The following is a 57,671-nucleotide window of genomic DNA, read 5'->3' as shown; positions in this document are numbered from 1 at the left end:
TCGCCGGGATCGGTGCGGACAGCATCCGGATCGGGTCCTCGCCGCGCACCGACAGATGGTGGATGCGGGCCCGCGGGGTCAGACCGTGCGCGGCCACCGCCCGCCCGGAGGCGAGGAGCAGGGCGGCCGCGCCGTCGGAGACCTGGGAGGAGACCGCCGCGGTCAGCAGGCCGCCCGGGACGACCGGCGGCAGGGCGGCCATCTTCTCCAGGGAGGTGGTGCGGCGCGGTCCCTCGTCGGCGGTGACCTCCCCGTAGGCGACGGTCTCCCGGTCGAAACGGCCCTCGTCGAGGGCGCGGACGGCCCGCTGGTGCGAACGGAGCGCGAACTCCTCCATGTCGGCGCGGGAGAGGTGCCACTTCTCGGCGATGAGTTCGGCGCCGTGGAACTGGTCGACGGGCGCGTCCCCGTAGCGGGCCCGCCAGCCCACGGACCCGGCGAACGGGCCGTCGGTCAGCCCGAGCGGTTCGGCGGCCCGGCGGCTGGCGAAGGCGATCGGGATCTGCGACATGTTCTGCACCCCGCCCGCGACGACCAGGTCCTGGGTGCCGGAGAGCACGGCCTGGGCCGCGAAGTGCACGGCCTGCTGGGAGGAGCCGCACTGGCGGTCGACGGTGACGCCGGGCACGTGCTCGGGCAGCCCGGCGGCCAGCCAGCAGGTACGGGCGATGTCGCCGGCCTGCGGTCCCACCGCGTCCAGACAGCCGAAGACGACGTCCTCGACGGCGGCCGGATCGGCGCCGCTGCGCGCCATCAGCGCGGTCAGCACATGAGCGCCCAGATCGGCGGGGTGCACGGCCGACAGCCCGCCACCCCGCTTCCCGACCGGGGTGCGGACCGCTTCGACGACATAGGCCTCGGACATGGTGGTCTCCTGGGTCAGATTCTGCGGAGGCGCCGGCCGGTTGCGCAAGGCCTGCCGGCGGGCGCGCTCCCTCAGGCGCGCTGGGAGCTGACGGACACCGTTTCCCCGGTCAGGTACGAGGAGTAGTCGCAGGCCAGGAAGACGATGACATTGGCGACCTCCCAGGGCTCGGCGTAGCGGCCGAACGCCTCCCGCTCGGTGAGCTCCGCCAGCAGCTCGGGGGTGGTCACCTTCACCAGATGCGGGTGCATGGCGAGGCTGGGCGCGACCGCGTTGACGCGGACGCCGTACCCGGCGGCTTCCACGGCGGCGCAGCGGGTCAGCGCCATCACGCCGGCCTTGGCCGCGGCGTAGTGGGCCTGACCGCGCTGGGCGCGCCAGCCGACGACGGAGGCGTTGTTGACGATCACCCCGCCGCGGCCGGCCGCCTTCATCCGGCGCAGGGCGCCCCGGGTGCAGCGGAAGGTGCCGTTCAGGGTGACATCGAGGACCGCGCCCCACTGCGCGTCGGTCATCTCGACGAGGTCGGCGGTGCCCCCGAGTCCGGCGTTGTTGACCACGATGTCGAGGCGGCCGTGGCGCTCCTCGGCCAGCGCCAGCAGGGCGCCCACCTGGTCCTCGTCGGTGACGTCGCACGGCAGGGACGCCACCTGGCCGGCGCCGAACTCCGCGGCGAGCGCCTCGGTGCTCTCCGTCAGGCGGCGGGCATGGCTGTCGCCGATGACGATCCGGGCGCCCTCTTCCAGGAAGCGGCGGGCGGTGGCGCCGCCGATGCCGGCTCCGGCGGCCGCGGTGATGACGGCGGTCCGGCCGTCGAGCAGCCGGTGGCCGGGCACATAGGGGGGCGAGGTCATGCGCGGGCCTCCTGAGGCGGGCCGGGTGCGGGACCGGCGCGGGCGTGCCGCCGGCGCTCGGGGAGCCGGCGGGGCGGCCCTCGGCGCGGGAGCGCGGCGGCGGGGGCCTCGACGCTGTTCCTGACGGTACGTTAATCTACCAAACACTTGTTAGGGAAGGAGTGCGGATGCCCGCTGCCCAAGACGACGAGGCCCTGCCCGGCGAACGGCACGCACCACGCGCCGCCCGGCCCCTCCACGAGCCGGACGCCCGCACCGGACGGCGACCGTCCGGCCGGCCGGCGGCGGCGTGATGGACCTCGAATTCACCGCCGCGGAGCAGGAGTTCCGGGCCGAAGCCAGGGACTGGCTGGCCGGCCACGTCCCCGCCGCGCCGCTGCCGTCGCTGGAGACCGCCGAGGGGTTCGCCGCCCACCGGGAGTGGGAGCGCCGGCTCGCCGCGGACCGCTGGTCGGCCGTCTCCTGGCCCGAGGAACACGGCGGCCGCGGTGCCTCGCTCCTCCAGTGGCTGATCTTCGAGGAGGAGTATTACGCGGCGGGCGCGCCGGGGCGGGTCAGCCAGAACGGCATCCACCTCCTCGCCCCGACGCTCTTCGCGCACGGCACCGACGAGCAACGCGCCCGCGTCCTCGGCCCCATGGCACGCGGCGAGGTGATCTGGGCCCAGGCCTGGTCGGAGCCGGAGGCCGGGTCGGATCTGGCGTCGCTGCGCTCGACCGCCGTACGGACCGCCGGCGGCTGGCGCCTGAGCGGGCAGAAGACCTGGTCGTCCCGGGCTGCCTTCGCCGACCGCGCCTTCGGGCTGTTCCGCAGCGATCCGCACCCCGCCCGGCCGCACCAGGGCCTGACCTATCTGATGTTCCCGCTGGACGCGCCGGGGGTGACCGTACGCCCCATCGGCCGGCTGGACGGCAAGCCCGCCTTCGCCGAACTCTTCCTCGACGAGGTCTTCGCGCCCGACGCGGACGTCATCGGCGCGCCGGGGCAGGGCTGGCGGGTCGCGATGAGCACCGCGGGCAACGAGCGCGGGCTGACGCTGCGCAGTCCGGGCCGCTTCTCCGCGGCCGCGGAGCGGCTGGCCGCGCTGTGGCGGGAGGCCCCCGAGGCGGTTTCCGGGCCGCTCACCGACCGGGTCGCCGACGCGGTGATCGGCGCCCGCGCCTACCAGCTGTTCGCCTACGCCCATGCCTCCCGGCTCGCCGCGGGGGAAGGCCACACCCCCGCCCGTACCGAGCCGGGAGCCGGCGACCTCGGCGCCGCGTCGAGCCTGACCAAGGTCTTCTGGTCCGAACTGGACCTCGCCCTGCACGAGACCGCCCTGGACCTGCTCGGCCCGTCCGGCGCGCTCGCCGAGGGCGCCGGGGAGGCGCCCGCGCACGGACGGTGGGCCGAGGGCTACACCTTCGCCCTCGCCGGGCCGATCTACGCCGGCACCAATGAGATCCAGCGCGACATCATCGCCGAGCGGCTGCTCGGCCTGCCGAAGGGACGCCGGTGATGCGGTTCCTCCTGAGCGCTGAGCAGCGGGAGTTCGCCCGTGCGCTGGACGGCATGCTCGGGGCGGCCGGCACCCCGGCCGTGGCGCGGGCCTGGGCGGCCGGGGAGCACCGGCCGGGCCGCGAGCTGTGGGCGCGGATCGCCGAGGCGGGGGTGTTCGGGCTGGCGGTGTCCGCGCGGCACGGCGGGATGGGGCTGCTGTCCGCCGAACTCGCCGTCGCCTTCCATGAGTTGGGGCGACATGCGGTGCCGGGGCCGCTGGTGGAGACGGTGGCGGCGGCCGCGTTCCTGGAGCGTCTCGGTGCGGACGCCGCGGCCGGGGAGTGGCTGCCCCGGATCGCCGCGGGCGAGGCCGTGGTCAGCCTGTGTGCCGAGGCCCCGTACGCCCTGGACGCGGATGCCGCCGACGCCGTCCTGGTCGTCCAGGGCGACACGGTGCGCCGTGCGGACGGCCACGGCCCCCTCCAGGCGTCCCTCGATCCGGCCCGGCGGCTGTTCCGTCCGCGCGGCGGGACGGTCCTCGCCCGCGGCCCGGCGGTGGCCGCGGCCGCGGCACACGCCCTGGACCTCGCGCGGCTCACCACCGCCGCGCAGTCCCTCGGCCTGGGTCGCGCGCTGGTGGCGGCGACGGTCTCCCACGTCACGCGGCGCACCCAGTTCCAGGTGCCGATCGGCTCCTTCCAGGCGGTCAAGCACCGGCTGGCCGACGCCCTCATCGGGCTGGAATTCGCCCAGCCGCTGGTCCACGGGGCGGCGCTGGCCCTGGCGGCGGGCGCGCCGTCGGCCGGCCGGGAGGTGGCCGCGGCGAAGGTCGCGGCGGGCGAGGCCGGTTACGCGGCGGCGCGGACGGCACTGCAGTTCCACGGCGCCCTCGGGTACACCCAGGAGCTGGACCTCTCGCTGTGGATCCGCAAGGCCCGCCCACTGCGGGACGCCTGGGGCACGCCGGCCGACTGCCGCCGCCGCGTGCTGGCTTCCTGAGGCTGTAGCCAGGCCGTCGGAGTACGACTCCTGCGCCCAGGTGAGCACGAGGTCACGTGCTCACCCGGAGTCCTCGTCTCCGGCCATGTCGTACTCGTCGACGTCGAGCTCGGCGCCGGTGGCGATGAGGAAGTCCAGGACCTCGCGGTCCAGGTGCCAACCGAAGAGGTTGGGGGCGTCCGCAGCATCCGGCCGGGTTCGGTCGGTGTCGTTGAAGTAGCGCACGACTTGAAGCACTGCTCCGCCGCCGGTGTCGGCCAGCTGCCGGGTGAGGTGGGAGATGCGGTCCGTGTGGGGCTGGAGCCTGTCGAGAAGACGAGTGATCTGCTCGTCGATGCGCAGGCCCGGTTCCCGGCAGGTGACCCTCCACGAGTGGTCGGCCGGAACCACCGCCGGCTCGGTGATCCGGCTGCCGCGAACGCTCACCTCGTTGGGAGCGATGCCCAGCTGGGAGGTCATGTCGTCTGCCGAGGTGTGCCGGCTGAACAGCGCGAAGTAGGCGTACTGGTGAAGTGGCATCCCGTGGAGGATAGCCGCGCGGGAAGCGGGCTGACCGGGATAGTGCGGGCCTCTTGGGTCAAGCAGCCGCGGTGACCGGAGGCGCGACCTGGTGGCACCGCAGCGCCACGAGACAGTAGCCGCCCGACCGGTCCGGCCCGTTGGAACCCGGCCGCCGGGCGGCTACCGGAGCCGGCGGTCCCGCTCGTCCAGATCGGCGAGCATGGCGTCGGCCAGATCCCGCTCCGCGGCGTAGTACCGCTGTGACCACTTCAGCACGAGGGAGGGGTAGGCCCACGCCTCCTCGGCACGGGCGCCGTCCGCCTCGGCGCGCTGCCGCATGGTCTCCGCGTACTCCCGGTGCCGGCCCAGCACTTCGCGCATTCTGTCGGCCTCCAGCAGGTGGCCGAGCCACAGCCGCAGCATCACCCCGTGCTTGAGGACGGGAGGTTCCACGGGCGCCTCGCGCGCCCAGTGGCGGACCGCCGCCATTCCCTCGTCGGTGATCACATAGACCCGTTTGTCGCGGTGGCCGGTCTCCTGGGCGACCCTGCGCGCGCTGACGTAGCCGGCCTTCTCCAGGCGCTTCAGCTCGCCGTAGATCTGGCTGAAGGACGGGCTCCAGTAGAAGAAGCGCAGCGAGAAGTCCGACCATTTCTTGAGGTCGTAGCCGGACAGCTCGTCACCGAAGGAGAGCAGTCCCAGGACCGCCCAGGCGGTCGCCGGCAGCGCCGGTCGCCGCGCCTTGCCGGTGTCCACCGCACCCGCCCGCTTCTCCGTCACGGTCGGCAGTCTACGGTTGCGGATCCGTCCCGCACCTGAGGCAACTTCGCCAACTCCCTTGCCCCCGCGCCCTCCTGACCGTCCGTCGCCGCGCGAACCCGGGTGCGGGCAGCGGCGACGGGCTCCCGGTGCCCGGCACGCCGTCCGGGCCCACCGCGCGCGACGGCGGGCGCGCGGGCGGAGCAACGGGCGGCCGGGCGGCACCCCACCTGGCCGGGACCAGCAGGGTAGGCGCCCGGCGCCCCGGCCCGGCCGCCCGCACGGTGCGGAGCCGAACCCGCTGGCCAATAGTGGAAAGGTGAGCGAGCAGCAGGGAACCTCCCCGCCGTCCGGGCCGCGGCGTCCGGCCGGCGGACCGGTCCGGGCACTGCTGCGCAGACTGCGCTACCTGCGGGAGCACGGCCTCCACGGCCTGCGCGGACACCGCTCGGTGGTCGGCAATGCGGTCCGGGTGACGGCCGCCTCCTGCCTCGCCTTCTACCTCTGCCGCTACGCGCTCGACCTGCCCGTGATGTCCGTCTACGCCACCTTCACCGTGGTGTCGCTCGGGGTGCTCGCCCGGATCCCGGGATCGGGGCGGCAGCGGGCCGCGACCACCTTCATGGCGATCCCCGCCGGCCTCGCGCTCATCACGCTGGGCACCCTGCTCGCCGTGCAGACCTGGGCGGCCGTCGTCGGCATGCTCGTCATCGGCTTCATGGTGGCGTACGCGGGCACCACCGGACCGCGGATCGCCGGGGCGGCCCCCGGCATGCAACTGCTCTACATCCTGCCGTGCTTCCCGCCGTACGCCCCGGAGGACCTGGTCCAGCGGTTGACCGGCTTCCTGCTGGGCGCCCTCCTGCTCGCGCTGGCGCAGCGGTTCCTGATGCCCGAGCCGGAGACCCCGCCCTTCGGCCGGCTGCTGGCCGAGGCCGCCGACGCCGCCGCGCACCTGGCCGACCACCACGGCGGGCCCGCTCCCGTACAGGCGCTGGCCCGGGCACACCGGGCCGGGGAGGCGCTCCGGCCGACGTCGGTACCGCCCGCGGACCTGCCTGCCTCCCCCACCCTCGCCCACAAGGCCATGGCGCACGCCGCCGAGGCCGTCCGCACGCTGCTGGCCCGGCTGGACACGCTGCACACCATGATCGGGCCGCACGACACGTACCACCCGGAGACGATCACGCTGCTCCAGGGCATCGGCGCCGCCGCGCGCGGCACGGCGGACGCACTGCGGCGGGGGAAGCGGCTGCGGCCCGGCGAGGGGCCCTCGGCCGCGTCCCTCCAGGAGGAGCTGACCCCCGCCCGCGCCCACCGGGCCGTGGCCACCCTGGACCGGCTGGGCGCCGACGACCGGCTGGTCTATCTGCGCCGCCGGTCGCAGGTGGTGCAGGCCGCCGACAGCGCCGTGGTGCTCGTCCTGGCGACCCGGCTGCTGCTCGGCGACCGGACCGTCGACCGGAACCCGGTCGGGCACGGCTTCGCCTATGCGCGGGTGCACGCCCCGCGGCTGTGGTGGCAGCGGCTGACCGTCCACCTCACCCCCCGCTCGGTGATTTTCCAGAACGCCTGCCGGTTCGCGCTGGGCCTGGCCGCGGCGCGGGCCACCGCCGGGCTCCTCGACCTCCAGCACGGCTTCTGGGTGCTGCTGGCGACGCTGACCCTCACCCGCACCACCACCCTGGAGACCTGGTCCGCGGTGCGGCAGGCGCTGCTGGGCACCCTGGTCGGCGCGGTGGTGGCCGCCGGGCTGCTGGTGGTGGTCCACGACCGGGACACGGTGTACGCGGTGATCCTGCCGCTGGTGATGCTGACGGCCTTCATCGCGGGGCCGCTGCGCGGGCTGGCCTGGGCGCAGGGCGGCTTCACGCTGGTGGTGGCCACGCTGTTCGCGCAGGTCACCCCGTCCACCTGGCAGCTGGCCCCGGTACGGCTGGTGGATGTGCTGGTCGGCAGCGTCATCGGGCTGGCCTGTGGGCTGGTGGCCTGGCCGCGGGGCGCGGGCAGCGAGGTGCGCAAGAGCATGGCGGGGCTGTGCTCCGCCATCGCCGACGCCATCGGCCAGACCACCACACAGGTCGTCGAACGCGCCGGCAGCACCGACATCTTCGCCCTCAACCGCGCCCTGATCCTCGCGCGGGAGAGCCTGACCCAGTTCCAGTGCGAGGCCCGGGAGAATGCCGCCGGGCAGCCGGACTGGCCCGCGGTGCTGGTCGCCGGGGCGGACGCGCGGCGCGGCGGGCGGCTGCTGCCCGGCCGCCCCGGCCGGATCGCGCCGCACGAGGTCGGAGCCTGGCTGCGCCGGGCGGCCGACAGCACCGCGGCCGACTACCGCGCCCTCGCCGACCGCCTCCGCGCCGACCGCGGCATGTCGTACGAACGTCCCCAACCCCTCGACATCCGCGCCCTGTTGGCCCTCGCCCCGCCCGTGCCGCACCACGGCCCGGACCGGGAGCGCCGCGCGGTCTCCGCCGCCCTCCTCCTCGACTCGGTGATCTGGCTCGACGCGCTCACCGACGATCTGAGCCGCATCGACCAGGAGATGTGAGGCCGGTGCGGTGCGCCGTCGGGCGGGTGCGGTGCTCCGGTTCCGGTCTGCCCGGGTGCGGACGGGGGTGTTGCCCCTGATCCTGAAGCAGTGGAGCCGTGTGTCACGTGTGGTGTCGCGTCTCCCGGGCAACCGCCAGGGCACGAGCCAACAGCACAAGGAACCCGGCAAGGCAGCATGCCGCGGTAGCGCCGTGGCAGCGGAACGGACGCACATGAGCAATGGATTCATGGGTCCGGAGGGTTACGGCCCGGACTCTTTCGGTGACTTCCTCGCGCGCTTCTTCGGTGCCGCACAGTCCGCGAACGGCAAGGCGGGCAAACCCACGCACCCGCAGGCCGACATCGCCCGCATGATGAGCGGGCCCGCCCGGGACCTGGTGACCTCCGCAGCCGCCTACGCCGCCGAGCACGGCAGCCCGGAGCTCGGCACCGAGCATCTGCTGCGCGCCGCCCTGGCCGCCGAGCCGACCCGCAGCATGCTCCAGCACGCGGGGACCGACCCCGACACGCTGGCGGCGGAGATCGACCGCAGCGCCGGTACGGGGCCGAAGCAGCGCAGCGTGGCGGTCACCCCCGCGGTCAAGCGGGCGCTGCTGAGCGCGCACGAGCTGGCGCGGGACAACGGGGCCTCGTACATCGGCCCGGAGCATGTGCTGGACGCCCTGGCGGCGAACCTGGACTCGGCGGCGGGGCGCATTCTGAACCTCGCCCACTTCGAGCCGCAGGCCGCCCCGCAGGGCAGCCACGGGCCGCAGCACCCGGGGGGCGGCGAGCACGGAGCCGCCCCGAAGCACGACACGCCGACCCTCGACAAGTACAGCCGCGATCTGACCGACCTGGCCCGGGCGGGCCGGATCGACCCGGTCATCGGCCGCGCGGAGCAGATCGAGCAGACCATCGAGGTGCTCTCCCGGCGGGGGAAGAACAACCCCGTGCTGGTCGGCGACGCGGGCGTGGGCAAGACCGCGATCGTCGAGGGCCTGGCCCAGCGCCTCGCCGACGGGGACGTCCCCGAGACCCTGGCGGGCCGGCGCGTCGTCGCCCTGGATCTGACGGCCGTCGTCGCCGGCACCCGCTACCGCGGTGACTTCGAGGAGCGGATGAACGCCATCATCGAGGAGGTCCGCGCCCACCCCGGCTCCCTGATCGTCTTCATCGACGAGCTGCACACGGTCGTCGGCGCCGGCGGGGGCGGCGGGGACGGCGGCTCCCTGGAGGCGAGCAATATGCTCAAGCCCGCCCTGGCCCGCGGGGAAATGCACGTCATCGGTGCCACCACCCTGGAGGAGTACCGGCGGCACATCGAGAAGGACGCCGCGCTCGCCCGGCGCTTCCAGCCCATCCTGGTGCCCGAGCCGAGCGTCTCCGACACGGTGGAGATCTTGCGCGGCCTCCAGGACCGCTACGAAGCACACCACCAGGTCCGCTACACGAACGAGGCGCTGCTCGCCGCGGTCGAGCTCGCCGACCGCTACATCGCCCACCGGTTCCTGCCCGACAAGGCCATCGACCTGATCGACCAGGCCGGCGCCCGGGTGCGGCTCCGTTCGGGTGCCACGGCCACCGATGTGCGCGAGCTGGAACGCGAGGTGGAGCAGCTGGCCCGGGACAAGGACCAGGCGGTGGCCGCAGAGCAGTACGAACGGGCCACCGAGCTGCGCGACCGGCTCGCCGAGGTCACCGCGCGGATCGAGGCCGAGCGGGGGGAGCCGCCGAGCGACTGCCGGATCGTCAGGGTCAGCGCCGAGGACATCGCCGAGATCGTGTCCCGGCAGACCGGTGTGCCCGTGAGCAGCCTGACCCAGCAGGAGAAGGAGCTGCTGCTGGGCCTGGAGGGGCAGCTGCACACCCGGGTGATCGGACAGGACGACGCCGTCACGGCCGTCTCCGAGGCGATTCTGCGCTCGCGGGCCGGCCTGGCCGACCCGAACCGTCCGATCGGCAGCTTCCTCTTCCTCGGCCCGACCGGCGTGGGCAAGACCGAGCTGGCCCGCGCGCTCGCCGAGGCGCTGTTCGGCAGCGAGGAACGCATGGTGCGGCTGGACATGAGCGAGTATCAGGAGCGGCACGCCGTCAGCCGGCTGGTCGGCGCTCCTCCCGGATACGTCGGCCACGAGGACGCGGGCCAGCTGACCGAGGCGGTGCGCCACCACCCGTATTCGCTGCTGCTGCTCGACGAGGTGGAGAAGGCGCACCCCGATGTCTTCAACATGCTGCTGCAGGTCCTCGACGACGGGCATCTGACCGACTCGCAGGGCCGCACGGTCGACTTCAAGAACACCGTCATCGTGATGACCAGCAACCTCGGCTCCGAGGCGCTCAGCGGCGGCCGCGGCGCCCTCGGCTTCGGCCCGGACATCTCCGGGGCGGAGGCGGGCGACGGCGCGCGGGAGCGGGCGCTGGCCTCCCTGCGCGAGCACTTCCGCCCGGAGTTCCTCAACCGGCTGGACGAGATCATCGTCTTCCGCCGGCTCACCGACGACCAGTTGCGGCAGATCACCGGTCTGCTGCTCGACGGGACCAGCCGCAGACTGCGCGCCCAGGACATCGGCATCGAGTTCACGCCCGGCGCCGTGGACTGGCTCACCCACCGCGGCCACCAGCCCGAATACGGGGCCCGGCCGCTGCGCCGCACCATCCAGCGAGAGGTCGACAACGCGCTCTCCCGGCTGCTGCTCGACGGTGCGCTGTCGGCCGGGGACCAGGTACGCGTGGAGGTCAAGGACAACGAGCTGGCGTTCCGTACCGATGTGAAGACGTAGGAGGCCCGGTGGGAGTGCTGGGGCCGCGGGACACCCCGCCGGGCCGCCACGAGTCGCCGGAGCAGCGGGCCGACCGGCGGTGGGCCGAGCTGCTGCAGGAGGTGCGGGTCATCCAGACCGGTGTGCAGATCCTCTTCGGCTTTCTTCTGACCGTCGTCTTCACCCCGCGCTTCGCCACCCTCCAACAGACCGACAAGACCATTTACGTGGTGACGGTGCTGCTCGGCGCGGCCACCACCGGCGCGCTGGTCGGCACGGTGACCTTCCACCGGCTCGTCGCCGGCCACCGGCTGAAGCCCGAGACGGTGCTCTGGGCCTCGCGCCTGTCCCTGGTCGGGATCGTCCTCCTCCTGGCGACGGTCACCTCCGCGCTGCTGCTGATCCTGCGCATCGCGATGAACAACTCCGCCGTCCCCTGGGTCGTCGCGGGGCTCGTCGCCTGGTTCATGCTCTGCTGGTTCGCGCTGCCGGTCTGGGTGCTGCACCGGTACGCGTCCAAGGAGTGAGCGGACGGCCACGGCACGGCCTGCGCCCGCCGCGCCGGGACTCCGCGTGCCCCGGCCGAGGGCCCCATCGGCGGCGAACGCGGACGGGCCGCCAAGGGCGCGGGCCGGTCCCCTGGTCAGGGTCCCGGCCCGCGCCCTGGGCGGCCGTAGAGGAAGGGCCGGTCACGCACCCGCGGTGGCCGTGCCGGCGCGGCGCGGACGGGTCAGCAGCGCGGCACCCGCGAGTCCGGCTGTGACGATCGCCAGGGCCACGGCGAGCATCTCGGGCCACATCCCGGTGTCGCCCAGCCCGCTGCCCAGCGGGGCGAAGACCCCGGCCCGGGACAGCGCGTGCAGGGCGATGATGATCATCGCCCCGGCGGCACTCGCCGTCCAGACCAGGGCGGTGTCGCGCATCGCCAGCAGCCCGGCCAGCATCAGATAGATGACGGCGATGGCCATCGAGAGCCCGGCGACCGCGGGCGCGCCCTGGAGGTGCGAGGCGTTCACCGGCAGATGGCCCAGCCCGCACAGCGCCAGGGCCAGGGCCGCGGGCCAGCGCAGTACGGACCGCAGTACACCGGGAACCGCGTAGCCCGGCTGGCGGGACGCGTCGTCCGGGGTGGACCACGGCCCGGCGTGCGGCATACCGGTCGTCCGCTGGGCCCACGGGGGGCGGTTCGGCGGCTGGCTGACCGGGTTCTCGCGCTGTCCGGGGGCGAGCGGCTGGCCGTCGCGCCCCAGCGGGCGGACATCGGGGTCGAGGACGTGCATGGACGCGGTGGGCTCCGGTTCGAAGGGTCCACCCGGCCCGCCGTGCCCGCCGGGGCCACCAGGGCCGCCGGGGCCGGACGGGAAGTGCTCGGCCATCGGGTAGCCCTCGCCGCCGCCGGCCTTCGTACGGTCGAACAGCTCGATCAGCTGGGCGACCTCCTCGACGGATCTGTCGGTGGCCACCGCGCGCAGTGCGTCATTGCTCGATTCCGCGGTGTGCGGAGCGGCTCTGAGCATGTCGAAGAGCGCGGCGACCTCGCTCACCGGACGGGAAATGACCGCCATACGCAGCGCTTCATCGCCGGGGTTGGGAACGTCGCCACTGCGCTTGAGCAGCTCCACAAGGGCGGCGACTTCCTCCAAGGGCCGATGGGTGACTGCCTCCCACAAAAGGGTGCGGGCGGAGTTTTTCTCAGGGGTCATGGGCGGAAACTGCTCGCCGGTTCCTGTCGAGGACAGTTCGGCGTCGCCCCCACAAAGAGCTGGTTCGGATGACATGGAGGGACTCCACTGAACGAGGGGAGCGTCAAACACCAGAAGCGCTGACACTCGGCGGACTGTGAGCGTGCTGTGCTTCAGCCAACGTCCCTACGGGCCGCTCTCGCCATTCAGGAAGGCCATCCGGTGGAGACACGCCGTAACACCCGGGCGCGCCGCGCCCCCGCGGCCGCGGAGCGGCGGACTCCGCCGGCCCCCGTCGGCCCGGCCGGACCCACCCGGCGACACGGGCGCGCCCGGCCGGTCCCCGGCGCGCCGGACAGCGGGACATCCCTCCTCACGGAGTGTGACCGTGCGGGGGTTGCTGGGCGCTGCCGGGCCTGATTCGCTGGTAATACAGCTCTCCCTCATACCGCCCAAGGAGAGATCATGAGCGCTACCGGAGAATCTCGCGGACGAATCCAGCAGATGCGCGACAAGGCCCAGGAATTGCAGGCAGCCGCGGAACGCGCCGGCGACCCCGAGGAGCGCAAGCGGCTCCAGGAGAAGGCACGCAGGCTGCAGTCCCAGAGCGAGCAGGAAAGCGGAATGGCCAGCGGAGACATCTACCCCTCGGAGTGAGGGCCGCCGCACCTCCTCACGGAAAGCGGGAAACACCACGGACGGGACGCGCCCCCTCGGGTCGCGTCCCGTCCGCTGTGTTCCTGCCGCCGAGAACTCCCGGCGGGTCAGCCCTGCTCCTTCTTTCCTGCTCCTTCTCGCCTGCTACTTCTTGACGAATTCGGTGGTGTAGGTCTTCTTCAGGTCCACCGTGGCGTTCTTCAGGTTGGGGTTGAAGGCCTTCAGCACCCGCTCCACGGTCGCCGGGCCGTCGGCCGGCATCACCCCGTCCTTGGTGAACATCGGCAGGGTGTCCTTGATCGCCTGGGCGTACAGCTTCTTGCCGCCCTGGGCATAGTCGGCCGGCATCTTGGCGGCGATCTGCTCGGCGGTGTGGGTGGACATCCACGTGAGGGTCTTCACGAAGGCACGGGCCAGCTTCTGCACGGTCTCCTTGTGGCTGTTCACCCAGTCGGTGTTCATGTAGAGGCTGGAGGACGGGTAGGGCCCGCCGAGCGCCTTCCGGGAGCCCTCCGGGGTGCGCATGTCGACGAGGACCTTGCCGAGGTTCTTGTTCACGATCTGCGCGACCGTCGGGTCCGTCGTCATCCCGCCCTGGATCGAGCCCTGCTGGAGGGCCGAGAGGAACGTCTGGCCGGCGCCGACCGCCACCGGAGTGAACTCGTTGGTCTGCACCCCGTTCTTCACCGCGAGGTACTTGGTCAGGAAGTCGGTGGACGAGCCGAGGCCGGTGACACCGAGCTTCTTGCCCTTGAAGTCCTTGGGCGAGGTGAGCCCACCGGCCGCCTTGTTCGACACCACCTCGACCTCACCGGGGGCGTGCGCGAACTGCACCACCGACTCCACCTGCTTGCCCTTGACCTGCAGATCGAGGGTGTGGTCGTAGAAGCCGACGACACCCTGGACGTCACCGGAGACGAGCGAGGTGGTGGCCTGCACGCCGGCCGGTTCGGTGAGCAGGGTGACGTGGAGGCCCTCGTCCTCGAAGTAGCCCAGCTGCTGGGTGAGTCTGGCCGGCAGGTAGATGACCTTGTCGAGGCCGCCCACCATGATCTTGATCTTGCCGTTGTTGTCGTCGGAGCCGGCGGCCGCGGAGCCGCCGCCGCAGGCGGTGAGCGTGGTCAGGGCGAGGGTGGCGGCGGCCACGGCGGCCGAGATCTTCAGTGGGGTACGCATGGGTCACGTCCTTGTGAGGTGGCAGGCAGAAGAGGGGGAAGAGACGGTGTGGGGCGGGAAGGGGTCAGCGGCCGTCGCCGGCGTCGGCCGGCTTCCAGCGGAAGAGCCGCCGTTCGAGGAAGGCCAGCAGCCCCTCGGCGAGCAGGGCGACCACGGCGAGGAGCACCATCGCGGCGTACACACCGGCCGCGTTGAAGGTGCCCTGGGACGCCGCGACCAGCAGGCCCAGCCCCTTGGTCGCGCCGATGTACTCGCCGACGATCGCGCCGATGAGCGCGAAGCCGAAGCTGACGTGCAGGCTGGTGAAGATCCATGAGGTGGCGGAGGGGATCACCACCTGCAAGGTGACCTGGCGGTTGCTGGCGCCGAGGATCCGGGAGTTGGCGACCAGGTTGCGGTCGACCTCCCGTGCGCCCTGGAAGGCGTTGAAGAAGACCGGGAAGAAGACCAGGACGACGGCCGAGGCGACCTTGGAGGCCGGTCCGAGGCCGAACCAGATGAGGAAGATGGGGGCCAGGACGATCCGCGGGAGCGCGTTGAGCACCTTGATGTACGGGCCGAGCACATCGGCGAGGAAGCGGATCCGGCCCAGCGTGATCCCCAGCACCACACCGCCGGTGACGCCGATGACCCAGCCGAGGAGCGCCTCGTAGAGCGTGTACCAGACCTGCTCCCACAGCGTGCCCTGCGGGGTGCCGTTCAGCGCCCACTGGACCGTCTGGTCCCAGATCTTCGAGGGCATCGAGAAGTTGAAGGGGTCGATGACGGCGGCGCGGGCCAGCCACTCCCACAGCGCGAGCAGCCCGACCAGCAGCAGCACCCGGGTGCCGTACACCAGGAGCTTGTGGTTGCGGGCGGCGCGCGCCCTGGCCTGCGCACGGTCGGTGCGGCCCGCCGCCGTGCGGGACGCGACGGGGGTGACGGTTTCAGGCGACATGTGCGGCACCCCTTTCGCGGGTGATCCGGACCTCTTCACCGAGGGAGGACCAGATCTCCCGGTAGATCTCCAGGAACCGCGGCTCCAGCCGGATCGACTCGACCTTGCGCGGACGCGGCAGATCGACCGCGAAGACCTCCTTGACGGTCGCCGGACCGGCGGTCATGACCACCACCTTGTCGGCGAGCGCGATGGACTCCTCCAGGTCGTGGGTGACGAACACGACGGAGGCGCCGGTGCCCGACCACAGCTCCAGCAGTTCGTCCGACATCAGCGCCCGGGTCTGCACGTCGAGGGCGGAGAAGGGCTCGTCCATGAGGAGGATTTCGGGGTCGTTGACGAAGGTCGCGGCGAGGGCGACGCGCTTGCGCTGCCCGCCGGAGAGCTGATGCGGATAGCGGTCCTCGAAGGACGCCAGTCCGACCCGGGCGAGCCATTCCCGGGCCCGCTGCCGGGCCTCCGTCTTGGGGACGCCGCGGAACCGCGGGCCGGCCATCACGTTCGACAGCACGGTGCGCCAGGGGAAGACCGCATCCTGCTGGAAGACGAACCCGATCTTGTCCCCGATGCCCCGGACCGGCTCGCCGGCCACCAGCACCTCGCCTTCGGTCGGCTCCTCCAGCCCGCTGACCAGGGTCAGCGTGGTGGACTTGCCGCAGCCGGTGGGGCCGACGACCGCGACGAACTCACCGCGCTCGACGACCAGATCCAGATCCCGGACGGCGGTGTGCAGCGCCCCCGAGGGAGTCCGGAATGCCTTGCTCGTACCCCGCAATTCGATAGCGGGGCTCGTGTTCCTGTTCATGGCCCGGGAGGCTAGGAGTGAGCGGGGCCACAGCGGCAGCCTTGTGGGCGCAACCCGGTTTTCTGCGCGCAAACCCTGTTGTGCTCATTTTGCTCACGCTAGAACAGCTAAGTCTTTATCAAGGGGTGCGCAATTGCTTACGCGCGGCTTACCGTGCGGGGCACCGCGAGATAACAGGAAGTTTCGGTTCCGCATGGCAGCGGAGGGCCGGAGACGAGGGAGGCCCCATGCGCATCCGCCGGCCGCGACGTGTCTTTGCGCAGGTGCTGACCGCGCAGGTGACCCTCACCACCGGGGTCATGGTGCTGGCCACCGGCCTGTTCCTGGCCCCGCTCAGCTCCCAGCTGGACGATCAGGCGATGCGCCGTGCGCTGTCCATCGCCCAGACCACAGCCGCCGAACGGGACCTCGCCCGGGAGCTGGCCGCCACCGCGCCGGACGCACACGGGCCGGTGCAGGCGGACGCCGAGCGGATCCGCAAGGCGACCGGGGCGCTGTACATCGTGGTGATGGACACCCGCGGGGTGCGCTGGTCGCACACCAACCCCGCCGAGATCGGCCGGCACGTCTCCACCGACCCCAGCCGGACCCTGGCAGGACGCCAGGTCCGGCAGATCGACACCGGGACGCTGGGGCGTTCGGCCCGCGCCAAGGTGCCGCTGCGCGACGACCGCGGCCGGATCGTCGGCGCGGTATCGGTCGGCATCGCCTACGACAGCGTCCACAGCCGGCTGCTGGGCACCATCCCCGTGGTGCTGCGGTACGCGGGCGCGGCGCTGGCCGTCGGCGTACTGGCCGCGCTCGTCCTCGCCCGCGGGCTGCGGCGCCGTACCCACGGGGTGGCGTTCGCCGACATCTCCGCGCTGCTCGACGAGCGGGAGGCGATGCTGCACGGCATCCGTGAGGGGGTGGTCGCCTTCGACCGGCACGGCCGGATCCGGCTGGTCAATGACGAGGCCGGGCGGCTGCTGGGCCTGGACGGGCAGGCGGCGGGGCGGGCGCTGGACGAGGTGCTGGCGCCGGGCCGGACCACGGAAGTGCTGGCCGGGCGGGTGGCCGGCGCGGATCTGCTGGCCGTCAGCGGCGGGCGGGTGCTGGTCGCGAACCGGATGCCGACGCCGGACGGCGGGGCGGTGGTGACCCTGCGCGACCGCACCGAGCTGGAGCTGCTCGGCCGCGAACTGGACAGCACCCAGGGGCTGTTGGACGCGCTGCGGGCGCAGGACCACGAGCACGCCAATCAACTGCACACCCTGCGCGGACTGTTGGAACTCGGCCGGCACGACACGGCGGTGGCCTTCGTCACCGAAGTGACCAGCGCCCAGCGGGCCTCCGCGGAACAGATCGCGGAGCGGGTGCACGACCCGCTGCTCTCCGCGCTGCTGGTCGGCAAGGCCGCCATCGCTGCCGAACGCGGCGTACCGCTGCGGGTGTCGCCCGCGACGCTGCTGCCCGATGCGGTGGTCGACCCGCGCGATCTGGTGACCGTCCTGGGCAATCTCATCGACAACGCGCTGGACGCCGCCGCCGAGCACCGCCGTGCCGAGCCGTTCGTCGAGGTGGAGCTGCAGGCCGAGGGCAGCACGGCCGTGCTGCGGGTCTCGGACACGGGGGCGGGGGTGCCGGTGGAGCTACGGGAGCGGATCTTCGCCGAGGGCTGGTCCACCAAGGCCGTCCCGCCGGCCCCCGCGGACCGGCCGTCCGAGCGCGGTGTGGCCTTCCACCGCGGCCGGGGCATCGGCCTCGCGCTGGTGCGCCGGCTCGCCGAGCGCTACGGCGGGATGGCCCGGGTGACCGCCCGCGCGGGCGGCGGCGCGGTCTTCACCGTCGTCCTGCCCGAGGCGCTCGCCCCGCCGGCCGACTCCCCCGGGCGTGCCCTCACGACCGCGGGAGAGCCCAGGTGAGCGGGGTGTCCCGGCGCCGGGAGCGCCACGAACGAGCGGGGTCGGCCGGGCAAGGGCCGAGCGCGGAATCACAGCAGCGAAGTGCCGGGTGAGCGGAGCGTCACGATGATCGATGTCCTTGTGGTGGACGACGACTTCCATGTCGCCGAGATCAATGCCGCCTACGTGTCCCAGGTGCCCGGCTTCCGGGTCGCCGGCCGCGCCCACACCGCCGCCCAGGCCCTGGCCACGCTGGAGCGCACCCGGATCGATCTGGTGCTGCTCGACCACTATCTGCCCGACGAGACGGGGCTGGCGCTGGTGCGGCGGCTGCGGCAGCTCGGCCACCGCACCGACGTGATCATGGTGACGGCGGCGCGGGACGTGGCCACCGTCCAGGACGCGATGCGCTGTGGCGCGCTGCAGTATCTCGTCAAGCCGTTCGGCTTCTCCGGGCTGCGGGCGAAGCTGGAGGGCTATGCGGCGCTGCGCCGGACCGTGGCGGGGGTGGGGGGGCGCGGCGAGGCCGGCCAGGAGCAGGTGGACCGGATCTTCGGCGCCTTCCGGGCGGCCGACTCCCCGCACACCGAGCTCCCCAAGGGCCACTCGGCGGCGACCGTCGAGCTGATCCGCCAGGTCCTGGACCGGGCCGGGCACCCCCTGTCCGCGCACGAGGTCGCCGAACGCTCCGGCGTCAGCCGCTCCACGGCCCAGCGCTACCTCAAGCACCTCGAACGCAGCGGCCACATCACCCTGACCCTCAAATACGGCGACACCGGACGCCCCGAACACCGCTACCGCTGGGCACGCGCCCACTGACCGGGCCGGGTCCGGACCGGGCCCGGGGAACGATCTGCGCCCGACCCCTTGACAGCTCCCCCGGCCGGATCCGACGATCCCGGGGTGAACCTGTCAGACAGCCAGACAGCTGGCGGCACCCCTCGGCGGATCAGCGCGATGGAAGCGGTGCTGCACCATTTGCGCGACGCCATCGAGCGGGGCGATTTCGCGGTCGGCGACAAGCTCCCGTCGGAGGCAGAACTCTGCCGCCGGCTGGAAGTGAGCCGCCCCGTGCTCCGCGAGGCGCTGCGCGCGCTCCAGACGATGGGGCTGACGGTCTCACGTACCGGCAAGGGCACCTTCGTCGTCTCCGACGGCGCGGCGGCCGACCCGACCTTCGGCGACTACACGGCGAGCGACCTCCTGGAGGTCCGTCGTCATGTGGAGATCCCGGTGGCCGGGTACGCGGCGGTGCGCCGTACGCCGGAGGACCTCGATCACCTGACCCATCTGCTGGAGCGGATGGAGCAGGAGACCGACACCACCGCGTGGGTGGCGATGGACACGATGTTCCATCTCGCCGTCGCCCAAGCGGCCCGCAATCCGGTCTTCCGCCGGGTCATCGAGGAGATCCGCGACGCACTGGCCCGCCAGTCGGCGTTCCTCAATGAACTCGGCGGACGGCGCGAGCAGTCCAACCGGGAACACCGGGCGATCGTCGAGGCTCTCGTCGACAGCTCCGAACAGGACGCCGTGGACGCCATGGCGCACCACCTCGTACGCGTCGAAACGACGCTGACCACCATCGTGCGGCCGCAACACCGCACGGCCCCCTCCACGGAAGACGAGGATCACGCGTGAGCGAGCAATCCCTCCGGCAGGCGGAACGGCAGCAACAACCACCCACACCGACGAGCGGGCATGTGGACGCCGGCGACGCCGGTTATCAGAAGTCCCTCAAGTCCCGGCACGTCAACATGATCGCGATCGGCGGGGCCATCGGCACCGGTCTCTTCCTGGGCGCGGGCGGCCGGCTCGCCGACGCCGGGCCGTCACTGGCCGTGGCGTACGCGCTCTGCGGACTGTTCGCGTTCCTGGTGGTGCGCGCCCTCGGCGAGCTGGTGCTGCACCGGCCGTCCTCCGGTGCGTTCGTGTCCTACGCCCGTGAATTCCTCGGCGAGAAGGGGGCGTTCGTCGCGGGCTGGATGTACTTCCTGAACTGGGCGACCACCGGAATCGCCGACATCACGGCGGTGGCGACCTATACGCACTACTGGGGCATGTTCTCCGATGTACCGCAGTGGGTGATCGCGCTGATAGCCCTCGCGGTCGTGCTGACCGTCAACCTCATCTCCGTGCGGATCTTCGGCGAGATGGAGTTCTGGTTCGCGATCGTCAAGGTCAGTGCGCTGGTCGTCTTCATGCTGATCGGCATCTTCCTGCTGGTCAGCCAGCACCCGGTCGGCGGCCACTCCCCCGGCCCCGCGCTGATCGCCGACCACGGCGGGGTCTTCCCGACCGGAACGCTGGCGATGCTGCTGGTCATCCAGGGTGTGGTGTTCGCCTATGCCTCGGTCGAACTGGTCGGCGTCACGGCCGGCGAGACCGCCGAGCCGGAGAAGATCATGCCCAAGGCGATCAACTCGATCATGTGGCGGGTGGGCATCTTCTACGTCGGCTCGGTGGTCCTGCTGTCGATGCTGCTGCCCTGGAGCTCGTACTCCGCCGACGAGAGCCCCTTCGTCACCGTGCTGTCCCGTGTCGGCGTGCCGGCCGCGGGCGGCGTGATGAACCTCGTCGTGCTCACCGCCGCGATGTCCAGCCTCAATTCCGGCCTCTACTCCACCGGACGCATTCTGCGCTCGATGGCGATGTCCGGCTCCGCGCCGAAGTTCACCGGCCTGATGAGCCGCAGCCAGGTCCCGTACGGCGGCATCCTGCTCACCTCGGGCATCTGTGTGCTGGGCGTGGGCCTCAACTACGTCGTGCCGAGCGACGCGTTCGAGATCGTGCTGAACTTCGCGGCCATCGGCATCCTCAGCACCTGGGCGATGATCATGATCTGCCATCTGCTCTTCTGGCGGAAGACCCGGGCCGGGGAGCTCGCCCGCCCCAGCTACCGGCTGCCCGGCTCGCCGTGGACCGAGTGTGTGACGCTGGCCTTCCTCGCCCTCGTCCTGGTGCTGATGTGGGCCGACGACGGACCGGGCCGGGCCACCGTGCTCTCGCTCCCGGTGATCGTGGCGGCACTGGTCGGCGGCTGGTTCCTGGTACGCGGCCGGGTCGGCACCCTGCGGGACGCGGCGACGCGCGAGAGCGGTGCGCCGGAAGCCGCCGGGAGTGCGGCCGCCGGGCCCCTTCCCCACCCCCGGCCGGCCGCCGATGACCCCAAGAGCAGTGGATCCAGCGAGAGTTGATGATGAGCCAGAGCACTGTCCGGCCGCACCGCACCCCGGGCGAAGCACCCGTGGTCCGCGAACCGGCACACGTACCCGTCGCCCACGTGGTACGCGGAGGAATGATCGAGGGCGTCCACCACGGGTCGGTCGTCGTACTGGCGGCCGACGGGAGCGTGGCGTATCAGGCGGGCGACATCGAGGTCGCGTGCTACCCGCGCTCGGCGCTGAAGCCGCTCCAGGCGGTCGGGCTGCTGCGTGCGGGACTGCCGCCGCTGGACGAGGAGTTGCTGGCCCTGGTCGCGGCCAGCCACTCCGGTGAGGAACGGCATCTGGCCGGCGCCCGGCGCATCCTGGCCCCCGCGGAGCTGACCGAGGACGACCTGCGCAACGTCCCCGATCTGCCGTACGACCCGGCGGTCCGCGACGAGTGGATCCGGCGCGGCCTCGGCCCCTCCCGTCTCGCGCAGAACTGCTCGGGCAAGCACGCCGCCATGCTGCTGACGGCCCGCACCCGGGGATGGCGGCTGGACGACTACCTCGATGCCGGGCACCCCTTGCAGCAGGAGCTCGCCGCGACCGTGGAGGACCTCACCGGCCAGCGCATCGCCCACGTCACGGTCGACGGCTGTGGCGCCCCGCTGTTCTCGGTCTCGCTGCACGGGCTGACCCGGGCCGCCGCCCGGCTGGCGACGGCGGCACCCGGCACCGACGAGGGCCGGGTCGCCGCGGCGATGCGCGCCCACCCGGAGATGGTCTCCGGCAGCAACCGGGACGTCGCCCGGCTGGTGCGCGCGGTGCCCGGGCTGCTCGCCAAGGACGGCTTCGAAGGGGTGCAGGTCGCGGCGCTGCCGGACGGCCGGGCCGTCGGCGTGAAGATAGCCGACGGCGGCGACCGCGCCCGGATGCCGGTGACGGCGGCGGCCCTGGCGCTCTGCGGCGTCGACCCCGGTGTCCTCGCCGCCTTCGCCACCGCCCCCGTCCTCGGGGGCGGCGCGCCGGTCGGCACCCTCCGGGCCGTGCACCCCACGGCACCACAGCTGTCCTGACACCCCCTCACCTCACCTCCGCAATCCCCCTTCACAAAGGACCCTCAGCACCATGACTGCCGCCGGCCACCGCCGCGAACACGATCTGCTCGGCGACCGCGAGATACCGGCCGAGGCGTACTGGGGCGTGCACACCCTGCGCGCCAGGGAGAACTTCCCCATCACCGGTACGCCGATCGCCACCTACCCGCATCTGATCAATGCGCTCGCCGCCGTCAAGGAAGCCGCGGCCCGGGCCAACGAGGACCTCGGGCTGCTGGACCGGGAGCGGGCCGATGCCATCGCCGCCGCGTGCCGGGAGATCCGGGACGGCGGCCGGCTGCACGACCAGTTCATCGTCGACGTCATCCAGGGCGGTGCCGGCACCTCGACGAACATGAACGCCAACGAGGTGATCGCCAACCGGGCGCTGGAGATCCTCGGCCACGACAAGGGTGACTACGGCCATCTGCACCCCAACGAGCACGTCAACCTCAGCCAGTCGACCAATGACGTCTACCCGACGGCCGTGAACGTCGCCACGATCATCGCCGTACGGGAACTGCTCGACTCGATGACCGTGCTGCGCGAGGCCTTCGCGGCCAAGGCCGAGGAGTTCCGCGAGGTCCTCAAGATGGGGCGCACCCAGCTCCAGGACGCGGTGCCGATGACCCTGGGCCAGGAATTCTCGGCGTACGCGGTGATGCTGGAGGAGGACCAGAGCCGGCTGGCGGAGGCCGTCCTGCTCATCCACGAGATCAACCTCGGCGCCACCGCCATCGGCACCGGCCTCAACGCCCCCAAGGGCTATGCCGAGGCGGCCCGTGACCACCTGGCCACCCTCACCGGTCTGCCGCTGGTCACCGCCGCCGACCTCGTCGAGGCCACCCAGGACTGCGGCGCCTTCGTCCACCTCTCCGGTGTCCTCAAGCGCATCGCCGTCAAGCTCTCCAAGAGCTGCAACGATCTGCGGCTGCTCTCCTCCGGTCCGCGCGCGGGCCTCGCGGAGATCAACCTGCCGCCGGTACAGGCCGGTTCGAGCATCATGCCCGGCAAGGTCAACCCGGTGATCCCGGAAGTCGTCAACCAGGTCGCCTTCGAGGTCATCGGCAACGACGTCACCATCACCATGGCCGCCGAGGCGGGCCAGCTCCAGCTCAATGCGTTCGAGCCGGTCATCCTGCACTCCCTCTCGGAGAGCATCACCCACCTCGGCGCCGCCTGCCGCACCCTCGCCGAGCGCTGCGTCGCGGGCATCACCGCCAACACCGAGACCCTGCGCGCGAGCGTGCAGAACTCCATCGGACTGGTCACCGCCCTCAACCCGCACATCGGCTACACCGCCGCCACCGCCATCGCCAAGGAGGCGCTCGCCACCGGCCGCGGCGTCGCCGAACTGGTCCTGGAACAGGGCCTGCTGCCGGCCGACCGCCTCGCGGCGCTGCTCCGGCCGGAGGAAATCGCGGGCACCGGGGGTGCCAGGTAAGCCACGTCCACGGCACGACCACTGGTGCCGGCGCCATGACTCGGACACGCTGCGGCACATGGACTGGATGCCGCTGCTCTCCACACTGACCGGTGCCGTCATCGGCATCACGGCCACTCTGCTCGCCGATCGCCGACGGTGGCAGCGGGAGGAGGCCAGACACGCACGGGAAGTGCGGCGCGAGGTGTACACCGAGTTCGTCTCCGCCCTCAAAGCCGCGGGGGAAGAGATCCGGGCCGTCGCCTTGGGAGATCACCTGTCCGAGTCGGCGCGGGACGCGGCCGTACGCGAAGCCGTGCGTGGCACCGGTATCTACACGGCGAGTGAACGCCTCTGGCTCGTGGGCCCGCCGCAGGTCGTGGCGGCGGGCAACGAGGCGTTCCACCGCCTGCGCACGCTCCGCGACGCCTACGCCCGAGGGGTGGCGGTCGGCTCCGCCGAGGCAGCGCCCCTGATAGCGCAACGGCGCGCGGCCATGGCGCGGATGCGTCACCTCATGCGTGCGGACCTGGGCATCGGGCCCCTGGGGATCGAGTGAGCGAGAGCCGCGCGCTCAGAGACCGGGCCATGGGCGTCAGGCTCACGTGTCGGGCGGGCGTGTCTCGTGCGCGGCGTGGTGGATGAGCAGCAAGGCGACGTCGTCGGTGCGCGGTGCGGACGGTTCGGTCTGCTGGACAAGGGTGTCGGCGAGGGCGCTCATCGGCCCCGGCGGCGACTGCGCGAGGCGGTCGGCCAGGCTGCTCATCGCCTCCTCGATGTCGCAGCCGGGGGCTTCCACGAGTCCGTCGGTGTACAGGGCGAGCGTGCTGCCGGGGTGGAAGGGCACTTCGATCGTCGGGTAGTCGGCGTCGGGGTCGACACCGAGCAGCAGGCCGGGCGGCAGGGTGAGGACTTCGGCGCGGCCGTCGGGATGGCGGCAGATCGGCGGAAGGTGGCCGGCGGTGGCCAGGCGGGCGCGGTGCTGCGCCAGATCGAGGTGGACATAGAGGCAGCTGGTCAACAGGTTGGCGTCCATGTCGGTGAGCAGTCGGTTGGTGCGGGCGAGGACTTCGCCGGGCGGTGCGCCGGCGGTGGCATGGACGGCGGTGCGTACCTGGCCCATGAGGGCGGCGGCGTTGACGTTGTGGCCTTGGACATCGCCGATGGCCGCGGCAGCGGTACGGCCGTCGAGGCGGACCAGGTCGTAGAAATCGCCGCCGACATCGATGGTGCGGACGGCGGGAAGATAGCGGGCGGCCACGTCCAGGCCCGGGACGGCGGGGAGGGCGGCCGGCAGCAGGCCCGCCTGCAGGCTGCGGGCGAGTTGGTGCTGGGCGTCGTAGAGGATGGCGCGGTCCAGAGCCTGCGCGATGACGCCGGCGAGAGAGGTGAGGGCGGCCCGTTCCTGCGGCGTCCAGGGGAAGGGCCGGTCATAGCCGAGCACCAGCAATCCGACCGGGGAGCCGTAGGCCATCAGGGGGAGGAAGGCGCACGCGGCGACGTCCTCGGGTACCGGCGCGTGCGGGTAGGCCCGTGCGAAGTCCTCAGAGGTGGCGAAGAAGCCGGGAACGCCACTGGTCAGGGCCTGGACGCCGGCGGTCTCCTCGGTCAGGAGGGTGGCGTCCATCCGGGCCATGAACGTGGCGGTGAAGCCGCGTTGGCCGATGACGCGCAGCCGGCCCTCCTCGGCCGTCAGCAATGCCAGGGCCTGGATGTCGAAGGCGGACATGAGCTGGCTGGCGACCCGCTCCATCACGTCCCGGGCCCCGACCGCTTCGGAGAGCGTGGCGGCCAAGTGCAGGAGGTGGTACAGCATGTCCGCCCGGCTCGGGCCCACGGGCTCCGGCAGCTGACGCGGTGAGGGAGTGCCGGCGGAGCCGGGCCCGACGGCCGGGGTGATCAGGACGCTGAGACCGCCGGCATCCGGAAGGAGCTGGAAGGACAGCCGCCGGTCCGGCGGGCGCAGCGCGGTGAAGGAGACGGACCGACGGCTGATCACGGCTGCCCGGTAGTGGTCCTCGAAGCCCGGATCGTCCAGCCAGGGCAGCGCCTCCCAGGGCAGCGCGCCCAGCAGATCGGGGGCCTCGGCGCCGACCAGCTCGGTGACTCCGGCGGTGACGAAGGTGATCCGGCCGTCCAGGTCCAGCGCGCAGCAGCCCTCGGGGAGCCGTTCGGCGAAGTCGAACGCCGCCAGCGCCTCGGCCGCCGCGGGAGCGCGGGCCCGCAGCGACGGGATCAACCGTGGCTCCCGGCCGGGCAGTACCGGGTGGTCACTGTCGGCGGCCCCCTCCAGCAGCAGCCCCAGGCGCCGGCAACACGAGTGGAGCGCGTCGGACTCCTGCTGGGCCAGCTCCGGCGGGTGCGTTCCGGGCCACATCAACACCAGCGCGCCCCACACGTCCGCACCCGTGGTGATCGGCGCGATGGCCACCGCGAACGGGTAGGGCAGCACCAACGCGGTCCGCGGATAGCGGCGCGCCACCTCCTCGTAGCCGTGCAGCCACACCAGCCGCCGGTCCCGCACGGCATCGGCCACCGGAACCCCGGCCGCCAGCCGCACCTGCTCCAAGGGGGCGACGATCCGCCGCGAGATCCCGGTCAGAACCGTCAGTTGCAGATAATCGGCGCCCGGGGGCAACAGGTAGAGCAGGCCCGCGGAAGCGCCCGACTCCTGCACGGCCTGGACCAAGGGCGCCTCCAGCAGCATGTCGGAGCCCCCGGCCGCGGCGCCCCCGAAGAGACCCTGCACCGCCGTCACCCGCCCCCGTCGGCGTGGCAGGTGGTGGCCCGTACGCGTCCGAAGCGACCGCGTGCCACGTCGGCACCGCCCACCGGGACGGCACCGATCCGCACCCAACTCGTCCCGGCCTGCCGGTCCGCCCTCACCGCCCGGCGCATCAGCCGGCCGACCCACGCCGGCAACGACCCGCCGCACCGGCCACACCACACATTCGCATACGGGCATTTTACGTCCGATATCGGGTGGGTCCGTAGGTCGAACGTCCCGCAAGCGAGGACCACTCCCCTGAGGGGCTCGGCGCGAAGCGGCGCTACGAGGCTTCCGTGGACGACGCCGGCGGCACGGTGACCGGCCGCGGCCGGCGGGGACACGGGCGGACTGCGGGAGTCCGGTGGCGGCCGGGCGCTACCGGCGACCGCCCAGCAGTCACATCCCTGGGAATCGTGGGCAGTTGGACGAGAGCACGCCACGCGACCGTGGGACGAGAGCACGTCACGCGGCCGTGGGACGAGGGCACGCCCCGCGGCTCCGTCGGGATGACCGGGGCCCGGGCCGATCGGCTCGGGCCCATCGCCTCGCGGGGCACCGCCGTCACCCGCCAGCGGCGCCGTCCACCCGCGAGAGGGTCGCGCGGACCCACTTGCCGCCCTCGGGGTCCCGGCCGCAGGTCCAGGACTCGGCGAGCGCCGCGATGATCTGCATGCCGCGTCCGCAGTCCTCGTCACGGCCGGCGGCGCGCTGGACCGGCAGGACCATCGACCCGTCATGCACCTCGATGCACAGCGCATCGACTTCCAGGGCGACCCGGAGAGTGATCGTGGAATCCGTCCCCCGGCCGCGCCCACAGGCGGTCGGCAGCCGAGCTCCGTGCCGAATGGCATTCGTGGCCAGCTCGCAGACGATCAGCACGGCCGAATCGATGAGTTCCTCGCTCTCCCCCCAGAACCGCAGAGACTCCGCGGTGAAGGTCCGGGCTTGCCTGGCGGAGGACAGGACTGCCGGCAACGTGAGCGAGACAGAAGGAAGTTCGACATCCCGTGGGATGACGAATTCAGCCACTGCAGTCATTTCCTTGACCCTTCAAACAAGCAAGCACGCGATCGACACGGCCGCGTTTACAGCATGTGAATTGCTCAGATGAGCACCAACAGCTCATATATGGAATTACTTCCCATTAAAGATCCGTGAAGGACTATGTCAATGGTTTTCGAGGGCTCTTTTGAAACATGAGCAAGTCATGCTCAGACGAGCAATTTCGACCGGAATTCGTCACGGTGCGCAGCGGATCGACGATGCCCGGTGCCGGCGACGACGCCGGTCAGGACCCGGGCGAAGAGCAGCTCGCGCCAGCTGAAGATGAAGGAGATCAGGGCCGTTGCGGCCAGGCCGGGCAGCGCGACCGGCGCGACGATCCGGGTCGGTGTCGTGGCCGGACCCGCGCCGTCGATCGCGGCGGCGGCCAGCATGTCCACCGGAATTTCGGCGGTCCATCGCCTCGGTGCGCGGCCGTGCCGCTGCCGGCGGACGACGAGCGCACGGGTTCGCGCGTTCAGAGCAAGCTCTCGGCCACCCTGGCATCGGTGACCACGCCGTTGAAGAGACCGGTCTTCACCGCCGCCGAGGCAGCGGCTGCCCGTTCGATGCCGTCGGCCAGCAGGATCACGTCGGGCACCGCGCGCAGTTCGTCAAAGCTGATCGCAATGACCCGTTCGGTGAGTTCGGGGACGATGATGCGTCCTTCCGCGTCGAGCAGATGGCCGGCGACTTCGGCGCATACTCCGCGGTGCCGGTACTCCTCGCGTTCGGCCTCGGTGAGCGCGTCGAACACGGTGGAGAGTCCCGGCCCCCATCCGCCGACGGTGACGACGGCCTTGGTCACCTTGCTGAAGTGGCGGACCGCGTCGACCACGCCGGGCTGCTCACGCAGCATCCGGGCCGCCGTCGCGTCGGGCAGCAACAGCGGTGCGTAAATGGGGTGGACGACGCCGCGCGAAATGGTGGCGGCCCGGCGTACCGCCTCCACCGCCGTCTTGTTCACCGGCCGCAGCGGGGTCACCCCGCACAGCTGGACGACCGTGCACCGGGCGAGGGTGGTCAGCCCGAGGCCGAGAGCCTCGATCTCGGGGCCCCAGACGAGCCCGAGGACTTCGTTCTCGGTGACGATCTCGGCGAGCAGGTCGGCCGCGACCGCGCCGAGGCGGCGGGTGGCCTGCACGGTGTCGTCCGGTTCCTCCTGCCGCGAGTCGATGACGATGGCGTGCCGCAGGCCGAATCGGGTGCGCAGGGCGTCGGAGAGGTCGGCGTCGAGCTCGGCGGGCAGGCGGATCTCCAGCCGGATCAGGCCGTCGCGGAGGGCGGTCTCCAGGGTCCGGGCCACCTTGAACCGGCTGATGCCGAATTCCTCGGCGATCTCCATCTTGGATTTGCCTTCGAGGTAGAACCTCCGGGCCATGGCAGCCGTCTGGACCAGGTACTCCGGGCCGGTGTGGTGGGTACGCATGGCGGGCCTGGCCTTTCTGGACGCCGCGAGTTGCCCTTCTGGACGCCGCGAGTGCGGTGCTCGCATGAGCACATGCACCTCATATGCACCTTTTCTCCATTAAAGACCCCTGGAGGGCGCTGTCAACGCGCCCACCGGCTGCCGCTCCGCCGGGTGCGCATCGGTGTGGTCACCGGGCTCCGGCCGCGGCTCGGGCGGCGTCTTCATGCCCAGCACGAGGACGGTGCTGAGCAGATGCAGGGCGGCATAGATCCACATGACTCCCCCGATACCGATCGCACCGATGAAGACCGTGCCGATGAGCGGACCGAAGGCCATGCTGGCGCCGGCCCCCAGCGTGTACGCCGACATGATCTGCCCCTTGCGTTCCGGATCCTGCGAGGTCATCAGCGGCGGCAGCGGGACGTACCCGGCCATGCCGACACCCAGCGCGCCGGCCGCGATCGCGACCAGGAGGTAGTTGTGCCCGGCGGCCTCGGGCACGTAGTACAGCGCCAGACAGGCGAGCGCCGAGACCACGCCACCGAGCCAGGCGACGGTCTTGCGCCGGCTCCATCGGTCACCGAGCGCACCGAAGGTGACGACGCAGGCGAGGTTGCTGACCATCATGACGATCAGCAGCGAGGCCCACTCCTGAGCGCGGAAGCCGATCCGATCGACGAGGAAGAGCGGGAGGAAGACCCACACACCGAACTGCGAGGTGGTGTTGATGAGCCGGACCACCGCCCCCATGCCGACGCGCGGCTTGTCGAACAGGACGGTGAAACAGCCCAGGAAGGTACGCGGCAGGCCGACCCGCTCCGGCCCCCTGGACAGGCCCTGGAATCCGGTGCGTTCACGCAGCAGGAGCAGGACGACCAGGGCGCCGGCGACGATCATCGCGAGGGACACCCACAGCGTGCGGTAGAAGCCGATGGAGGGCTTGAGGGCGGAGACCAGGGCGGAGCCGATGACGGGGTAGCCCATGGTGAAGCAGAACCAGAACCAGCCGAGCGCTTTGCCGAGCTGACGCTCCGGGGCGCCCACCATGATCCAGACCATGAATCCGTAGGCGAACAACGGATATCCGAAGCCGCGCAGGCCGTAGGTGAGCAGGATCAGCCAGTAGGAGTGGGCGGGGACGGCGACCGCGAGCAACAGGGTGTGGCAGACCGCCCAGCACAGGGCGCCGGTCATCATCACCCGGCGCGGTCCCCACAGGTCGCAGAGCCCGCCCGCCAGGAAGGCGCCCACCGCGGCGGTGACGCCGTACACCGTGAAGATGACGCCGACGCCCGCCTCTGCGAAGCCGAGGTCGGTCTTGAAGTACGTGGGCAGATAGCTGGTCTCGACGCCGTCGCCGATCATGAAGAGCAGGACGCCGAGATAGCCCCACAGCAGGGCTCGGGGGATCCCGAGGACGGCGGGGCGGGGCAGCGACGGATCGCGCTCTTGGGGTGTGCGCAGCACGGCGGGGGACCTCCTGAGGGGGCGGGCGTTCGCCCGTAGGTGGCCATCAGACTGAACAACCTCACAGAGAATTTCAAGAGCTTCTCATAGAGTGTGTGATGTTCTAGGGTGAGGACACGGCGGACGACCGCCGCGGAAACGAACGGGGGATGCCCACGATGAGAGCGAGTCGCGGCTCCGAGGCCGAGGTGGAGGAGCGCCGTCAGGCGGTGCTGCGCCATGTCGCCCAGGAAGGGGAGATCCGCATCTCCGACCTCGCCGCGCGCATGCAGGTCAGCGTGATGACCATGCACCGGGACCTGGACAACCTCCACGATCGGCAATTGCTGCGCAAGGGCCGCGGAGTGGCGACGGCCTTCTCCAACGTCGCCATGGAGAGCGCCCTGCGGTTCCGGGAGAACGCCAACGTCGCCGTGAAGAACGCCATCGCGGACGCGCTGGTGGACGAGGTCTCCCCCGGTGACACGGTGCTGATCGACTGCGGCTCCACCCTCTTCCCGCTCGCCCGCCGGCTCGCCACCGTCGACGGGATCCGCGTGATCACCAACTCGCTGCGCATCACCTACCTCCTGGCGGCCTCGCCGGCCGAGGTGACACTGCTGGGCGACCGTTTCTACGAGGACTTCGAGTCCTGCGCGGGCCCGCAGACCCGGCGTCAGCTGGAGGACATCCGCGCCACCGTCGCGTTCGTCACCGCCACCTCGGTCCGCGACGGCCGGCTCTTCCATCCGGTGCGCGCCTACGCGGAGTCCAAGCAGGCGTATCTGCAGGCCGCCGACCGCGCCGTACTCGCCGTCGACCACAGCAAGTTCGGCCGCACCGCCACCTACGCCTACGGCGATGTCAGCGGCTACGACCTGTTGGTCACCGACGTCGACACACCGGAGCGGGAACTGCGGCCCGTCCGGGACCTCGGCGTCGAGGTCCGCACCGTCGATCCACAGAGCTGACCCGGCCCGAGCCGAGGCTCCCACCCGAGCGCAACCCCCTGGCGCACCCCGAGAAAGGCCCCGATCCATGCGTGCTGTCGTCATCCACACCCCCGGGCACTACGAGGTCACCACCGTCGACGACCCCGCTCCGGGCCCCGGTGAGGTGCTCGTGGCGCCCGCCGCCGTGGGCATCTGCGGCACCGATGTGCACATCGTCCAGGGCGAGTTCGCGCCCACCCCGTACCCGATCGTTCCCGGCCACGAGTTCACCGGCGAGATCGTCGCGCTGGGGGCGGGAGTGCGCGGTCTGCGCACCGGCGAGCAGGTCGCCGTCGACCCGTCGCTGTTCTGCGGCGCCTGCCACTACTGCGCGATCGGGCACGGCAACCTGTGCGAGAACTGGGGCGCGATCGGTGACACCGTGGACGGCGCGATGGCCGAGTACGTCAAGGTGCCGGCCGCCAACTGCTACCGGCTGCCGGAGAGCGTCGACGTCGCGCAGGGCACGCTGATCGAGCCGCTGTCGTGCGCGGTACGCGGCTTCGACGTCCTGCCCCGCCGCCTCGGCGACCACTACCTCATCTACGGCGCGGGCACCATGGGACTGATGATGCTCCAGCTCGCCAAGGCCGCGGGCGCCGCCTCCCTCTCGGTCGTCGACATCAACAAGGACCGCCTGGAGATCGCCGAACGCCTCGGCGCGGACGCCACCGCGGCGAGCGCGGCGGACCTGGACCGGCCGCAGGGCTGGGAGACCGTCATCGACTGCACCGGCGTCATCCCCGTCATCGAGGACGGCCTGACCCGGGTGCGCCGCGGCGGCACCTTCCAGCAGTTCGGCGTCGCGCCGTCCGCCGACAAGGCGTCCTTCTCGCCGTTCCGCGTCTACAACGACGAGATCACCATCGTCGGGTCGATGGCCGTCCTGCACAGCTTCGGGCGCGCCGTGGACCTGATGGCAAAGGGTGTCATCGACGCCGACACCATGATCACCCACAGCTTCGGCCTGGACGACTTCGGCGCCGCCCTCCAGACGTTCCGGGACGGCTCCGGCCGCAAGATCCAGCTCCGTCCCCAGGCCTGAACTCCCCTCCCACCTCCTCTCGTTGTACGGAAGCGAAAGCGAACAACGTCATGCCCACAGTCGCCGGGGTGGACTCCTCCACCCAGTCCTGCAAGGTCGTCGTCTGCGACGCCGACACCGGGGAGGTACTGCACCGGGGCCGCGCCGCCCACCCCGAGGGCACCGAGGTCGCCCCCGAGGCGTGGTGGCAGGCGCTCCTCGACGCGGGCGACGGCCTGCTGGAACACGTGGATGCCCTCGCGGTCGCGGGGCAGCAGCACGGTCTGGTGGCCCTCGACGCGGCCGGGCGGCCGGTGCGCGACGCACTGCTGTGGAACGACACCCGCTCCGCACAGGCCGCGGCGGATCTCGTCGACGACCTCGGCGGGCCGGAGAAATGGGCCGAGGCGGTCGGCACCGTACCGGTCGCGGCCATCACCGTCGCCAAGCTGCGCTGGCTGGCCGAGCACGAACCGCACCTCGCGGACCGTACCGACCGGGTGCTGCTCCCGCACGACTGGCTGACCTGGCAGTTGTGCGGCGGCCCCGGCACGCGCGCCGAACCGGTCACCGACCGCGGGGACGCCTCCGGCACCGGCTACTGGTCACCGGCCGAGGGCACCTACCGCCGCGACCTCCTCGCCCTCGCCTTCGGCGACCGGACCCCCGAACTGCCCCGCGTGCTCGGCCCGTACGAGGTGGCCGGCCGCACCCCGCACGGAGCCCTGGTGGCAGCGGGAACCGGCGACAACATGGGTGCGGCGCTGGGCCTGGGCCTCCAGCCGGGCGACGTCGTCATCTCCCTGGGCACCAGCGGCACCGCCTTCGCCCTCTCCGACCACTGCGCGGCCGACCCCACCGGCGCCGTCGCCGGCTTCGCGGACGCCACCGGCCGCTTCCTGCCGCTGGTGTGCACCCTCAACGCCGCACGGGTCCTCAGCTCCACCGCCCGGATGCTCGGCATCGCACTCGACGACCTCGGCCCCCTCGCCCGCGAGGCCGGGCCCGGGGCCGGCGGCCTCGTCCTGCTCCCCTATCTGGGCGGCGAGCGCACCCCCAACCTCCCCGGGGCCGCGGGCAGTCTGATGGGCATGCGCAAGGCGAACATGCACCCCCCGAACTTCGCCCGGGCAGCCGTCGAAGGCATGCTGTGCAACATGGCCGACGCCCTCGACCGGCTGCGCGCCCAGGACGTCATCGCCCGGCGCGTCCTCATCATCGGAGGGGCGGCCAAGGCCCCCGTGGTCGGCGAGATCGCCGCCGAAATCTTCGGGACGCCGGTCACCGTGCCGCAACCCGAGGAGTACGTCGCCCTGGGCGCGGCCCGCCAGGCCGCCTGGGCACTGGCCGGCACTCCCGAGCCGCCGCACTGGCCGCTCGCCGCGGCCCGAGAGCTGCCCGCACCCGCCGACGACTCGCCCGGCCGCCGCATCCGGGAGGCCTACGCCGACGCCGCGGCGATGGTGTACGGATGAGCGAGGGCGGGCTGCCAGCCGCCCTCGCACCTGAAGCACCGTCAGCACATCAGGACGTGAGTCCGTCAGCACCGCATCGGCATCACCCTTCCCCCTCCTCCGAACTCCTCGTTGACTCCTTCCGCCGCTCATGGCGCGAGCGTGCGAGGCGATGGGCCGTGCGGAGCAGCTCGCGGACCGCCGTATCGGTCCGCCGCCCCGGATTCACCACCGCGAGCCAGCCGAGGGAGCCGTAGACGGGGTGTGCCTGCACGACGTCGGCAGCGCCGGGGTCGTCGTCGACCACTGGCTGGCGCGGCGCGTGGCCGGTCCAGTGGCGGAAGGATTCCTTCCCGGCGGCGACATTGACGCGGAACGCATCCGGGCGGTCCAGACGCGAACTCTCGTCGCCCGGGTAGTTCTTCGTCACGATCGTCGCGAAGGGTTGGGTCGCCGGCGGTACGACGCCGTCAGGAGAGTGGAAGAAGTAGGTGTCCCCCCAGCTGATCTCTGGTGAGCCGTCGTCCGGGCCCGGCCTGATGGCCAGAACCCCGTCGAGGCCTTCCACGAAGCCGATGATCTCGTCCATGGTCATGTGCTCAAGCGCTTCATTAAGGTGCTTATGGAGGCTTTGCACCGGAAGGCGGAGGAACTGCGGGTGTCAACTCTCAAGTCGTCGGCCCTGCGTACGGTCGATGTCGCCCGACGTGCCGGGTACTCCGTCCAACAGGTCCGCAATCTCGAACGCGACGGTGTACTGCCGCCGGCGGCGCGCACCACCGCGGGCTACCGGCGCTACGGAGAGATTCACCTGCATTCCGCGCTGGCCTACCGAGCCCTCGCGGCCGCCACGGGTCCGGTGGAGGCCAAGCGGATCGTTCGCGCCGTGCACGAGTGCCCGACCTCGCAGGTACTTGCCCTTCTCGACGCGGCACACGCCCGACTCGACCGGGAGCGCAGGGACCTCACACTCGCCAGGGAGGCCGCCGCGGCGATCTCTGCCGAGCCGATCGGCGACGTCCGCCCCTCGGACGCGATGGGCGTCTCCGAACTCGCCGCCGCGCTCGGCGTACGCCCCTCGACATTGCGGCACTGGGACGCCGAGGGGCTGGTGGTTCCCGACCGGCTCACCCCGCGCGGAACGCGACGCTACTCACCGGCCCACACCCGCGACGCCCGGATCGTCCACCAGCTGCGCACGGCCGGCTACCGCATCGCCCCGCTCCGGACACTGATGCCGGAACTGCGCCGCGGACACCGGTCGGAAGACGTCGAAGCCGCGCTCGCGGCCCGGGACACGCACATCACGGCTCGCTCCCGTGCCCTCCTCGACGCCACCGTCGCACTCGGTGCGGTCCTCGCCGCCGACTCACGCGGAGACGACCGGACTTCCTCCTGAGTAACGGCGAATTCCCGCGCGCTCCCTGCGAATTCCCCACGCAGGCACGGCGGACGAAAAAGGCAGCGGCAAAGACAGCGGCAAAGGCCGAGACAGCGGCAAATGCAGCGACCAAGGCTGCGGCAAAAACAAAGGCAAGGAGGTCATCCGCTCCTTGCCACTCTCAAGGTATAGCGCACCAGGGGGCTTGCGGCAAGGCCCCGGTCGTGCCGCAGAATCACCCGCCGAAGCCATAACCAGCGCAAATACAGGGGGATGGGGATGTTCGACGTGATCATTGCCGGCGGTGGGCCGACCGGCTTGATGCTGGCCTGCGAGCTGCGGCTGGCGGGGGTGCGCACGGTCGTGCTGGAGAAGTTGGCCGAGCCGACCCGGCAGTCCCGCGGGCGTGGCCTGCACACCCGCAGCGTCGAGGTGATGGACCAACGCGGCCTGCTCGACCGGTTCCTCGCGGTCAGCGAGCAGTTCAAGGCCGGCAGTCTCTTCGCGGGCTTCATGAAGCCGTGGCCGGACCGGTTGGACACCGCCCACCCGTACGGCCTGGCGACTCCGCAGACCGTCACCGAACGGCTGCTCACCGAGCGCGCCGTCGAGCTCGGTGCCGAGATCCGGCGCGGCTGCGAACTGGTCGGGCTGAGCCAGGACGAGGACGGGGTGACCGTCGAGCTGGCCCATGGCGGTTCCCCCGCCGGTGGGGGCGTAGCCGCCGGGGACGGTGGAAGCACGCGGCTGCGCTCGCGCTACCTCGTCGGCTGTGACGGCGGCCGCAGTGCGGTGCGCAAGCTGGTCGGCATCGGCTTCCCCGGTGAGCCCGCCAAGGTCGAGACGCTGCTGGGTGACATGGAAGTGACCGACGATTCGGCGACGATCGCCGCCGTCGTCGGGGAAGTCCGCAAGACCCACCTGCGGTTCGGCGCCATTCCCGATGTGGACGGGAACGAGGGGGTGTACCGCATCGTCGTGCCCGCCGCCGAGGTGGCCGAGGACCGGACGACCGCGCCGACCCTCGACGAGTTCCAGCAGCGGCTGCGGGCCGTCGCGGGCACCGACTTCGGCGTGCACGCGCCGCGCTGGCTGTCCCGGTTCGGCGACGCCACCCGGCAGGCCGAGCGCTACCGGGCCGGCCGGGTGCTGCTGGCCGGCGACGCGGCGCACATCCACCCGCCGACCGGCGGGCAGGGGCTCAACCTCGGTGTCCAGGACGCGTTCAACCTCGGCTGGAAGCTGGCCGCCGAGATCAACGGCTGGGCGCCGGAGGGGCTGCTGGACAGCTATCACGCCGAACGGCACCCGGTGGGCGCCGCCGTGCTGGACAACACCCGCGCGCAGATGACGCTGATGGGGACCGATCCGGGTGCGACCGCGCTGCGGGGGTTGTTCGCGGAGCTGTTGGACTTCGAGGAGGTGAACCGGTACGTGACCGAGATGATCACCGCGGTCGGCGTCCGCTACGACGTCGGCGAGGGCCACGAACTGCTCGGCCGGCGGATGCGGGACGTGGGGCTGAAGCGGGGCCGCCTCTACGAGCTGATGCACGGCGGCCGCGGGCTGCTGCTCGACCAGACCGGCCGGCTTTCGGTGGCGGGGTGGGCGGACCGGGTCGATCACGTCGTCGACGTCAGCGAGGAGCTGGACGTGCCCGCGGTGCTGCTGCGGCCCGACGGCCACGTGGCGTGGATCGGTGAGGAGCAGCAGGAGTTGCCCGGCCGGCTGCAGAAGTGGTTCGGCGCCGCCGTGAGCTGAGCGCGCAGGTGTGACAGGACGGGTCAGGAAAGGGCGGGGCCTCGGCCGTGCGCGCGCACGGCCGAGGCCCCGGACCCGCCCTGAGGCGGCGCAACGTCTCAGTCGGTGACGGCGGCCCGCTGGTCGCGGCGCTGCTTGAGGTGGCCCGCGCCCGCCAGCACCGCTACCACGACGGCCGTGCCGGCGAGCTGCTGACGGCCGTCCGCACTGGCGGCCATGACGGCGAAGACGCCGAGGATGGCGGCGAACGTCACCCAGCTCAGATAGGGGAAGCCCCACATCCGCACCGAGAGCAGCTCGGGTGCCTCGCGCTCCAGACGGCGGCGCATCTTCAGCTGGGTGAGGCAGACGATGGACCAGACGACCAGCACCGAGCAGCCCGCGATGTTCAGCAGCCAGGCGAACACGGTGGTCGGCCACACGATCCCGGCGATCACGGCGGCGAAGCCGAACAGGCAGGACGCCACCACCGCCGCCGCCGGCACGCCCCGGGTGACCTTGCCCAGGAAGCGCGGGCCCTGGCCCCGGTGGACGAGGGAGTACGCCATGCGCGACGAGCCGTAGATGTTGGCGTTCATCGCGGAGAGCAGCGCCAGCAGCACCACGATCTGCATGATCGTGCCGGCCGCCGGGATGCCGAGCCGGTCGAGAACGGTCACGTACGGACCCTCGGTGGCGACCTTCGGGTTGTTCCACGGCACCAGGGTGACGACCACGGCCATCGAGCCGATGTAGAAGACGGCGATGCGCCAGACGGCGGTACGGACGGCACGGGCCACGTTCCGGCTCGGGTTGTCGGACTCGGCCGCCGCGATGGTGACGGTCTCCAGTCCGGCGAACCCGGAGATGGTGGTCAGCAGGCCGGCGGCGAGTCCGGCGGCGCCGGTCGGGAAGAAGCCGCCGTGGCCGGTGAGATGGCTTGTGCCGGGTGCGTCGCCGAACACCCCGAGGATGCCGAGCACGCCCAGCGCCAGGAAGGCGATGATCGTGGTGACCTTGATGGCGGCGAACCAGAACTCGAACTCGCCGAAGTTCTTGACCGCGGTGAGATTGCTGGCGCAGAAGAACACCATGAAGATCGCCACCCAGCCGTAGGCGGGGATGAACGACACCCAGGTGTGCATGATCGTGCCTGCCGCGGTGGCCTCGGCGGCCACGCCGGCACAGAGCATCAGCCAGTACATCCAGCCCGAGGTGGCCCCTGCCCACGAGCCGAGTTCCTCCTCGGCGTGCACCGAGAACGAGCCGGTGGAGGGCCGGGCCGCGGACATCTCGCCGAGCATCCGCATGATCAGCATGACCAGCGCGCCGGTCGCCACGAAGAGGAGGACGATGGCCGGCCCGGCCGCGGCGATGCCGACCCCGGAGCCTACGAAGAGCCCCGCGCCGATGACCCCGCCGAGCGCGATCATCGACAGATGGCGCTGCTTGAGGCCGTGCGACAACACGGACTCGCCCTGCTGTGCTGCCTGCGGGGAGTCCTGGGGGGACCGGTTGATTGTCCGACTCATGGTCGTGCCTGTTCATTACGTGAGACGTTCGGTGAGCCCCAAGAGTGTGAAGGTGCAGGTGCGCGCAAGAGGTGAACGCCCGCTATTCGGACGCTTTGCGCACACATGGTGAACGAGCTGACACGCAGTGAAGGCGTCGATTCCTCGGTGAGTCGGTGGTCCGGTCCGCCGCGCCCGTGGTGCCGGTCAGTGGGCCGGTGCGGGGGCGTACTCGCTGAGCAGCAGCGCGATGTCGTCCGTACGGTTCGGGGACCTACGGGCATCCCTCAGAAGCCTGTCGGCCAGCTCCTCCAGGGAAGCCGCGCGCGCATGGGCCAGCGTGGTCCGCAGCCGGTCGATGCCCGTGGCGACGTCCGACCCGCGTCGCTCCACCAGCCCGTCCGTATAGAGCGCAAGGATCGAGCCGGGCAGGAAGTGCACGTCGGATTCCGGGTAGTTGGCCGCTTCCGTGACGCCGAGCAGCGGACCGCACGGCAGATCCAGCGCCTCCGTATGCCCGCCGGGCCGGCGCAGCAACGGCGGACAGTGGCCCGCGAGGACCACCCGCGCGACGCCCGAGCCGGGGTCGAGGCGGACGTAGCAGCAGCTGGCGAGGGGCCCTGGGTCCAGGTCGACGAGCAGCCGGTTGGTACTGGAGATCACGTCGCCCGGCCGCTGGCCGGCGCTGGCGAAGGCCCGTACCGCACTGCGCAGTTGCCCCATGACGGCTGCCGCGGCGACGTTGTGCCCCTCGACGTCTCCGACGATGAGCGCGACACCATCACGGGTGGGGATGACGTCGTACCAGTCGCCGCCGATGTCCATGCCGCGGGTTCCCGGAAGATACCGGCCGGTGACGCGGACGTCGGACAGCGCGGGCAGCCGGTGCGGGAGCAGTGCGTCCTGCAGACCGTGGGCGACGGCGAATTCGGCGTCGTAGAGCCTGGCGCGTTGCAGCGCATGGGCGATCACCCCGCCCAGCGCCGTCAGCAGATCGCGGTCGTCGCCCGGAAAGCGGCGGGCCTCGTCGAAGCCGAGGACGCAGGCGCCCACGGGGCGGCTGGAGGCGATGAGCGGAAGGAACGCCCAGGAACCGGACTCGCTCGCGTGGATTCCGGGATAGGCCCGCGCGAACTCCTGCCGTGACTCGATGAACAGCGGAGCCCCGGAGATCAGCGCGTCCGACACGGGCAGGCCGGCGCGGAGCGGCGAGCCCTCGAACCGGTCGAGAAAGCCTGTGCGGTAGCCGCGCTGTGAGAGCAGGTGCAAGCGGCCCTCGGTCACGAGGTACAGCGCCATCCGCTGGCCGCCGAGAGCGGGCAGGAGCTGCTCGTCGACCACGTCGCACACCTCGTGGGACGTGACCGCCTCGGTCAGTGCGCTGCCGAGCTGGAGCACACGGTAGAGCGTGCCCAGGCGAGGGGTGCGGGGCGACGTCGTGCCGAGCGCCGCTTCTTCCGCGACCGGTGTGCCCGGTTCGGCACCGGCCGGCAGCGGCCCCCGGACCCGGGCCGCCCAGCCCGTCATGCCGTGCGAGCCCGGGTGGAGGGAGAACACCAGCCATTGGTCGGGTGGCCGGCGGGCGAGGAAGGAGACGGGCTGCTGGGAGACCATGGTGGCCCGGTACCGGTCCTCGTAGGCGGGATCGGCCAGCCACGGCAGCACGTCCCAGGGGCGTCGGCCCAGCAGCTCGTCCTGACGGACCCGCAGCAGGCGCTCAAGGCCGTGGTTGGCGTAGGTGACACGCCCGTCCGGGGCGAGTGCGAAGAAGCCGTCCGCGAGCCGCTCGATCGCCTCCACGGCGGCCATTCCGGTGCCGGCGTCGAGGACGGCGCCCACCAGGTGGGGGCGCGCCTGCCGGCCGTCGGGAGCGTCCGGTACGCGGCCCCACAGTTCGACGGTGCGGTGCTCACCGCCGTCCCGCAGATGCAGGGCATGGGCCAGTACGTGGCCCTCCTCCACCGCGGTGCGGGCGGCGGACCGAAGGCCGGGGAGGCCGGCGTCGTCGATCTTGGCGGCGAGTGTGGCCGCTCGCCCGTCGAACTCGGCGGGAGCGATCCCGAAGATCGCACAGAGCTCGTCGTCCGCCACGAGGGTTCCGTTGTCGAGGTCCCAGTCGAACAGACCCACCCGTACCGCGGGGGCCGGTCGCGCCGGGGCCATCATCGGGGCGGCGGCCCCCGTGTCGCCCTCCCCCAGTGCGCCGCGTGCGTGCAGCTCGGCGAGCGACGCACCGAGGCGATCTGCCGTGGCGCGCAACCGTCGTCGCTGCACCTTCGACAGCCCTTCCCGCTCCGGTCCGGCAGCCCACACCACGGCCATCGCCCCGAAGACGGCATCGCCCGCTTTCACCGGCACGGAGGCGGATCCGAACGCGTAGGGCAGCGCCATGGCGAGCTGCGGAAACCGCCGCATCGTCTCGTCGGCGCCGGCCAGATGGACCGTCCGCCCGGAGCGGTACGCCACCGCCACCGGGATGGCGCTGTTCACCGGGATCCGCTGCCAGCCACCGAGCAGCGAGGGCGGCGTCCCGGACACCGCGCTGAGCACGAGCGAGCGACGGTCGCGCGACACCAGGAACACGCTGCCCGCATGCGCCCCGGTCACCTCGACGGCTCTGCCCACGGCGCCGAGCAGAGCATCGTCACGCTCCGACGACCCACCGGTGCGCACCGTGCCGACCGGTGGTGTGCTCGACTCCATACCGCTGGGTGGCATAGCGCCTTCTATGGGTGGCCGTACTCCCCTTCGCTCCTGTCCTTCACATTTTAGGCGTCGGCCGCAGCCTTCAAGGAGCGCCGGACCACGCGAGCGGGCGGCCGCGGCCCCCGCTGCCGGGACTCCGGCCGCGGGGAACGTCGGAGGTCACATCGAGGCCCCCTCGGCCCACTCGACGAGTTGCAGCACGATGCCGTTGGGGTCGGTGACCTGGAACAGCCGCTCACCCCACGGCTCTTCGCGCAGGGGCATGGTGATGGGTGCGCCCGCCTTGCGGAGGCGCTCCTCGTGGTCGGCGATGCCGGTGACGGTGAAGGCCAGGATCAGGCCGGACGCCCGTTGGTCGCGCTGCTCCGGAGGCAGCACCTCGATGCCGCGCGCCAGCAGGACGATGTCGACCGCGGCGTCGTCGCGCGTCAGCGAGGCGAAGCCGTCCGCGGCCGCGACCTGCGTATAGCCGAAGTGGGTGAGCAGAAAGTCGCGGGAGGCGACCACGTCGTCGACGGTCAGCGAGACGGTGGAGGCGGTGATGTTGATGGGTTCTCCTCAATGCGGTACCGCGGAAAGGGCAGTTAGGGCAGGTGGCGCCTGCCGTGCCGGGCCCAGCAGGCAACTTTTTTACGTCGGACATCTATTTACGCGCGGAGTATGCAGCCGTCAAGAGGATTTTTACGTCGGATGTAAGCTTGGCCCATGAGTGCTGAGCCCCTGAGTCTTCGCGAGGCCAAGAAGCAGGAGACCAGGCAGCTGATCTCCGACCGCGCGACCCGCCTCTTCCTCCAGAAGGGGTTCGACGAGACGACGATCGCGGAGATCGCCACCGCCGCTCGCGTCGCCAAGAAGACCGTCACCAACTACTTCGCACGCAAGGAAGACATCGCCCTCGACCACCACGAGGCATTCACCGCGAGCCTCGCCCACACCGTCGAGACCCGCGCCGCCGGCGAATCCGCCCTCGCCGCACTGCGCGGCGCCTTCAGCTCCGCCGTCCAGGAACACGACGCCGTGGCCGGCTTCGCCGGGCCCGACTTCTCCCGCATGATCGCCGGCAGTCCCACCCTCACCACGCGACTGCGCGACCTGCACGACCAGCGGGAACGAGCCCTGGCCGACGCCCTCGCCGCCGCCACCGGCGCCGCCCCCGAGGACATCGCCCCGCGTGCCGCGGCCGCCCAACTCGCCGCCGCCCACCGCCTGCTGTTCTCCCGCATCCAGGAACTCACCCTCGCCGGGCACGACAACGACCACATCACCGCGACCCTCACCGCCGAAGCCGCCCAGGTCTTCGACCAACTGGAACCCGCCCTGGGTGACTACGCCGTCCGATAGCCCCCACCGCGGCCCGGCTACGGCGCAGGGCACGAGCACGTGAGCCACGGCGCCCCCGGCAGGGACACCGATCCCCGGCCAGGACGAGGAGCTCCGAGCTGGACCAGGAGCACCGAGCTGGACGAGGAGCACGGAGTTATAAGAATTCGCTGATCACAAGGGCCAAATAGGCATAAAACTTTACACACGAGAAATTGCCCTAATTCACAGCTAATGCCCGAACTGCCGATCCCTATTCCTTCTCTTCCTGTGCACATGCAGATCTCCGGTCCACACCCGGAGGTCGGAGCGAGGAGGAGTGATGGCAGGGCGGCGAAGGCGTACGAGGGCAGCCGCGGGTGGGCGGCGTGTCCGGTGGGCGCGGCTGATAGGTGTGACGGTTGCCTGCCTGCTTGTTGCGGGTGCCGCCGTGGGGTACTGGGTCTACGCACAGGTGGTCAACGGGGTGCGGACCTCGGACGCACTGGGCGACAAGGGCCCCGGCTCGTCCCACGGGGACCAGAACATCCTGCTCATGGGCCTGGACAGCCGCAAGGACCTCAACGGCAATCCGCTGCCGAAGAACATCCTGGAGCAGCTGCACGCCGGCGCCAGCAGCAATGTCGGCGGCTACAACACCAACACCCTGATCTTGCTGCACCTGCCCGCCGACGGAAGCCGGGCCACCGGACTGTCCGTGCCGCGCGACGATCTCGTCGATGTCCCGGGCTTCGGCAAGCAGAAGATCAAGGAAGCGTACGGCCTTGCCAAGGCGCGCGAGGAAGACCGGCTCGTGGCGCAGGGGGTGAAGGACCACACCGAACTGGAAAGCAAAAGCAGGGAAGCCGGCCGGCGTACGGAGATCCAGACCGTGCGCAACTTCCTGGGCGTGCCCATCGATCACTTCGCGGAAGTCAATCTGGCCGGTTTCTACGATCTGGCCGGAGCGCTGAACGGTGTGGACGTGTGCCTCAAACACCCGACCAAGGACAAGAATTCCGGAGCCGACTTCCCGGCGGGCCGCCAGACGCTCAACGCACGGCAGTCCCTGGCCTTCGTGCGCCAGCGGCACAATCTGCCCAGCGGGGATCTCGACCGCACCCGCCGGCAGCAGGCCTTCCTGCTGTCCGCCGTCCACAAACTGGAGGCCAGCGGCACGCTCGACAAGATAGGGCGCGCCTACTCCCTGCTCGAAGCCGCCAAGCGCGACATCGTGATCGACAAGGGCTGGAGCCTGACGGACGCAGCCGACCAAATGAAGAATCTGGCGGGCGGCAATGTGGCCTTCCATACGCTGAAGATCAATGGTTTCGGCACGTACCGTCGCGAATCCGTGAACGTGGTCGACCCGGCGACGGTGCGTCGGCAAGTGCAGGAATTGCTGCGTCCCGCCCCCTCGCCACAGCCTCCGTCCGCGCACGGCCAAAGCGCAGCACCCGCGGGCCCGTCACCCCGCCCGGGCTCGGGTGACGGCAGCGCGGGTGACCCGAAAACACTGGGCGGGGACGGCGTGCCCTGCGTCGACTGACTGACCAGGCGTTCACGTTCCGGACGCGGTCGCCGCGGCGCCGCGAGTATCCGTCAGCTCCGGCGCCCACCGGCCCACTTAACCCGCTCCCCCAACTCACCCACACTCCCACTCCCCCACCATCCCCGCAGTTTCCCGCCACAGAACAAGAGGTTCACATCACGACACCAACGCGCAAGGTGGAAGAGAATGAAGAGACGGCACATCGAACTCGTCCGGTCGGGCAGTGCAACCGGCCTCCGTATTCCGCTGTGCGTCCTGGATGCGACCATGGGCGCGGTCTCCACCGGGCGAGCTTTCTTCTTCCGCGAGCCCCTGGACGGTGTGGCACTGCGGTCCTCATTGGCGCGGGTCCTGGCGTCCTATCCGCTGTTGAGCGGTCGCGCAGAAAGGGATGCGAACGGCGTCCTGCAGGTACTGTGCAATGACTTCGGAGTTCACTTCGAGGAAGAGAACTCCTCGATTGACATGGCCAGTTGCACGTTGCCCCGGAACAGAAAGCCGTCGCTGAACACATTCCTGCCGAAAGCCTCCGTGGTACGACTCGTGGGGGAAGGGGTTCCCTTGCTCGCGGTGAAGCTCACCCATCTGGCAGGTGGCGGATCGGTCCTGGGTGTGCACATGAAACACGTGCTGGCAGACGGGCAGGCTTATACGCAATTCCTGCTGGACTGGGCCGCCGAACACCGCGGCGTTCCGTACCGCACGCCCTGCCACGACCGCTGGCTGCTCGACGGTCTCGCGGACGGTGCCGCACCGCGAGAACGGGACCACAACAGCCGCTTCGTGGTGGCTTCCCGGCGGGAAAAGTACGCGGTACTGAGCCGCATGGCGCTGACCGCTCAGCGGCTGAGGACGACGACCTGCCGTTTCGGCGCTTCGGAGCTCCACGCAATGAAGCAAGCGGCTACCGCCCACCTGCCCTACGGCTGGATCTCCACCAGCGACGCCCTCACCGCGCACCTGTGGCTCCTCCTTGGCCGGCTCCGGGCCCGGTCGGCCGGGTCCGTCGAACGCCTCGGACTCCTCGTTGATTTCCGCAGATACCTGACGGAGATACCTGAGAACTACTGGGGAAACACCATCACATGCACCGAACTGCGCCTGCCGGTCAGCGAAATACAGAACTGGTCACTGGGGAGGACGGCGCGGTTGATCCGGGAGAGCATGTCAGAAAACACCGCCGCCAACGCCCGCGACGAAATTGCCTACCTGCGCGAGCAGCGCTTGGCCGGCCGGGAGCGGAAGGTGATGCCCCGGATGCTGTACCGAGCCTACACAAACCTGCTCCAGGTAAACGATCGGGCCAAACTGCCCTTCTACGACCTCGATTTCGGCAGTGGGACGCCCCTTCGTTGCGAATTGCCGCACGTGCCGATTCCCTGGGCTGCGCAGATCATGCCGACGCCGGAGAAGGACGGTTCCCGCGAGGTTCACCTCAGTCTGCCCACCGCTACGGCAGCGGCCCTGGCCGGCGAGCCGTCCTGGCAGGCACATCTGCACAAGTACGCGTGACGACCCCGTCACCTCACTCATTCAAGCGGCGACAGATCGACCACAGTCGACCACCACAGGCGGATGCCCCGACGCCCCCCGACGGCCGAGTGATGAGCAGGCCGCCGGGGGCGCAGGATCAGTCCTCGCTGATGTCGGCGCTGACGATGGCGCCGTCGGACACCGTGTAGGTCCCGTGGAACACCTTCACCGAGCCGTCGTTCTGCTTCGCGTTCAGAACGGCGCGGACCTTCCCGGTGCCCTCGGCGTTCACCGCGCTGAGCACGATGTACGCGGTGGTGTTGTAGCCCGCGACCCACCGTGAGAACGAGGAGCCGCCGATGTTCTTGCCACCGAGGTCCCAAGCCGCCGTGAAATCCCGGGCGTTGATGTCCTGATAGAACTCCTTCACGACCGCGCTCGCGTCCTCGGGAGAGGGCGAGGTCTCCGCCACGGTGGGAGAGTCAGTGACGGTCGGCGGCCAGGTCTCCGGCTCGGCGGGAGAGTACGTGTCGGTCGGCGGCTCGGTGGTGACGTTGGGCTCCGAAGGCGGTTCGGTCGATGCGACGGTATCGCCCGCCGGATACGCAGACTCCGTGGACGAGCCGGGCAGAAGGTACGCCGTCACGCCGCCCACCACCAGCAGAGCCGCCACCACCCACAGCAGCCACTGCGGGAGGACCGTGGGCCCCACGCGGACGTAGCCGTACCGGGTGGTGGCCCCGGCGGGCCGGCTCGTTTCCTGAGGCGCACCGCCCTCGTACGGCATTCCGCAACTTGGGCAGGATGTCGCGGCCGGGTCCTCACCGCGCGCGCCGCAGTAGATGCAGGATGGCATGGTCATCTCCCCCCGAGTTTCCTCGTGTTCTTCGGATCCTGGCCTTCGTGTGGCGCCCGGCTACAGCCCGCGGACCGCCTCTTCGATCGTCTTCGCCAGGGCGGCCAGAGCGGTGAACCCCGGCACCGCGGCCACGAGCCCCGTGGCGATGAACTTTAACTTGCTCTTGCGCGGCGTCGGCGAGGTGACTTCCTCGCGGGCATCCTTCGCGGTCTCGATCAGGTCGGCGCGCTCGGGGTGGTCGGACCGGCCGAGCTCGTCGATCAGCCGGGAGAGCAGCTCGCCGATCTCCTGGGGAGAGCGCTGCTGCCCGCCGTCGGCCTGGGTCGGCCCGCTGTTCCGGGCCTCGGCGCGCGCATCCCGGCCGCTGGCGACGGCGTTGCCGACGACGTTCGAGCCGCCGGTCGCGATGATTCCGTCGTTCCTCTGCATTCCGATTCGTCATCCCTTCTCGGTCTCAGTCCAGCCTTCTCGGTTCTCAGCCCGGCCTTGGCGGTTCTCAGCCCGGCCTGCTCAGTTCTCAGTTCAGCCGTCCCGGTTCTCAGTCCAGGTTGACCAGCGGGATCTTGTTCAGCACCGTGGAGACACGGGACCTCTCGCCGGAGGCGACCGAGCTGGAGTCCACCCGCGCTCCCCCGGACGCGATGATCCCGTTGTTGATGATCATTTGCTGACGCTGCACCAGCTCACCCACGTCGATGCCGCGCTCCAGGGCGAATTCGACCAGTGCGTCCAGGACCCGCTTTTCGACCGTCTTCAGGACCATGCCGCTGTCGGCATTCTGGAAGTGGCGGTGGTGCCCCGCGGACGCGGCGTGCCGGCGCACGCTCAGCCGCGCCCCGTAGTCGAATCTGCGCAGCCGGGTGATCAGCTTGTTCTGCCGGCGTCTGCGCCGGGACATCCCGTAGTCGGGGGAGAATCCCGCGACCGCCCGCGCGGGTGCGGCCAGCAGCACGAACACGGTGCTGGCCAGTGTCTCGGACAGGAGGTTGAGGACCTCGCGCACGGGCGGGCGGGGCATGAGGGTGTCGATGACCCGGTAGCGGTCGAGCAGGGGGTACAACACCGTCGGGACCGCCTCCACGAAGAGGTTGGAGTCCGAGCGGACGAAGCGCAGGAAGAGTGAGGTGACCACCTCGCCGCCCCAGCCGGTGGAGTGCACGGCCAAGTAGGGGCGCGCCCCCTCCTCGGGTGTCCGTTTCAGCGCGTCCAGTTGTTCGTTCGGCACCCGGGCGACGGGGCGGCCGAGTGGGTCGGGCAGGAAACGCCGGTCGTCCAGGATGGTCGAGCCGTCGACGAAGAGGCGCTCCTCGATCTCCAGACAGGGCAGGGCCAGGGTGCCGACCCGCTCGGCGATGTGGGCGTAGAGATCCGCCACGTCGAACCCCTCCGGCTTCCTCCCCGGCTCGTTCGACGTGGTGACATCGAAGGTCAGGGACCACGAGTTGCGTTCGAAGCCGTATCCGATGAACGGCGAATAGCCGCTGTAGGTCGTGACGTTGCCCTCGGCGTAGGTGCCGATCTGGCGGAGGCGCGTCGCGATGTCGTCATTGAGCGGCGTGGGCGCGGCCGCGGGGTCGAACCGGTCCGGGCGCAGGCTTTGCAGATGGCGGCCGTACTTGGTCGAGAGCTCGAAGGAGAACAGGGTCACCCAGGAAAGGAACAACACCAGCAGGGTGATTCCCATGTCGCCGGCCCAGAAGGTGAAGACGAGCGCCAGCAGGAGCAGGACGGTGAGGACGAGGTCCCGGCCGTGGCGGCGCGTATTGGCGAGGTAGGCGTGCCGGAGGGCCACCGGAACGTCGCACGCCGGGGCGGCCACCACCCCCAGATGGGGTTCGGCCGCGAGCTGTTTGATGAGCGACTTGGCGTACTCCCGGTCCAGATAGGCGGCCGCGCAGATGTACCTGGTCACGTCCACGCCGTTGCCCCAGCGCGGCACGGCCGTGGGACGCCGGGCGACGCTTCCGGTGAGCGGCTCCATGGACACGGTCGGTGCGGTCGACAAGGAGTCGGACGGCAGCGAAATCGTCACGGCCGCATCGCGGGCTTCCAGGGCTGCGCCGCAGTGGGCGCAGAATGCGGCCCCCGAGACCAGGCCCTGACCGCAGTCGGCGCAGGCTGTCGAATGCGTCATTGCTCCCCCCGTACATGAGACGGCCTCACGTCCGAAAAGTGCACCACAAAGGCACCTGAGAAAACGTCAGAGTCACTCTTTGAGTCAGTACCGTTACAGATCCGGAAGGGCGGGCGGCCGCCGTGTCCGACCGCGTCGGGTCACCCGCGCTGTCCGTACGGCGCCTCCCACCAGGCCTGGCGTGACCAGGGCTGTTCGGGGGCGCGCCCGGCGGCCCGTGCCGGGCTGTCGAGAGAGAGGATGGTCTGGGTGGGGCGTCCCGGCACGTGGGTGGCGGGTGTCCCGTCCGGGTCCGTCCGGCGCGTGGGGCGGGCCGGGTCCGGGGGCTGATTCCGGACCGGTCACCAGGAAACCGATCGGCACGAGGGAAGAGAGAGCCGGATGCGTATCGCGTTGTGCCAGATGACGGCATCGACCGATCCGAAGCAGAACCTGGCGGAGGTGCAGGACCACGTCCGCCATGCGGCGCGCGAGGGGGCCCGGCTGGCGGTCCTTCCCGAGGCGGCCATGGTGCGGTTCGGGGCTTCGCTCGGAGCGGTGGCCGAGCCGCTGGACGGGCCATGGGCGGAGGGGGTGCGGGCAGTGGCCCGGGAAACGGGGGTGACGGTGATCGCGGGCATGTTCACCCCTGCTGCCGACGGGCGGGTCGCGAACACCCTGCTGGCGACCGGGCCCGGGGTCGAGGAGTCCTACGACAAGATCCATCTGTATGACGCGTTCGGCTTCCGGGAGTCCGACACGGTCGCGGCGGGCAGCCGGGTCGTGACCATCGACGTCGACGGGGTCCGGGTGGGGCTGGCGACGTGTTACGACCTGCGCTTTCCCGAGCTGTTCCGGGCGCACGCGGACGCCGGGGCGACGGTGTCCGTCCTGCCCGCCTCGTGGGGCGCGGGGCCGGGCAAGCGTGCCCAGTGGGATCTGCTGGTGCGGGCCCGCGCCCTGGACGCGACGGTCTGGGTCGCGGCCGTCGATCAGTCCGCCCCGGACCCCGAGGCCGATCCGGAGGCGCCGACCAAGACGCCGAGCGGGGTCGGGAACAGCGCGCTGATCGGCCCCGACGGGACCGTACGCGCCCAACTGGGCGCCGCGCCGGACCTGCTCGTCGGGGAGGTGGACGCCGAGGAGGCGCTCCGGGTACGGCGGGCCGTGGCGGTGCTGGACAACCGGCGGCTGTAGCGCCCGGCCCCGGTCACGCGGTCAGGAGGCTGCGCCGGGTCGCCTGGAGGTGGCTGTCGATGGCCGCGCAGGCGGCCGCGGCGTCCCCGGCCGCCAACCCGTCGAGGATCTTCCGGTGTTCGGCGAGCACCTCGTCGTGGCGGTGACCGGGGCGGTAGTGGGCGGTCACGCCGGCCCTGATCTGACGGCTGCGCAGCGCGTCGTGCTGACGGCTCATCAGGGTGTTGCCGACGGCGGCGACGAGGGTGGCGTGGAAGCGGTGGTCGGCGTCGAGGAACTCCTTGGCGCCGTCCTCGCCACGCAGCGCTTCCTGCCGGTCCAGGATGCCGGCCATCTCCTCGACGGGTGCGGTGCCCCGCTCCGTCGTGCACTGTGCGGCGAAGCGCTCGATCAGACCGCGCATCTCCATCAGTTCGCCGATCTCACGGCCGGACAGCGGGGCGATGTGCGCCCCGCGCTTGGGCACCAGCCGCACCAGATCCTCGGCGGCGAGCAGCAGCAGCGCTTCCCGGATCGGGGTGCGGGAGACGCCGATCCGGTCCGCGATCTCCTGCTCGGACAGGAAGCGGTCCTGCATGGCCGGGTCGGTCAGCACACTCTCCTTGAGATAGGCGTAGGCCTTCTCGCGCCCCGACTGCATCGCCCGCTCTCCCCACTCGTGACATCCCGCCACGGGATACCGCATATCGCCTGCATGCGAAGGCTACACGGTGGGCGCTGGTCAACGACCCGCGGTGTCCACCCTTCCTGATGGAGCGTCATGGAGGCCGAGCCGCAGATGCTCGACGTGGAAGAGCGCCTGGTCGAGGAGTTCGGCGACGTGGTGGTCGTAGAGCGCGTAGACGATCGAGCGGCCGTTGCGTTCGCCGGTGACCAGGCCGAGATTGCGCAGCAGCCGGAGCTGGTGGGAGCAGGCGGACTGCTCCATCCCGACCGCGGCGGCGAGATCGCCGACCGCGCAGGGGCCCTCCTGGAGGCGGGCGAGGATGCGCAGCCGGGAGGGGGTCGACAGGGCCTGGAGGGTCGCGGCGACATCATCGGCTCCCACCGCGTCCAGTCTTTCGCGGGTGGTGGTGCGGTGGTCATCCATTCCGTGGCCCATAGGGCCATCCTAACGACGACAGATGAAGACCTCTTCATTTGTTCCGGTACGGTGGTGACCCTGCCGGTTCCCCGCCCGTGAAGGGTCGTTCTGCCATGCCTGCTGCCGTACTCCAGCGTCCGCTCCGGGCGCCCGCCGCCCGCCCCGGCGCCCCGCGGCGCACCCGGGTCCTCGCCCTGGCCGAGGCCCGCTGGGCGGCCGCGGCCACCGTCGCGTTCCTGGTCGCACTGCCGCTGCAACTCACCGGCGCACCGGCCGGATTCTGGGCACCGCTCTACGTCCTCACCTATGTGACGGGCGGCTGGGAGCCGGCCTGGTCGGGGCTGCGGGCGCTGCGGGAGAAAACCCTGGACGTCGACCTGCTGATGGTCGTCGCCGCCCTCGGTGCGGCCGCGATCGGTCAGGTGCGGGACGGGGCGCTGCTGATCGTCATCTTCGCCGGCTCCGGCGCCCTGGAGGCGCTGGCCACTGCCCGTACCCAGGACTCGGTGCGCGGTCTGCTCGACCTCGCCCCGGGCACCGCGACCCGGCTGGCCGACGACGGCAGCGAGGAGACGGTGGCCACCGCGGACCTGGTCGTGGGCGACCTCGTCCTGGTCCGCCCCGGCGAGCGGATCGGCGCGGACGGCCGGGTACGGCACGGCGCCAGCGAGGTCGACCAGGCCACCATCACCGGTGAGCCGCTGCCGGTGCTCAAGGAGTGCGGTGACGAGGTGTTCGCCGGCACCCGCAACGGCACGGGCGCCCTGCGGATCGAGGTCGAGCGCGACGCCGGCGCCTTCGTCATCGCCCGGATCGTGGCCATGGTCGCCGAGGCCTCCGGGACCAAGGCGCCCACCCAGCTGTTCATCGAGAAGGTCGAACAGCGCTATGCGCTCGGCATGGTGGCCCTCACCCTGGCGGTGTTCGGCGTCCCGCTGCTCTGTGGCGCGGATCTTGAGCGCGCCCTGCTGCGGGCCATGACCTTCATGATCGTCGCCTCACCGTGCGCGGTGGTGCTGGCGACCATGCCGCCGCTGCTGTCGGCCATCGCCACCGCCGGGCGGCACGGTGTGCTGGTCAAGTCGGCCGTCGTCATGGAACGCCTCGGCCAGGTGGACGCCGTCGCCCTGGACAAGACGGGAACCCTGACCGCGGGCACCCCGCACCTGACCGCCGTCCGGCCGCTGCCCGGCCCGGGGTGGACCGAGGAGACCCTGCTGACCGTGGCGGCCGCGGCGGAACACGGCAGCGAACACCCGCTGGCCCGCGCGATCGTGGCGGCCGCCCGCGCCCGCGGGCTGTCCCTGCCGGCCGCCGAGGAGTTCGCCGCCACCCCCGGCACCGGCGTACGGGCCACCGTCGACGGCACCCGGATCGCGGTCGGCGCCCCGGCCCGGCTGCTGCCCGCCGGCCATCCGGCCGCGGCGGCGGCCCGCGCCCTGGTCGCGGAGTGGGAGGCGGCCGGGCACACCGCCGTCCTCGTGCTGGCCGACGGTGTGCCGGCCGGGGTGCTGGGCATCGCCGACCGGCAACGCCCGGACGCGGCGGCCACCGTCGCCCGGCTCGACACGCTCACCGGCCGGACGCCGACGCTGCTCACCGGGGACAACCCGCGGGCCGCGGCCCGCCTCGCCGCGGCCGTCGGCATCACGGACGTACGTGCCGGGCTGCTGCCCCAGGACAAGGCAGCCGCCGTCCGCGCGGAGGAAGCGGCCGGGCGGCGGGTGCTGGTGGTGGGCGACGGGGTGAACGACGCCCCGGCGCTGGCCGCCGCGCACACCGGGATCGCCATGGGCCGGGCGGGCTCCGACCTCGCCGTGGACACCGCGGACGCGGTGGTGGTCCGGGATGAACTCGCCGCCGTACCGGCCGTGATCGCGCTGTCGCGGGAGGCCCGCCGACTGGTGGTCCAGAACCTGTTCCTCGCCTCGGTGTTCCTCTCGGGTCTGGTGGTGTGGGACCTGGCCGGTGAACTCCCGCTGCCCCTGGGCGTCCTCGGCCATGAGGGCTCCACCGTCCTCGTCGGCCTCAACGGGCTGCGGCTGCTGCGCACCGCGGCCTGGCGCCGGGCGGCGGCCGCACGGTAGGGGCCACCGCGGGAGCGGCGGCCCCGGGTCCGCCCGGAGCGAGGCGGGATACCCGCCGCGGGTCAGGCTCCCTCCCCCGCCAGACAGTCGGTCACCCACCGGTGGAAGGCGCCGATGTGGTGCTCGCTGGGCACCAGCACCCCGCCGGCGCGGTACGCACGGGAGCTCATGGCCGGCTGGGTGCGCTCGCAGGCGGCGAAGTCCTGGGCGTTGACCCGGTGGAAGAGCTCGACGGACTTGGAGACATCGGCACCGGAGTCGACGACCTCGGGCAGATACAGCCAGTCGCATTCGACGACGGTGCGGTCGGGCGCCATCGGGAACATCCGGTGGACGATGACATGGTCCGGGACGAGGTTGACGAAGACCTGCGGCCGGACGGTGATCGCGTAGTACCGGCGGTCCTGGGTGTCCTCGATGCCGGGGAGCCGGCCGAAGCCCTCGGTGCCGTCCACGGTGAACCCGGTGGCTTCCTCGGCGAACGCCGCACCGTGTCCCACGTAGTACTGGGCGGCGAAGCCGTCGGCGAACTCCGGGAGCACCTCGGTGAGTTCGGGGTGGATGGTGGCGCAGTGGTAGCACTCCATGAAGTTCTCGATGATGAGCTTCCAGTTGGCGTGCACGTCATAGGTGACGCGCTTGCCGAGGGCGAGGCCTTCGGTGCGGTAGCGGTCGAGGGAGGCGGTGTCCCCCAGCCGCTCGATGGCCGCACCGATCACGGTGTCCTCGAAGGACGGGGGTTCGTCGGCCAGACACACCCAGGCGTAGCCGAGCCACTCCCGCAGCGGGACGGTGACCAGACCGCGCTCGGTGCGGTCGACGTCCGGCATCTTCTGCAGGTTTGGGGCGGCCACCAGGCGGCCGTCGAGGTCGTAGGTCCAGGCGTGGTAGGGGCACTGGAGGGTGCGGCGGACCTCGCCGGACTCCTCGGTGCACAGCTGCGCGCCGCGGTGCCGGCAGATGTTGAGGAAGGCGCGCAGTGCGCCGGAGCGGTTGCGGGTGATCAGTACGCTCTCCCGGCCGATCCGGACCGTGCGGAAGGCGCCGGGCTTGTCCAGGTCGGCGCTGCGGACCGCGCAGAACCACAGGCGCTCGAAGATCTTCTCCTGTTCCTGGCGGAAGATCTCCGGGTCGGTGTAGTGGTGGCCGGCGAGGGTGGCGAGCAGGCTGGGCGTGGTCGCGGGGGCGGTGGCCGCGGCCGGCGCGGACTGGGTGGGTGTGGTCGTCATATCCGGTCTCCTCAGACGGCCGCGGCGACGGGCCGGCGGGGGTCGAACAGCTCGATGGGATGCGCGGTGGCACCGGTCAGCGCGAGATCGGCGACGATCTCGCCGACCACGGGCACGAACTTGAAGCCGTGGCCGGAGAATCCGCAGGCGACGGTCACGGTCTCCGGGTGCGCGGGATGCCGGGTGATCACGAAGTGTTCATCGGGGGTGTTGGAGTACATGCAGGTGGCGGCCTTGAGGAAGCGGCCGGGGAGGGTGGGCAGCCGCGGGGCGAGCTGCGCGGCCATGGCCCGTACCTCGTCGTCGTGCACGGTGCGTTCGATGGTCTCGGGGGTGCAGACGGTGCCCTTGCGGAAGAAGGCGACCTTGGCGCCGCCGCCGGGGCCGTCGATCGACGGGAAACCGTAGATCTGGACGCCCCGGTCGTCCTCCCAGATGTAGATCGGGTGCCGGTCCGCGACGAAGGGCGCGGTGCCGCCCTCGGGGGCGAACCAGTACATGACCTGCCGTTCGATGGTGAACGGGACGCCGAGGTCGGTGAGCAGCCGGGGCGCCCAGGCACCCGGGCAGATCACCAACTGGCCCGCGGTGTAGGAGTTTTCGGGGGTGTGGACCCGGACCCCGGTGCCGCCGGGCAGCTCCTCCCAGCGGGTGACCGGCTCCTCGAAGTGCAGCTCGGCGCCGTCCTGGCCGGCGAGCTGGACATGGGCGGCCACGGTGTACTCCGGCCGGACCAGACCCGCCCGCTCCTCGTACAGGGCCACCTCGTCGTCGGCCGGGGTGAGCGTCGGGAAGCGGCGGCGGATCTCCCCGGCGTCCAGCATCTCGTGCGGCAGGTCCCACTGCCGGGCGGACTCCAGGCTGCCGCGCACCGTACGGCTGTCGGGGCGGCCGACCATCACCCCGCCGCAGAGGGTGGCGATCTCCCGGCCGGTGTCCCGCTCCAGCTTCTCGTACAGCTCGTACGAGCGCAGCAGCAGCGGTACATAGGCGGGGTCCTCGAAGTAGGACTGCCGGGTGACACGGGAACCACCGTGGCTGGAGCCTCGATTGTGCACCGGGCCGAACTTCTCCAGGCCCAGGACCCGGGCGCCGCGGGCGGCGAGATGGTGGGCGGCGGCGCTGCCCATGCCACCGAGGCCGAGGACGATGACGTCGTAGGTGGGAGCCATGCGGTTGCTCCTTCTGCGTACGGGGTGCGGTGCTGCGTACGGGGAGTGCGGGCGGCTCGCCGCACCGGCCGTTCCTACCTGCGGATGCGCTCCATCTGCGGGTCGAAGAGCGGCTCCTGGGCGACGGTGGCCGGGATCTTCTCACCGAAGTACTCGATATGGACGGGGGTGCCGGGGACCGACGCACGGGCCGGCAGCCAGGCGTACGCGATCGCGCGGCCGAGCGTGTAGCCGTAGGCGGCGGAGGTGACGTAGCCGGCCGGCACTCCGTCGACGTAGACCGGTTCCTTGCCCAGCACGACGGCCGAGGGGTCGTCGAGGGTGAGCGCGCTGAGCTTGCGCGCTGCCGTGTCCTCGCTCCTGCCCTCCAGCGCGGCCCGTCCGACGAAGTCGCCCTTGGCGGGGCGGACCGCGAAGCCGACGCCGGCCTCGTACGGGGTGTGTTCGGTGGTCATGTCATGGCCCCAGGCGCGGTACCCCTTCTCCAGGCGGAGGCTGTTGAAGGCGCTGCGCCCGGCGGCGATCACCCCGTGCTCCTGCCCGGCCTCCCAGAGCGTGTCCCACAGGCGGAGCCCCAGGTCGGCGGTGGTGTACAGCTCCCATCCGAGCTCGCCGACGTAGCTGAGCCGCATCGCGGTGACCGGGACGTGGCCGAGGTGGGTGTGCCGGGCCTTGAAGTAGCCGAAGGCCTGGTGGGAGAAGTCGTCGCGGGTGAGCGGCTGGACGAGGTCGCGGGCCAGCGGTCCCCAGACGCCGATACAGCAGGTGCCGGAGGTGATGTCGCGGACCTGGACGCCCCCGTCGGGGGCGTGCCGCAGCAGCCAGTCGAGGTCGGCTCCGCTGTTGGCGCCGACCTGGAAGCGGTCCGGGGCGAGCCGGGCGACGGTGAGGTCGGAGCGGATGCCGCCGGCCTCGTCCAGGAGCAGGGTGTAGGTGACCGCGCCCGGCTTCTTCGCAAGGTTGTTGCTGGTCATGTGCTGGAGGAAGGCGAGGGCGCCGGGTCCGGTGACCTCCAGCCGGCGCAGCGGGGTCATGTCGTACAGGGCCACCTTTTCGCGGGTCGCCTTGGCTTCCGCGGCGGCGATCGGCGACCAGTAGCGTGCCGACCAGGCGTCGCGCTCGGGGAGTTCGAGCCCCTCGGCGAGCGGGGCGTTGGCCTCGTACCAGTGCGGGCGTTCCCAGCCGCCGCCCTCCAGGAAGTACGCGCCGAGTTCCTGCTGCCGGGGGAAGAAGGGGCTGGTGCGCAGGGGGCGCGGCTGGTCCATGGGTTGCAGCGGATGGATGACGTCATAGACCTCGATGAAGCTCTGCGCCCCGCGGTCGGCGAGGTAGGCGGGCGAGCGCTGGGCGTCCTCGAACCGGTAGAGGTCGCACTCGTGGATGTCGATCGCGGGCCGCCCGTCGGTCATCCACTCGGCGACGGCCTTGGCGACGCCCGCGGAGTGGGTGACCCAGACCGCCTCGGCGAGCCAGAATCCGCGCAGTTCGCGGGATTCGCCGAGAACCGGCATGCCGTCGGGGGTGAAGGAGAAGACGCCGTTGAAGCCCTCGGCCACCCGGGAGTCCGCCAGCGCGGGCAGCAGCCCGATGCTGTCCTGCCAGCTCGGGGCGAAGTCGTCCGGTGTGAAGGGCAGCGACGACGGCATGGTGGGGGCGTCGTCGTAGGCGGGGACGGTGAAGGGGTCGACGGGCATCGGGCGGTGGGCGTAGGAGCCGATGCCCAGCCGGTCGGTGTGCTCGCGGAAGTAGAGATCACGGTCCTGGAAGCGCAGGATCGGCTTGCTCGCCTCGGTCCGCGGGTCGTTGACGCCGGTGAGCTCGGGCAGTGGTGCGGTGGTGGCGTACTGGTGCGCCAGCGGGAGGAGCGGGACGTCCACCCCGGCCATCGCGCCGATCACCGGGCCCCAGAAACCGGCGGCCGAGACGACGTGGTCGGCGGGGAAGGTGCCCCGGTCGGTGACCACGCCGGTGACCCGGCCGTCCGCCCGCTCGATGCCGGTGACGGTGTGCCGCTCCAGGAAGCGTGCGCCGCGCCGGGTGGCCCGGTCGATCTGGGCGCGGCAGGCGAGCACTGCCCGGGCCAGGCCGTCGTCGGGGGTGTGGAAGCCGCCGTGCAGCCGGGTCTCGTCCAGCATCGGCCACAGCTGCTTGCACTGGTGCGGGGTGAGGAGTTCACCGCGTACGCCCCAGGAGGCGGCGAGTCCGGCCTTGCGGTGCAGATCGGCCCAGCGGGCCTCGGTGGTGGCGACCTCCAGTCCGCCGACGGGGTGGAAGCAGGGCAGCCCGTCGACGTCGAGGGAGCCGAACTTCCGCACGGTGTAGGCGGCGAACTCGGTCATGGTCTTGGACGGGCCGGTCTGGAAGACCAGGCCGGGCGCGTGCGAGGTGGAGCCGCCGGGGGCCGGGAGCGGGCCCTGTTCGAGGACGGTGACATCACTCCAGCCGCGGGCGGTCAGCTCGTCGGCGAGAGAGGCGCCGACGATGCCGGCACCGATGACCACCACACGGGAACGGGGTGCGGACGTGCGGGACATGTCCCTCCTCTTGCTGCTGGTCGGGGTGGGCGGGCG

At 71.5% G+C, this 57,671-nt stretch carries 48 protein-coding genes and 1 pseudogene (1 of these 49 running past the window's edge); 24 read left to right on the top strand and 25 right to left on the bottom strand.

Annotation, left to right across the window (positions count from 1 at the left end; all coding sequences use genetic code 11):
• Together EST54_RS13955 and EST54_RS13950 are read right to left on the bottom strand one after the other, a co-directional pair.
• A protein-coding gene (locus EST54_RS13955; protein WP_129247919.1) for an acetyl-CoA C-acetyltransferase crosses the window boundary here: on the bottom strand, positions 1-865 show its 5' portion. The gene continues 293 nt to the left of window position 1, outside the view; 865 of the gene's 1,158 nt are visible here — the first part of the coding sequence; its start codon is at positions 863-865; the stop codon falls past the left edge of the window.
• 71 nt (positions 866-936) lie between these two features.
• Complete coding sequence (locus EST54_RS13950) at positions 937-1,719, bottom strand: SDR family oxidoreductase (protein ID WP_129247918.1); 783 nt, start codon at positions 1,717-1,719, stop codon at positions 937-939.
• A 167-nt stretch (positions 1,720-1,886) separates the two neighbouring features.
• Here EST54_RS13950 and EST54_RS35890 point away from each other — a divergent pair, with 167 nt between their 5' ends.
• The 3 genes from EST54_RS35890 to EST54_RS13940 are packed head-to-tail and all read left to right on the top strand — an operon-like array spanning position 1,887 to position 4,197.
• A complete protein-coding gene (locus tag EST54_RS35890; RefSeq protein ID WP_275416016.1) occupies positions 1,887-2,012 on the top strand; it encodes a hypothetical protein in 126 nt (41 codons plus the stop codon).
• Positions 2,012-3,217, top strand: coding sequence for an acyl-CoA dehydrogenase family protein (locus EST54_RS13945; protein ID WP_129247917.1), 1,206 nt, complete (start codon positions 2,012-2,014; stop codon positions 3,215-3,217). Before EST54_RS35890 ends, EST54_RS13945 begins: the two co-directional genes overlap by 1 nt.
• Positions 3,217-4,197, top strand: a complete 981-nt coding sequence (locus EST54_RS13940) for an acyl-CoA dehydrogenase family protein (RefSeq protein WP_129247916.1) — start codon at positions 3,217-3,219, stop codon at positions 4,195-4,197. Before EST54_RS13945 ends, EST54_RS13940 begins: the two co-directional genes overlap by 1 nt.
• A 60-nt stretch (positions 4,198-4,257) precedes the next feature.
• Here EST54_RS13940 and EST54_RS13935 read toward each other — a convergent pair whose 3' ends face one another.
• Complete coding sequence (locus tag EST54_RS13935) at positions 4,258-4,716, bottom strand: DUF4279 domain-containing protein (RefSeq protein ID WP_129247915.1); 459 nt, start codon at positions 4,714-4,716, stop codon at positions 4,258-4,260.
• A gap of 162 nt (positions 4,717-4,878) precedes the next feature.
• Positions 4,879-5,478, bottom strand: coding sequence for a PadR family transcriptional regulator (locus EST54_RS13930; RefSeq protein WP_244942511.1), 600 nt, complete (start codon positions 5,476-5,478; stop codon positions 4,879-4,881).
• A gap of 298 nt (positions 5,479-5,776) precedes the next feature.
• Here EST54_RS13930 and EST54_RS13925 point away from each other — a divergent pair, with 298 nt between their 5' ends.
• From EST54_RS13925 to EST54_RS13915, 3 genes are all read left to right on the top strand, one after another.
• A complete protein-coding gene (locus tag EST54_RS13925) occupies positions 5,777-8,008 on the top strand; it encodes an FUSC family protein (RefSeq protein WP_129247914.1) in 2,232 nt (743 codons plus the stop codon).
• Positions 8,009-8,222: 214 nt separating this feature from the next.
• A complete protein-coding gene (locus EST54_RS13920) occupies positions 8,223-10,772 on the top strand; it encodes an ATP-dependent Clp protease ATP-binding subunit (protein WP_129247913.1) in 2,550 nt (849 codons plus the stop codon).
• Positions 10,773-10,780: 8 nt separating this feature from the next.
• Complete coding sequence (locus tag EST54_RS13915) at positions 10,781-11,278, top strand: DUF6328 family protein (protein ID WP_129247912.1); 498 nt, start codon at positions 10,781-10,783, stop codon at positions 11,276-11,278.
• Positions 11,279-11,440: 162 nt separating this feature from the next.
• Here the strand turns inward: EST54_RS13915 and EST54_RS13910 are convergent, their stop codons facing one another.
• The gene (locus EST54_RS13910) at positions 11,441-12,454 is read right to left on the bottom strand and encodes a hypothetical protein (RefSeq protein ID WP_239012562.1); all 1,014 of its coding nucleotides are present in this window, start codon (positions 12,452-12,454) and stop codon (positions 11,441-11,443) included.
• A 444-nt stretch (positions 12,455-12,898) separates the two neighbouring features.
• Here EST54_RS13910 and EST54_RS13905 point away from each other — a divergent pair, with 444 nt between their 5' ends.
• The gene (locus EST54_RS13905) at positions 12,899-13,090 is read left to right on the top strand and encodes a DUF6381 family protein (protein WP_040901172.1); all 192 of its coding nucleotides are present in this window, start codon (positions 12,899-12,901) and stop codon (positions 13,088-13,090) included.
• Positions 13,091-13,234: 144 nt separating this feature from the next.
• Here EST54_RS13905 and EST54_RS13900 read toward each other — a convergent pair whose 3' ends face one another.
• The 3 genes from EST54_RS13900 to EST54_RS13890 all read right to left on the bottom strand — a co-directional run bounded on the left by EST54_RS13900 (position 13,235) and on the right by EST54_RS13890 (position 16,008).
• Positions 13,235-14,266 (bottom strand): ABC transporter substrate-binding protein, encoded by a 1,032-nt coding sequence (locus tag EST54_RS13900; protein WP_129247911.1) that lies wholly within the window; start codon positions 14,264-14,266, stop codon positions 13,235-13,237.
• Positions 14,267-14,330: 64 nt separating this feature from the next.
• A complete protein-coding gene (locus tag EST54_RS13895; RefSeq protein ID WP_129247910.1) occupies positions 14,331-15,203 on the bottom strand; it encodes an ABC transporter permease in 873 nt (290 codons plus the stop codon).
• A complete protein-coding gene (locus EST54_RS13890; RefSeq protein WP_129247909.1) occupies positions 15,193-16,008 on the bottom strand; it encodes an ABC transporter ATP-binding protein in 816 nt (271 codons plus the stop codon). The genes EST54_RS13895 and EST54_RS13890 overlap by 11 nt, the downstream gene beginning before the upstream one ends.
• A gap of 227 nt (positions 16,009-16,235) precedes the next feature.
• Here EST54_RS13890 and EST54_RS13885 point away from each other — a divergent pair, with 227 nt between their 5' ends.
• The 7 genes from EST54_RS13885 to EST54_RS13855 all read left to right on the top strand — a co-directional run bounded on the left by EST54_RS13885 (position 16,236) and on the right by EST54_RS13855 (position 24,119).
• The gene (locus EST54_RS13885) at positions 16,236-17,912 is read left to right on the top strand and encodes a sensor histidine kinase (protein WP_129247908.1); all 1,677 of its coding nucleotides are present in this window, start codon (positions 16,236-16,238) and stop codon (positions 17,910-17,912) included.
• Positions 17,913-18,017: 105 nt separating this feature from the next.
• Entirely contained in the window at positions 18,018-18,710 is a 693-nt protein-coding gene (locus EST54_RS13880) for a response regulator (RefSeq protein ID WP_129247907.1), read from the top strand.
• A gap of 84 nt (positions 18,711-18,794) precedes the next feature.
• Positions 18,795-19,532: a FadR/GntR family transcriptional regulator gene (locus EST54_RS13875; RefSeq protein WP_129247906.1), complete on the top strand. Its 738-nt coding sequence runs from the start codon at positions 18,795-18,797 to the stop codon at positions 19,530-19,532.
• On the top strand, positions 19,529-21,088 hold the full coding sequence (locus EST54_RS13870) for an amino acid permease (RefSeq protein ID WP_244942510.1): 1,560 nt from the start codon (positions 19,529-19,531) through the stop codon (positions 21,086-21,088). The genes EST54_RS13875 and EST54_RS13870 overlap by 4 nt, the downstream gene beginning before the upstream one ends.
• A 2-nt stretch (positions 21,089-21,090) precedes the next feature.
• Positions 21,091-22,116, top strand: coding sequence for an asparaginase (locus tag EST54_RS13865; RefSeq protein WP_372448125.1), 1,026 nt, complete (start codon positions 21,091-21,093; stop codon positions 22,114-22,116).
• 52 nt (positions 22,117-22,168) lie between these two features.
• A complete protein-coding gene (gene aspA / locus EST54_RS13860; protein WP_129247904.1) occupies positions 22,169-23,581 on the top strand; it encodes an aspartate ammonia-lyase in 1,413 nt (470 codons plus the stop codon).
• A 58-nt stretch (positions 23,582-23,639) separates the two neighbouring features.
• Entirely contained in the window at positions 23,640-24,119 is a 480-nt protein-coding gene (locus EST54_RS13855; protein WP_239012561.1) for a hypothetical protein, read from the top strand.
• Between the two features lie 42 nt (positions 24,120-24,161).
• Here EST54_RS13855 and EST54_RS13850 read toward each other — a convergent pair whose 3' ends face one another.
• From EST54_RS13850 to EST54_RS13830, 5 genes and pseudogenes are all read right to left on the bottom strand, one after another.
• Entirely contained in the window at positions 24,162-26,267 is a 2,106-nt protein-coding gene (locus tag EST54_RS13850; RefSeq protein WP_129247935.1) for a SpoIIE family protein phosphatase, read from the bottom strand.
• A gap of 624 nt (positions 26,268-26,891) precedes the next feature.
• On the bottom strand, positions 26,892-27,359 hold the full coding sequence (locus tag EST54_RS13845; protein WP_161989282.1) for an ATP-binding protein: 468 nt from the start codon (positions 27,357-27,359) through the stop codon (positions 26,892-26,894).
• 239 nt (positions 27,360-27,598) lie between these two features.
• Positions 27,599-27,796: pseudogene (locus tag EST54_RS13840) on the bottom strand (ABC transporter permease subunit); the annotation flags it as partial.
• A 53-nt stretch (positions 27,797-27,849) separates the two neighbouring features.
• On the bottom strand, positions 27,850-28,800 hold the full coding sequence (locus EST54_RS13835; protein ID WP_129247902.1) for a sugar-binding transcriptional regulator: 951 nt from the start codon (positions 28,798-28,800) through the stop codon (positions 27,850-27,852).
• 99 nt (positions 28,801-28,899) lie between these two features.
• Complete coding sequence (locus EST54_RS13830) at positions 28,900-30,249, bottom strand: MFS transporter (RefSeq protein ID WP_129247901.1); 1,350 nt, start codon at positions 30,247-30,249, stop codon at positions 28,900-28,902.
• A gap of 158 nt (positions 30,250-30,407) precedes the next feature.
• Between EST54_RS13830 and EST54_RS13825 the strand changes: the two genes are divergently transcribed.
• From EST54_RS13825 to xylB, 3 genes are all read left to right on the top strand, one after another.
• A complete protein-coding gene (locus tag EST54_RS13825; RefSeq protein ID WP_129247900.1) occupies positions 30,408-31,199 on the top strand; it encodes a DeoR/GlpR family DNA-binding transcription regulator in 792 nt (263 codons plus the stop codon).
• 67 nt (positions 31,200-31,266) lie between these two features.
• Positions 31,267-32,265: a zinc-dependent alcohol dehydrogenase family protein gene (locus tag EST54_RS13820; protein WP_129247899.1), complete on the top strand. Its 999-nt coding sequence runs from the start codon at positions 31,267-31,269 to the stop codon at positions 32,263-32,265.
• Between the two features lie 50 nt (positions 32,266-32,315).
• Positions 32,316-33,719, top strand: a complete 1,404-nt coding sequence (xylB, locus tag EST54_RS13815) for a xylulokinase (protein WP_129247898.1) — start codon at positions 32,316-32,318, stop codon at positions 33,717-33,719.
• An 82-nt stretch (positions 33,720-33,801) separates the two neighbouring features.
• On the opposite strand, the gene EST54_RS13810 is transcribed toward xylB, so the two are convergent.
• Entirely contained in the window at positions 33,802-34,287 is a 486-nt protein-coding gene (locus tag EST54_RS13810; protein ID WP_372448124.1) for a DUF6194 family protein, read from the bottom strand.
• Positions 34,288-34,356: 69 nt separating this feature from the next.
• Between EST54_RS13810 and EST54_RS13805 the strand changes: the two genes are divergently transcribed.
• Positions 34,357-35,097: a MerR family transcriptional regulator gene (locus tag EST54_RS13805; protein ID WP_129247896.1), complete on the top strand. Its 741-nt coding sequence runs from the start codon at positions 34,357-34,359 to the stop codon at positions 35,095-35,097.
• A 261-nt stretch (positions 35,098-35,358) separates the two neighbouring features.
• Positions 35,359-36,840: a rifampin monooxygenase gene (gene rox, locus EST54_RS13800; protein WP_129247895.1), complete on the top strand. Its 1,482-nt coding sequence runs from the start codon at positions 35,359-35,361 to the stop codon at positions 36,838-36,840.
• A 98-nt stretch (positions 36,841-36,938) separates the two neighbouring features.
• Here rox and EST54_RS13795 read toward each other — a convergent pair whose 3' ends face one another.
• The 3 genes from EST54_RS13795 to EST54_RS13785 all read right to left on the bottom strand — a co-directional run bounded on the left by EST54_RS13795 (position 36,939) and on the right by EST54_RS13785 (position 41,585).
• Positions 36,939-38,351: an amino acid permease gene (locus EST54_RS13795; RefSeq protein WP_129247894.1), complete on the bottom strand. Its 1,413-nt coding sequence runs from the start codon at positions 38,349-38,351 to the stop codon at positions 36,939-36,941.
• Positions 38,352-38,537: 186 nt separating this feature from the next.
• Positions 38,538-41,048, bottom strand: a complete 2,511-nt coding sequence (locus tag EST54_RS13790; RefSeq protein WP_129247893.1) for a SpoIIE family protein phosphatase — start codon at positions 41,046-41,048, stop codon at positions 38,538-38,540.
• Positions 41,049-41,195: 147 nt separating this feature from the next.
• Complete coding sequence (locus EST54_RS13785) at positions 41,196-41,585, bottom strand: VOC family protein (RefSeq protein WP_129247892.1); 390 nt, start codon at positions 41,583-41,585, stop codon at positions 41,196-41,198.
• A gap of 156 nt (positions 41,586-41,741) precedes the next feature.
• Between EST54_RS13785 and EST54_RS13780 the strand changes: the two genes are divergently transcribed.
• The 3 genes from EST54_RS13780 (at position 41,742) to EST54_RS13770 (ending at position 45,399) form a co-directional block, all read left to right on the top strand.
• Positions 41,742-42,377: a TetR/AcrR family transcriptional regulator gene (locus EST54_RS13780; protein ID WP_129247891.1), complete on the top strand. Its 636-nt coding sequence runs from the start codon at positions 41,742-41,744 to the stop codon at positions 42,375-42,377.
• Between the two features lie 373 nt (positions 42,378-42,750).
• Positions 42,751-43,884, top strand: a complete 1,134-nt coding sequence (locus tag EST54_RS13775; protein WP_129247890.1) for an LCP family protein — start codon at positions 42,751-42,753, stop codon at positions 43,882-43,884.
• Between the two features lie 189 nt (positions 43,885-44,073).
• Complete coding sequence (locus EST54_RS13770; protein WP_129247889.1) at positions 44,074-45,399, top strand: acyltransferase; 1,326 nt, start codon at positions 44,074-44,076, stop codon at positions 45,397-45,399.
• Between the two features lie 118 nt (positions 45,400-45,517).
• Here the strand turns inward: EST54_RS13770 and EST54_RS13765 are convergent, their stop codons facing one another.
• The 3 genes from EST54_RS13765 to EST54_RS13755 form a co-directional block, all read right to left on the bottom strand.
• Positions 45,518-46,222, bottom strand: coding sequence for a hypothetical protein (locus EST54_RS13765; RefSeq protein WP_239012560.1), 705 nt, complete (start codon positions 46,220-46,222; stop codon positions 45,518-45,520).
• 54 nt (positions 46,223-46,276) lie between these two features.
• The gene (locus EST54_RS13760) at positions 46,277-46,648 is read right to left on the bottom strand and encodes a hypothetical protein (RefSeq protein WP_129247888.1); all 372 of its coding nucleotides are present in this window, start codon (positions 46,646-46,648) and stop codon (positions 46,277-46,279) included.
• 109 nt (positions 46,649-46,757) lie between these two features.
• Positions 46,758-48,353 (bottom strand): zinc ribbon domain-containing protein, encoded by a 1,596-nt coding sequence (locus EST54_RS13755; RefSeq protein ID WP_239012559.1) that lies wholly within the window; start codon positions 48,351-48,353, stop codon positions 46,758-46,760.
• Positions 48,354-48,734: 381 nt separating this feature from the next.
• Between EST54_RS13755 and EST54_RS13750 the strand changes: the two genes are divergently transcribed.
• A complete protein-coding gene (locus tag EST54_RS13750) occupies positions 48,735-49,529 on the top strand; it encodes a carbon-nitrogen hydrolase family protein (protein WP_129247887.1) in 795 nt (264 codons plus the stop codon).
• A 13-nt stretch (positions 49,530-49,542) separates the two neighbouring features.
• Here EST54_RS13750 and EST54_RS13745 read toward each other — a convergent pair whose 3' ends face one another.
• Together EST54_RS13745 and EST54_RS13740 are read right to left on the bottom strand one after the other, a co-directional pair.
• Complete coding sequence (locus EST54_RS13745) at positions 49,543-50,169, bottom strand: GntR family transcriptional regulator (protein ID WP_129247886.1); 627 nt, start codon at positions 50,167-50,169, stop codon at positions 49,543-49,545.
• Between the two features lie 81 nt (positions 50,170-50,250).
• A complete protein-coding gene (locus EST54_RS13740) occupies positions 50,251-50,631 on the bottom strand; it encodes an ArsR/SmtB family transcription factor (RefSeq protein WP_129247885.1) in 381 nt (126 codons plus the stop codon).
• Between the two features lie 95 nt (positions 50,632-50,726).
• Here EST54_RS13740 and EST54_RS13735 point away from each other — a divergent pair, with 95 nt between their 5' ends.
• On the top strand, positions 50,727-52,700 hold the full coding sequence (locus EST54_RS13735; protein WP_129247884.1) for a heavy metal translocating P-type ATPase: 1,974 nt from the start codon (positions 50,727-50,729) through the stop codon (positions 52,698-52,700).
• A gap of 62 nt (positions 52,701-52,762) precedes the next feature.
• Here EST54_RS13735 and EST54_RS13730 read toward each other — a convergent pair whose 3' ends face one another.
• From EST54_RS13730 to EST54_RS13720, 3 genes are all read right to left on the bottom strand, one after another.
• A complete protein-coding gene (locus tag EST54_RS13730; RefSeq protein ID WP_129247883.1) occupies positions 52,763-53,929 on the bottom strand; it encodes an aromatic ring-hydroxylating oxygenase subunit alpha in 1,167 nt (388 codons plus the stop codon).
• A gap of 11 nt (positions 53,930-53,940) precedes the next feature.
• Positions 53,941-55,101, bottom strand: a complete 1,161-nt coding sequence (gene solA / locus EST54_RS13725; protein ID WP_129247882.1) for an N-methyl-L-tryptophan oxidase — start codon at positions 55,099-55,101, stop codon at positions 53,941-53,943.
• Between the two features lie 74 nt (positions 55,102-55,175).
• A complete protein-coding gene (locus tag EST54_RS13720) occupies positions 55,176-57,635 on the bottom strand; it encodes a GcvT family protein (protein ID WP_129247881.1) in 2,460 nt (819 codons plus the stop codon).
• Between the last annotated feature and the right edge of the window lie 36 nt (positions 57,636-57,671).

Source organism: Streptomyces sioyaensis, from assembly GCF_004122735.1.
GTDB classification, from domain to species: Bacteria; Actinomycetota; Actinomycetes; order Streptomycetales; family Streptomycetaceae; genus Streptomyces; species Streptomyces sioyaensis.
This window is presented reverse-complemented; position numbering and strand designations above follow the sequence as displayed.

Coding starts and splice junctions, on each gene's coding strand:
- EST54_RS13890 (WP_129247909.1), bottom strand. CDS start 16,008: ATGAACAGGAACACGAGCCCCGCTATCGAATTGCGGGGTACGAGCAAG.
- EST54_RS13920 (WP_129247913.1), top strand. CDS start 8,223: ATGAGCAATGGATTCATGGGTCCGGAGGGTTACGGCCCGGACTCTTTC.
- EST54_RS13760 (WP_129247888.1), bottom strand. CDS start 46,648: ATGCAGAGGAACGACGGAATCATCGCGACCGGCGGCTCGAACGTCGTC.
- EST54_RS13910 (WP_239012562.1), bottom strand. CDS start 12,454: ATGACCCCTGAGAAAAACTCCGCCCGCACCCTTTTGTGGGAGGCAGTC.
- EST54_RS13745 (WP_129247886.1), bottom strand. CDS start 50,169: ATGCAGTCGGGGCGCGAGAAGGCCTACGCCTATCTCAAGGAGAGTGTG.
- EST54_RS13810 (WP_372448124.1), bottom strand. CDS start 34,287: ATGGACGAGATCATCGGCTTCGTGGAAGGCCTCGACGGGGTTCTGGCC.
- EST54_RS13795 (WP_129247894.1), bottom strand. CDS start 38,351: ATGAGTCGGACAATCAACCGGTCCCCCCAGGACTCCCCGCAGGCAGCA.
- EST54_RS13765 (WP_239012560.1), bottom strand. CDS start 46,222: ATGACCATGCCATCCTGCATCTACTGCGGCGCGCGCGGTGAGGACCCG.
- EST54_RS35890 (WP_275416016.1), top strand. CDS start 1,887: ATGCCCGCTGCCCAAGACGACGAGGCCCTGCCCGGCGAACGGCACGCA.
- EST54_RS13755 (WP_239012559.1), bottom strand. CDS start 48,353: ATGACGCATTCGACAGCCTGCGCCGACTGCGGTCAGGGCCTGGTCTCG.
- EST54_RS13825 (WP_129247900.1), top strand. CDS start 30,408: ATGAGAGCGAGTCGCGGCTCCGAGGCCGAGGTGGAGGAGCGCCGTCAG.
- EST54_RS13740 (WP_129247885.1), bottom strand. CDS start 50,631: ATGGGCCACGGAATGGATGACCACCGCACCACCACCCGCGAAAGACTG.
- EST54_RS13735 (WP_129247884.1), top strand. CDS start 50,727: ATGCCTGCTGCCGTACTCCAGCGTCCGCTCCGGGCGCCCGCCGCCCGC.
- xylB (WP_129247898.1), top strand. CDS start 32,316: ATGCCCACAGTCGCCGGGGTGGACTCCTCCACCCAGTCCTGCAAGGTC.
- EST54_RS13855 (WP_239012561.1), top strand. CDS start 23,640: ATGGACTGGATGCCGCTGCTCTCCACACTGACCGGTGCCGTCATCGGC.
- EST54_RS13790 (WP_129247893.1), bottom strand. CDS start 41,048: ATGCCACCCAGCGGTATGGAGTCGAGCACACCACCGGTCGGCACGGTG.
- EST54_RS13770 (WP_129247889.1), top strand. CDS start 44,074: ATGAAGAGACGGCACATCGAACTCGTCCGGTCGGGCAGTGCAACCGGC.
- EST54_RS13935 (WP_129247915.1), bottom strand. CDS start 4,716: ATGCCACTTCACCAGTACGCCTACTTCGCGCTGTTCAGCCGGCACACC.
- EST54_RS13900 (WP_129247911.1), bottom strand. CDS start 14,266: ATGCGTACCCCACTGAAGATCTCGGCCGCCGTGGCCGCCGCCACCCTC.
- EST54_RS13950 (WP_129247918.1), bottom strand. CDS start 1,719: ATGACCTCGCCCCCCTATGTGCCCGGCCACCGGCTGCTCGACGGCCGG.
- EST54_RS13880 (WP_129247907.1), top strand. CDS start 18,018: ATGATCGATGTCCTTGTGGTGGACGACGACTTCCATGTCGCCGAGATC.
- EST54_RS13895 (WP_129247910.1), bottom strand. CDS start 15,203: ATGTCGCCTGAAACCGTCACCCCCGTCGCGTCCCGCACGGCGGCGGGC.
- EST54_RS13835 (WP_129247902.1), bottom strand. CDS start 28,800: ATGCGTACCCACCACACCGGCCCGGAGTACCTGGTCCAGACGGCTGCC.
- aspA (WP_129247904.1), top strand. CDS start 22,169: ATGACTGCCGCCGGCCACCGCCGCGAACACGATCTGCTCGGCGACCGC.
- EST54_RS13720 (WP_129247881.1), bottom strand. CDS start 57,635: ATGTCCCGCACGTCCGCACCCCGTTCCCGTGTGGTGGTCATCGGTGCC.
- EST54_RS13905 (WP_040901172.1), top strand. CDS start 12,899: ATGAGCGCTACCGGAGAATCTCGCGGACGAATCCAGCAGATGCGCGAC.
- EST54_RS13885 (WP_129247908.1), top strand. CDS start 16,236: ATGCGCATCCGCCGGCCGCGACGTGTCTTTGCGCAGGTGCTGACCGCG.
- EST54_RS13940 (WP_129247916.1), top strand. CDS start 3,217: ATGCGGTTCCTCCTGAGCGCTGAGCAGCGGGAGTTCGCCCGTGCGCTG.
- EST54_RS13850 (WP_129247935.1), bottom strand. CDS start 26,267: ATGCTGCTGGAGGCGCCCTTGGTCCAGGCCGTGCAGGAGTCGGGCGCT.
- EST54_RS13750 (WP_129247887.1), top strand. CDS start 48,735: ATGCGTATCGCGTTGTGCCAGATGACGGCATCGACCGATCCGAAGCAG.
- EST54_RS13780 (WP_129247891.1), top strand. CDS start 41,742: ATGAGTGCTGAGCCCCTGAGTCTTCGCGAGGCCAAGAAGCAGGAGACC.
- solA (WP_129247882.1), bottom strand. CDS start 55,101: ATGGCTCCCACCTACGACGTCATCGTCCTCGGCCTCGGTGGCATGGGC.
- EST54_RS13945 (WP_129247917.1), top strand. CDS start 2,012: ATGGACCTCGAATTCACCGCCGCGGAGCAGGAGTTCCGGGCCGAAGCC.
- rox (WP_129247895.1), top strand. CDS start 35,359: ATGTTCGACGTGATCATTGCCGGCGGTGGGCCGACCGGCTTGATGCTG.
- EST54_RS13730 (WP_129247883.1), bottom strand. CDS start 53,929: ATGACGACCACACCCACCCAGTCCGCGCCGGCCGCGGCCACCGCCCCC.
- EST54_RS13865 (WP_372448125.1), top strand. CDS start 21,091: ATGAGCCAGAGCACTGTCCGGCCGCACCGCACCCCGGGCGAAGCACCC.
- EST54_RS13820 (WP_129247899.1), top strand. CDS start 31,267: ATGCGTGCTGTCGTCATCCACACCCCCGGGCACTACGAGGTCACCACC.